Source organism: Romboutsia sp. 1001285H_161024_C4, assembly GCF_015550185.1.
Taxonomy (GTDB): domain Bacteria; phylum Bacillota; class Clostridia; order Peptostreptococcales; family Peptostreptococcaceae; genus Romboutsia_C; species Romboutsia_C hominis.
This window is the reverse complement of the sequence record NZ_JADNAJ010000004.1, coordinates 115,344-173,014: the sequence shown is the minus strand read 5'-3', so window position 1 is coordinate 173,014 and position 57,671 is coordinate 115,344. Positions and strand designations below refer to the sequence as shown.

At 27.3% G+C, this 57,671-nt stretch carries 61 protein-coding genes (2 of these 61 cut by a window edge); 50 read left to right on the top strand and 11 right to left on the bottom strand.

Annotation, left to right across the window (positions count from 1 at the left end):
- On the bottom strand, positions 1-1,233 hold the 5' portion of the coding sequence (locus I1959_RS08995) for a conjugated bile salt MFS transporter (protein ID WP_092922592.1). 69 nt of this gene lie to the left of the window's left edge; the window shows 1,233 of its 1,302 coding nt (coding positions 1-1,233); it begins with the start codon at positions 1,231-1,233; the stop codon falls past the left edge of the window.
- A 110-nt stretch (positions 1,234-1,343) separates the two neighbouring features.
- Positions 1,344-2,372, bottom strand: a complete 1,029-nt coding sequence (locus I1959_RS08990) for a YeiH family protein (RefSeq protein ID WP_092922595.1) — start codon at positions 2,370-2,372, stop codon at positions 1,344-1,346.
- 217 nt (positions 2,373-2,589) lie between these two features.
- Here I1959_RS08990 and I1959_RS08985 point away from each other — a divergent pair, with 217 nt between their 5' ends.
- The 4 genes from I1959_RS08985 (at position 2,590) to I1959_RS08970 (ending at position 6,868) form a co-directional block, all read left to right on the top strand.
- Positions 2,590-3,831: an MFS transporter gene (locus tag I1959_RS08985; RefSeq protein ID WP_195940144.1), complete on the top strand. Its 1,242-nt coding sequence runs from the start codon at positions 2,590-2,592 to the stop codon at positions 3,829-3,831.
- A 149-nt stretch (positions 3,832-3,980) separates the two neighbouring features.
- Positions 3,981-4,205 (top strand): MFS transporter, encoded by a 225-nt coding sequence (locus I1959_RS08980; RefSeq protein WP_207733565.1) that lies wholly within the window; start codon positions 3,981-3,983, stop codon positions 4,203-4,205.
- 69 nt (positions 4,206-4,274) lie between these two features.
- Positions 4,275-5,894 (top strand): amidohydrolase, encoded by a 1,620-nt coding sequence (locus I1959_RS08975; protein ID WP_195238008.1) that lies wholly within the window; start codon positions 4,275-4,277, stop codon positions 5,892-5,894.
- Between the two features lie 80 nt (positions 5,895-5,974).
- Positions 5,975-6,868 (top strand): LysR family transcriptional regulator, encoded by an 894-nt coding sequence (locus I1959_RS08970; RefSeq protein WP_166504747.1) that lies wholly within the window; start codon positions 5,975-5,977, stop codon positions 6,866-6,868.
- 177 nt (positions 6,869-7,045) lie between these two features.
- Here the strand turns inward: I1959_RS08970 and I1959_RS08965 are convergent, their stop codons facing one another.
- Positions 7,046-7,414, bottom strand: coding sequence for a hypothetical protein (locus I1959_RS08965; protein WP_092922609.1), 369 nt, complete (start codon positions 7,412-7,414; stop codon positions 7,046-7,048).
- 379 nt (positions 7,415-7,793) lie between these two features.
- On the opposite strand from I1959_RS08965, the gene I1959_RS08960 reads away from it, so the two are divergent.
- The 10 genes from I1959_RS08960 to I1959_RS08920 all read left to right on the top strand — a co-directional run bounded on the left by I1959_RS08960 (position 7,794) and on the right by I1959_RS08920 (position 14,976).
- Positions 7,794-8,420 (top strand): hypothetical protein, encoded by a 627-nt coding sequence (locus I1959_RS08960; RefSeq protein WP_166504748.1) that lies wholly within the window; start codon positions 7,794-7,796, stop codon positions 8,418-8,420.
- The gene (locus I1959_RS08955) at positions 8,413-9,177 is read left to right on the top strand and encodes an ABC transporter permease (protein WP_092922615.1); all 765 of its coding nucleotides are present in this window, start codon (positions 8,413-8,415) and stop codon (positions 9,175-9,177) included. Before I1959_RS08960 ends, I1959_RS08955 begins: the two co-directional genes overlap by 8 nt.
- Positions 9,164-9,877 (top strand): ABC transporter ATP-binding protein, encoded by a 714-nt coding sequence (locus I1959_RS08950; RefSeq protein ID WP_092922618.1) that lies wholly within the window; start codon positions 9,164-9,166, stop codon positions 9,875-9,877. Before I1959_RS08955 ends, I1959_RS08950 begins: the two co-directional genes overlap by 14 nt.
- A gap of 32 nt (positions 9,878-9,909) precedes the next feature.
- A complete protein-coding gene (locus tag I1959_RS08945) occupies positions 9,910-10,878 on the top strand; it encodes an ABC transporter substrate-binding protein (RefSeq protein WP_092922621.1) in 969 nt (322 codons plus the stop codon).
- Positions 10,879-10,891: 13 nt separating this feature from the next.
- Positions 10,892-11,437: a hypothetical protein gene (locus tag I1959_RS08940; RefSeq protein ID WP_166504749.1), complete on the top strand. Its 546-nt coding sequence runs from the start codon at positions 10,892-10,894 to the stop codon at positions 11,435-11,437.
- 295 nt (positions 11,438-11,732) lie between these two features.
- Entirely contained in the window at positions 11,733-12,137 is a 405-nt protein-coding gene (locus I1959_RS15505) for a response regulator transcription factor (RefSeq protein WP_243240025.1), read from the top strand.
- Positions 12,134-12,394, top strand: a complete 261-nt coding sequence (locus tag I1959_RS15790) for a winged helix-turn-helix domain-containing protein (RefSeq protein WP_330615176.1) — start codon at positions 12,134-12,136, stop codon at positions 12,392-12,394. Before I1959_RS15505 ends, I1959_RS15790 begins: the two co-directional genes overlap by 4 nt.
- 82 nt (positions 12,395-12,476) lie before the next feature.
- Positions 12,477-13,400 (top strand): ATP-binding cassette domain-containing protein, encoded by a 924-nt coding sequence (locus I1959_RS08930; RefSeq protein ID WP_195238006.1) that lies wholly within the window; start codon positions 12,477-12,479, stop codon positions 13,398-13,400.
- Positions 13,393-14,082, top strand: a complete 690-nt coding sequence (locus tag I1959_RS08925) for an ABC transporter permease subunit (RefSeq protein ID WP_195238004.1) — start codon at positions 13,393-13,395, stop codon at positions 14,080-14,082. The genes I1959_RS08930 and I1959_RS08925 overlap by 8 nt, the downstream gene beginning before the upstream one ends.
- 9 nt (positions 14,083-14,091) lie before the next feature.
- The gene (locus I1959_RS08920; RefSeq protein ID WP_195238002.1) at positions 14,092-14,976 is read left to right on the top strand and encodes a sensor histidine kinase; all 885 of its coding nucleotides are present in this window, start codon (positions 14,092-14,094) and stop codon (positions 14,974-14,976) included.
- Between the two features lie 256 nt (positions 14,977-15,232).
- Here I1959_RS08920 and I1959_RS08915 read toward each other — a convergent pair whose 3' ends face one another.
- Positions 15,233-15,718, bottom strand: coding sequence for a DUF2798 domain-containing protein (locus I1959_RS08915; RefSeq protein ID WP_195238000.1), 486 nt, complete (start codon positions 15,716-15,718; stop codon positions 15,233-15,235).
- 157 nt (positions 15,719-15,875) lie between these two features.
- Here I1959_RS08915 and I1959_RS08910 point away from each other — a divergent pair, with 157 nt between their 5' ends.
- Together I1959_RS08910 and I1959_RS08905 are read left to right on the top strand one after the other, a co-directional pair.
- Positions 15,876-16,307: a MarR family winged helix-turn-helix transcriptional regulator gene (locus I1959_RS08910; protein ID WP_195237998.1), complete on the top strand. Its 432-nt coding sequence runs from the start codon at positions 15,876-15,878 to the stop codon at positions 16,305-16,307.
- Between the two features lie 602 nt (positions 16,308-16,909).
- On the top strand, positions 16,910-18,085 hold the full coding sequence (locus I1959_RS08905) for an amidohydrolase (protein WP_195237997.1): 1,176 nt from the start codon (positions 16,910-16,912) through the stop codon (positions 18,083-18,085).
- Between the two features lie 371 nt (positions 18,086-18,456).
- Here the strand turns inward: I1959_RS08905 and I1959_RS08900 are convergent, their stop codons facing one another.
- The gene (locus I1959_RS08900; protein ID WP_195237996.1) at positions 18,457-18,618 is read right to left on the bottom strand and encodes a hypothetical protein; all 162 of its coding nucleotides are present in this window, start codon (positions 18,616-18,618) and stop codon (positions 18,457-18,459) included.
- Positions 18,619-19,243: 625 nt separating this feature from the next.
- On the opposite strand from I1959_RS08900, the gene I1959_RS08895 reads away from it, so the two are divergent.
- The 23 genes from I1959_RS08895 to I1959_RS08790 all read left to right on the top strand — a co-directional run bounded on the left by I1959_RS08895 (position 19,244) and on the right by I1959_RS08790 (position 41,256).
- Positions 19,244-20,203, top strand: a complete 960-nt coding sequence (locus tag I1959_RS08895) for a DUF4474 domain-containing protein (RefSeq protein ID WP_195237995.1) — start codon at positions 19,244-19,246, stop codon at positions 20,201-20,203.
- 67 nt (positions 20,204-20,270) lie between these two features.
- Positions 20,271-21,107, top strand: a complete 837-nt coding sequence (locus I1959_RS08890) for a metallophosphoesterase (protein WP_243240024.1) — start codon at positions 20,271-20,273, stop codon at positions 21,105-21,107.
- A gap of 358 nt (positions 21,108-21,465) precedes the next feature.
- Positions 21,466-21,951 (top strand): hypothetical protein, encoded by a 486-nt coding sequence (locus I1959_RS08885; protein WP_195237991.1) that lies wholly within the window; start codon positions 21,466-21,468, stop codon positions 21,949-21,951.
- A 244-nt stretch (positions 21,952-22,195) separates the two neighbouring features.
- Positions 22,196-22,891 carry a response regulator transcription factor gene (locus I1959_RS08880; RefSeq protein ID WP_195237990.1) on the top strand — a complete coding sequence of 232 codons (696 nt, stop codon included), beginning with the start codon at positions 22,196-22,198 and terminating at the stop codon, positions 22,889-22,891.
- A gap of 124 nt (positions 22,892-23,015) precedes the next feature.
- Positions 23,016-23,936, top strand: coding sequence for an ATP-binding cassette domain-containing protein (locus I1959_RS08875; protein ID WP_092922660.1), 921 nt, complete (start codon positions 23,016-23,018; stop codon positions 23,934-23,936).
- Positions 23,929-24,708, top strand: a complete 780-nt coding sequence (locus I1959_RS08870; protein ID WP_195237989.1) for an ABC transporter permease — start codon at positions 23,929-23,931, stop codon at positions 24,706-24,708. The genes I1959_RS08875 and I1959_RS08870 overlap by 8 nt, the downstream gene beginning before the upstream one ends.
- 30 nt (positions 24,709-24,738) lie before the next feature.
- The gene (locus I1959_RS08865; protein ID WP_195237988.1) at positions 24,739-25,638 is read left to right on the top strand and encodes a sensor histidine kinase; all 900 of its coding nucleotides are present in this window, start codon (positions 24,739-24,741) and stop codon (positions 25,636-25,638) included.
- 196 nt (positions 25,639-25,834) lie between these two features.
- Positions 25,835-26,503: a response regulator transcription factor gene (locus I1959_RS08860; protein ID WP_166504760.1), complete on the top strand. Its 669-nt coding sequence runs from the start codon at positions 25,835-25,837 to the stop codon at positions 26,501-26,503.
- On the top strand, positions 26,500-27,510 hold the full coding sequence (locus tag I1959_RS08855) for a sensor histidine kinase (RefSeq protein WP_195237987.1): 1,011 nt from the start codon (positions 26,500-26,502) through the stop codon (positions 27,508-27,510). The genes I1959_RS08860 and I1959_RS08855 overlap by 4 nt, the downstream gene beginning before the upstream one ends.
- Positions 27,511-27,608: 98 nt before the next feature.
- Positions 27,609-28,376 (top strand): ABC transporter ATP-binding protein, encoded by a 768-nt coding sequence (locus I1959_RS08850; protein ID WP_195237985.1) that lies wholly within the window; start codon positions 27,609-27,611, stop codon positions 28,374-28,376.
- A complete protein-coding gene (locus I1959_RS08845; RefSeq protein WP_195237983.1) occupies positions 28,366-30,447 on the top strand; it encodes an ABC transporter permease in 2,082 nt (693 codons plus the stop codon). The genes I1959_RS08850 and I1959_RS08845 overlap by 11 nt, the downstream gene beginning before the upstream one ends.
- Before the next feature lie 247 nt (positions 30,448-30,694).
- On the top strand, positions 30,695-31,045 hold the full coding sequence (locus I1959_RS08840; RefSeq protein WP_166504763.1) for a GIY-YIG nuclease family protein: 351 nt from the start codon (positions 30,695-30,697) through the stop codon (positions 31,043-31,045).
- Between the two features lie 319 nt (positions 31,046-31,364).
- On the top strand, positions 31,365-31,523 hold the full coding sequence (locus tag I1959_RS15495) for a hypothetical protein (protein WP_243240023.1): 159 nt from the start codon (positions 31,365-31,367) through the stop codon (positions 31,521-31,523).
- Positions 31,501-31,569: a hypothetical protein gene (locus tag I1959_RS15885; RefSeq protein WP_442971100.1), complete on the top strand. Its 69-nt coding sequence runs from the start codon at positions 31,501-31,503 to the stop codon at positions 31,567-31,569. The genes I1959_RS15495 and I1959_RS15885 overlap by 23 nt, the downstream gene beginning before the upstream one ends.
- A 273-nt stretch (positions 31,570-31,842) precedes the next feature.
- Positions 31,843-32,274 carry a peptide deformylase gene (locus tag I1959_RS08830; RefSeq protein WP_271893384.1) on the top strand — a complete coding sequence of 144 codons (432 nt, stop codon included), beginning with the start codon at positions 31,843-31,845 and terminating at the stop codon, positions 32,272-32,274.
- A gap of 208 nt (positions 32,275-32,482) precedes the next feature.
- Positions 32,483-32,926, top strand: a complete 444-nt coding sequence (locus tag I1959_RS08825; RefSeq protein ID WP_195237979.1) for a MarR family winged helix-turn-helix transcriptional regulator — start codon at positions 32,483-32,485, stop codon at positions 32,924-32,926.
- An 80-nt stretch (positions 32,927-33,006) separates the two neighbouring features.
- Positions 33,007-34,386 carry an MATE family efflux transporter gene (locus tag I1959_RS08820; RefSeq protein WP_195237974.1) on the top strand — a complete coding sequence of 460 codons (1,380 nt, stop codon included), beginning with the start codon at positions 33,007-33,009 and terminating at the stop codon, positions 34,384-34,386.
- Between the two features lie 193 nt (positions 34,387-34,579).
- On the top strand, positions 34,580-34,978 hold the full coding sequence (locus I1959_RS08815; RefSeq protein WP_195237973.1) for a YbaN family protein: 399 nt from the start codon (positions 34,580-34,582) through the stop codon (positions 34,976-34,978).
- Positions 34,979-35,004: 26 nt separating this feature from the next.
- The gene (locus I1959_RS08810) at positions 35,005-35,319 is read left to right on the top strand and encodes a hypothetical protein (protein WP_195237972.1); all 315 of its coding nucleotides are present in this window, start codon (positions 35,005-35,007) and stop codon (positions 35,317-35,319) included.
- Between the two features lie 18 nt (positions 35,320-35,337).
- Entirely contained in the window at positions 35,338-37,107 is a 1,770-nt protein-coding gene (locus tag I1959_RS08805; RefSeq protein ID WP_195237971.1) for an ABC transporter ATP-binding protein/permease, read from the top strand.
- Positions 37,100-38,782, top strand: a complete 1,683-nt coding sequence (locus I1959_RS08800; RefSeq protein WP_330615175.1) for an amino acid ABC transporter ATP-binding/permease protein — start codon at positions 37,100-37,102, stop codon at positions 38,780-38,782. Before I1959_RS08805 ends, I1959_RS08800 begins: the two co-directional genes overlap by 8 nt.
- Positions 38,783-38,836: 54 nt before the next feature.
- Positions 38,837-39,136 (top strand): nitrous oxide-stimulated promoter family protein, encoded by a 300-nt coding sequence (locus I1959_RS08795; protein ID WP_166504767.1) that lies wholly within the window; start codon positions 38,837-38,839, stop codon positions 39,134-39,136.
- 152 nt (positions 39,137-39,288) lie between these two features.
- Positions 39,289-41,256: a carbohydrate-binding domain-containing protein gene (locus I1959_RS08790; RefSeq protein ID WP_195237970.1), complete on the top strand. Its 1,968-nt coding sequence runs from the start codon at positions 39,289-39,291 to the stop codon at positions 41,254-41,256.
- Between the two features lie 52 nt (positions 41,257-41,308).
- On the opposite strand, the gene I1959_RS08785 is transcribed toward I1959_RS08790, so the two are convergent.
- From I1959_RS08785 to I1959_RS08770, 4 genes are all read right to left on the bottom strand, one after another.
- Entirely contained in the window at positions 41,309-42,505 is a 1,197-nt protein-coding gene (locus I1959_RS08785; protein WP_195237969.1) for a sensor histidine kinase, read from the bottom strand.
- Positions 42,498-43,178 carry a response regulator transcription factor gene (locus I1959_RS08780; RefSeq protein WP_195237964.1) on the bottom strand — a complete coding sequence of 227 codons (681 nt, stop codon included), beginning with the start codon at positions 43,176-43,178 and terminating at the stop codon, positions 42,498-42,500. The genes I1959_RS08785 and I1959_RS08780 overlap by 8 nt, the downstream gene beginning before the upstream one ends.
- A gap of 116 nt (positions 43,179-43,294) precedes the next feature.
- Complete coding sequence (locus I1959_RS08775) at positions 43,295-43,981, bottom strand: DUF4956 domain-containing protein (protein WP_195237962.1); 687 nt, start codon at positions 43,979-43,981, stop codon at positions 43,295-43,297.
- On the bottom strand, positions 43,975-44,727 hold the full coding sequence (locus I1959_RS08770) for a polyphosphate polymerase domain-containing protein (protein WP_195237960.1): 753 nt from the start codon (positions 44,725-44,727) through the stop codon (positions 43,975-43,977). The genes I1959_RS08775 and I1959_RS08770 overlap by 7 nt, the downstream gene beginning before the upstream one ends.
- A gap of 335 nt (positions 44,728-45,062) precedes the next feature.
- Between I1959_RS08770 and I1959_RS08765 the strand changes: the two genes are divergently transcribed.
- Both I1959_RS08765 and I1959_RS08760 read left to right on the top strand, forming a co-directional pair.
- Positions 45,063-45,287 (top strand): helix-turn-helix transcriptional regulator, encoded by a 225-nt coding sequence (locus tag I1959_RS08765; RefSeq protein ID WP_195237958.1) that lies wholly within the window; start codon positions 45,063-45,065, stop codon positions 45,285-45,287.
- Positions 45,288-45,393: 106 nt separating this feature from the next.
- Positions 45,394-46,056, top strand: a complete 663-nt coding sequence (locus I1959_RS08760; protein WP_195237956.1) for a B3/B4 domain-containing protein — start codon at positions 45,394-45,396, stop codon at positions 46,054-46,056.
- A gap of 171 nt (positions 46,057-46,227) precedes the next feature.
- On the opposite strand, the gene nagA is transcribed toward I1959_RS08760, so the two are convergent.
- The gene (nagA, locus tag I1959_RS08755) at positions 46,228-47,382 is read right to left on the bottom strand and encodes an N-acetylglucosamine-6-phosphate deacetylase (protein ID WP_166504775.1); all 1,155 of its coding nucleotides are present in this window, start codon (positions 47,380-47,382) and stop codon (positions 46,228-46,230) included.
- Between the two features lie 38 nt (positions 47,383-47,420).
- Positions 47,421-48,146, bottom strand: a complete 726-nt coding sequence (locus tag I1959_RS08750; RefSeq protein ID WP_166504776.1) for a GntR family transcriptional regulator — start codon at positions 48,144-48,146, stop codon at positions 47,421-47,423.
- 231 nt (positions 48,147-48,377) lie between these two features.
- Here I1959_RS08750 and pfkB point away from each other — a divergent pair, with 231 nt between their 5' ends.
- The 9 genes from pfkB to I1959_RS08705 form a co-directional block, all read left to right on the top strand.
- The gene (gene pfkB / locus I1959_RS08745) at positions 48,378-49,307 is read left to right on the top strand and encodes a 1-phosphofructokinase (RefSeq protein WP_166504777.1); all 930 of its coding nucleotides are present in this window, start codon (positions 48,378-48,380) and stop codon (positions 49,305-49,307) included.
- A 274-nt stretch (positions 49,308-49,581) separates the two neighbouring features.
- The gene (gene agaS, locus I1959_RS08740) at positions 49,582-50,751 is read left to right on the top strand and encodes an SIS domain-containing protein (protein WP_092922732.1); all 1,170 of its coding nucleotides are present in this window, start codon (positions 49,582-49,584) and stop codon (positions 50,749-50,751) included.
- Positions 50,752-50,799: 48 nt separating this feature from the next.
- Positions 50,800-51,651 carry a class II fructose-1,6-bisphosphate aldolase gene (fba, locus tag I1959_RS08735; protein WP_092922735.1) on the top strand — a complete coding sequence of 284 codons (852 nt, stop codon included), beginning with the start codon at positions 50,800-50,802 and terminating at the stop codon, positions 51,649-51,651.
- Between the two features lie 328 nt (positions 51,652-51,979).
- A complete protein-coding gene (locus I1959_RS08730) occupies positions 51,980-53,881 on the top strand; it encodes a BglG family transcription antiterminator (RefSeq protein WP_166504778.1) in 1,902 nt (633 codons plus the stop codon).
- Between the two features lie 2 nt (positions 53,882-53,883).
- Positions 53,884-54,927 (top strand): aminopeptidase, encoded by a 1,044-nt coding sequence (gene ypdE, locus I1959_RS08725; RefSeq protein WP_166504779.1) that lies wholly within the window; start codon positions 53,884-53,886, stop codon positions 54,925-54,927.
- A gap of 15 nt (positions 54,928-54,942) precedes the next feature.
- Positions 54,943-55,248, top strand: coding sequence for a PTS lactose/cellobiose transporter subunit IIA (locus I1959_RS08720; RefSeq protein ID WP_092922744.1), 306 nt, complete (start codon positions 54,943-54,945; stop codon positions 55,246-55,248).
- 91 nt (positions 55,249-55,339) lie between these two features.
- Positions 55,340-55,675, top strand: coding sequence for a PTS sugar transporter subunit IIB (locus tag I1959_RS08715; protein WP_092922747.1), 336 nt, complete (start codon positions 55,340-55,342; stop codon positions 55,673-55,675).
- A 31-nt stretch (positions 55,676-55,706) separates the two neighbouring features.
- Positions 55,707-57,038, top strand: a complete 1,332-nt coding sequence (locus tag I1959_RS08710; RefSeq protein WP_092922750.1) for a PTS sugar transporter subunit IIC — start codon at positions 55,707-55,709, stop codon at positions 57,036-57,038.
- 9 nt (positions 57,039-57,047) lie between these two features.
- Positions 57,048-57,671, top strand: the 5' portion of a protein-coding gene (locus I1959_RS08705) for an aminopeptidase P family protein (protein WP_195237954.1). Its footprint extends 447 nt past the window's final position; 624 of the gene's 1,071 nt are visible here — the first part of the coding sequence; it begins with the start codon at positions 57,048-57,050; the stop codon falls past the right edge of the window.

Sequence of the window (57,671 nt, the reverse complement as noted above, 5' to 3'; positions counted from 1 at the left end):
TAATAATCCTGCATAAGCTATTACAGCATAGATTATTGTAGATATCCATGCATTTGTAAAGCCAGACTTATCAACTATAAATCCAAATACTGTAGAACCTGAACCAAATCCAACCGCAAAGAATATTTGTACAATACCTAATATAGTACCAAATTCTTTGTTACCAAATAGAGCACTAGTCATATAAGATGGTCCTATTATATATGAAAACATAGATATGCCTAGACAAACTGCAAATACAAATCCAAGTGCATTTATCTTACCAATAAATATTAAAGATAAACCACAAATTATAACTAATAATTCCGCTAGTACAAGAGATTTTGTTATACCAAATTTATCAAACAGAACGCCACCACAAAGGTTTCCAAATATTGAAAATAGTCCAAATAGAGAGGCAATTAATGCTGATCCTAAAGTTAATACATTAGATTGTTCTAATATTTGTAGGTATGGTATAAATTGTAATGCCATTCCACCAACATATAATCCTACAAATACAAATGATATTGCGAAAATCCAGAAGTATTTTATTTTGCTAACTTCTGCAAAAGTATATCCCCAGTTAGAGCTTTGTGAAGAAGTTTTTTTAGATTTCTTTGATTTATTCATTTCTAATTCAGATTTTGACTTTGGTAATCTCATTACAAATAATGCTATTGGTAATGCTACTATTATAGCTAATAATCCGAATCTTAAATAAGCACCTTTATAGCCAATTGATGGATTAGATAGCCATTTACCTGCAAATTGTTGAAGAATCATGTTACCAAGTCCTCCACCAGAGAATGCAAGACCCATTGCAATACCCTTATTTTCTGTAAACCAACTATTTATAAGTGTAGGAACTCCTATAGCTGATATTATAGCTGAACCTATTTGAACTAATATAGATAGCGCATAATAAGCGAATATATTTCCTTTAGCTAAAGACATCGATGCAAATCCAACACCTACTAAAATAATACCTATTACATATAGCAATTTTATATTTGCTTTAGGAGTGGAATATAATTTTCCGATAAAAGGAGAGCATAATGCAGATACTATAGTACCAATTGTGAATATTAGTGAAAATTGAGTATAAGTAAAGCCCTCTCCTGAAGTTACATAACTTGTAAATGCAGGTTGAATATTAGCTGCTAATGAGTATGGAACTGCTTGGATAAGCATACAACCTACAACTATTAACCAGCCATAAAAAAATGTGCTTTTTTGTTTTGTTTGTTCCATGATGAATACCTTCTTTACTTTTATATTTAGAAAAGTTTAATAAGCTTATTAAACTTTTTATCTAATCTGTTGTAATAGTTATTTAACTTTCACGACAGGTTAGATTATACTTATAATAATATTCCAATCAAAGTTATTGCAGAGACAATTTGTAATAACCCTATAAATAATCCATACAGAGATACTGATTTTCCTTGCTTAATTAAATCTTTTACATTAACCCTTAATCCGATAGCAGCTAAAGCAATTATTTCAAATTTATTGCTTATTTCTTTGCAAAGAATTGAAACATCATTGCTTATTATATTTAAAGAGAATAAGGCACAAGTTATAAAGAAGCCTATTACATACCATGGAACCTTTATTTTTCCTTTTTCCATATCTTGTACTTCTTCTTCTATAATTTCTTTATTTGATTTATGTTTTAAATGACCTAATACGAAAACAACAACAACTAAAAATATTATACGTACAATTTTAAATATTGTAGATAAATCTTTTACATGTTCATTTACCATTGCTCCACTAGCGACAACTTGTCCTACAGATTGTAATATACCTCCGACCATGGCAGATGTTTGAGTAATCTCATTATTATATAAGAATTGAGATATTATAGGTAATAAGAACATAAGGACTATACCAGTTACGTTAACAATAGTTATTGATATTCCTTTTTCCTTATCATCAGCTCCAATTACAGGTGATGTTGCTGCTATTGCAGAAGATCCACATACTGCATTACCACTTGCCATCATATATCTGAAGTTGTCTGAAAAACCTAATTTTTTCCCAATATATAAAGCTCCTATTATTGTAATTGCCATTTGTAATACTATAAATATTACTCCAGAAAATCCAATTTCAGATATAGTAGATATACTTAATGTTGCACCTAATAACACTATTGAGTATGACAACAAATCAGTTTCTGAAAACTTATATCCCTTTTGAAATATATTATGATTTAAAAATACATTACCTACAAACATACCTAAGAATATAGCAATAGATGCTGCTCCAAGCTTTGGAACAAATTTTGCAATAAGTATACTTAAATATGCTACTAATATAGAAACTATAAATCCAGGTAATATACCTTTTATATTTTTTATAAAATTATTATTTAATTTTTTCATTATAGTACTCCTTTTATTATGATATAAATTTAATTTTAAATTCATATTTACAATTTGTTAAATATGTTTTTTTTATAATAAATATAAGTATTTACCTATATATTGCATATAAGTATTTAGTTATATGTGATATAAAATTTACGTATTTAACAAATTAAATAAAAATATTTATAATAAAGTTATGAAATTTAGCAAAGAAAAGGAAAGTGAGAGTATTATGAAAAACGAACAAAATAATAAGAGAAGATACTTAATAGTATTTATTTGTATGTTAATTCAAGCAATACCATATTGTATATCTCAAAATTTACAAAGTCAGATGCAAACACCAGTATCTCAATCAGGTGTAGTATCTGAGGTAGGATTTACATTACTATATTTATCAGGAACAATTCCGGCATTATTCAATCCAATAATAGCTAAAGTATATGATAAATTCAAAATTAAATATATATATGTAGCAGGTTTAATAATATCAGGTATAGCATTCGCATCATATGGAATGGCTCAAAATGCAATAATGTTTAACGGAAGTGCATTCTTTACACAAGTAGGAACAATATTATTTACAGGTTTATCATTACCAATAATGATGAGTCATTGGTTCCCAGGCGAAGGTAAAGGGACAGCATTAGGAATAGCATTAGCAGGTGGATCATTAGGTAATGTATTTTTACAACCAATAACTGTTAAGTTATTAGCTAACGTTGGATGGAGAGGAACATATATGGCATTAGGGGCAGCTATGATAATAATAGGTGTGCCACTAGCATTATTATTCATAAGATACCCAAGACAAGAAGAAGTCGTAATAGAAACATCATCTAATAAGTCAAATGCGAAACCAGCAAGAGCAAAATTTGATGGTTTATCAGACAAAGAAAATGATAAAAATCCAATATTCTGGACTTTCTGTGTAGGATGTGCATTAATATGTTTTGCAGTTGTTGCAGTATCGACACAAGCAATACCAGTATTAGGACGAAAAGGATTTGAAGCAGGGAAATTAGGAATCGCAGGATCAATATTTGGAGTATCATGTTTAATAGGTAACGTAGTAGGTGGTAAATTATTCGATAAACTAGGATCATTTATTCCGATGGTTTTATCAGGTATATCTACAGTAATAGCATTATTAATAATGGCATTTATGCCAGAGGGAAGTGCAATAGGATTTTTAGTACCTATATGTTCAGGATTAACTGTATATACAATAACATCAGCACCAGCATTTATGCCAGCAGATGTATTTGGACAAAAAGATGGAACAATGAAATTAGCAAAAGTAGGTATGTTCTATGCATTAGGTAGTTCAATATCAGCATTATTATTCACAACTATATCAAACAAGTTAGGATTAACTGGCTCATGTATGTTATTTATAGTTGTTGGTGTAGTAGGATTTGGATTAAATTTATTTGCTCAAATAAAATCAAAAAAAATGTTCGCACAAAACTAATGATTGATAAACCTATAAAATATAGATTATTAATAATTTAAAATTTTATAGATGGTCTAAAATAGCTTATTTGATTAATATTAATTTGGGGATATATTGAATACTTAATGCAATAATAGCAATTGCTATATCAGTATTAAGTATTCAATATGCAACATATTTTACAGGAAGAGCTTGGAATGAGTTCAGTATTAGTTGGGACATTAGGTTCAGTATTTACTCTATTTTGTTTAATAGGAAATGTAACTGGAGGAGCTTTATTTGATAAAATAGGTATATTAAAAACAATGTCTATATCATTAGTACTTTCAATTGTAGCTGTAATAGGATTAATGATATTTACTACTTACATCAATAAAAAAGTCAAAGATTAAAATAAAAATTAGCATAAAGTATATATTTACTTTAAGAAATAAATTAAATATGCATTAGGAGTGAATAAAATGAGAAAAATATACTTCAATGGAGACATTATAACAGTTAATGATAAAAAGCCTATAGTAGATGCTGTTTTAGTTGAAAATGGGAAAATAATAAAAACAGGATCAAAAGAAGAAATACTAAAATTAAAAAATGAAGATACAGAACTAGTAGATTTAGATGGTAAAACCATGTTACCAGGTTTCATAGATTCTCATAGTCATATTATTGCAGTAGCTCAGACTTTAATGATAGTAAATTTAAGTGATGCAAATTCTAAAGAAGAATTTATAGCAATATTAAAAGATTATGTTAAAAATAATCCACCTAAAAATGGAGAGTGGATAATAGGATTTGGTTATGATAACACAAGATATGAAAATGAAGAACATCCAACTAAATTTGATTTAGATTTGGTAAGTAAAGAGATACCAATATTTATAAGTCATGCGTCAGGTCATATTGCAACTACAAACTCAAAGGCGCTAGAAGCTTTTGGATATGTAGGAACAAACTATGAAGTACCAGAAGGTGGAGTTGTTAGAACGGTAGGAGAATCAAATGAGCCAAATGGAATATTAGAAGAGAATGCTTGTTTATCTCCTGAAAAGAGAAAGGTAATTCCTACACCATCTGTAGATACACTTTTAAGCTGTATAAAGAAAGCGCAACAAATATATTCATCTTATGGATTAACAACAGCTCAGGATGCAAGTATAGATGAAAATTTAAATCAACTTTTAAATTTAGCAGCTCAAAAAAATGAATTAATAATTGATATTGTTGGTCAAGCTGTTCAACATACAACATTAAAATTATTAAAGAATGAAGGAACACCAAAGAGAAAATACTATAATCATTATAAGTTACTAGGTGGAAAAACTTGGCTTGATGGCTCACCACAAGGAAAAACAGCTTGGTTAACTAAGCCGTACTATGAAGTTCCAGAAGGGGAATCTAAAGATTACTGTGGGTATGCAACTCAAGAAGATAAAGATGTAATAGAATATTTTAAATCTTTAATTGAGAATAATATACAGGTAAATGTCCATTGTAATGGTGATGCGGCATCAGATCAATTTATAAGATGTTATAAAAAAGCTTTAGAGATGACAGATAATAAAACTGATTTAAGACCAGTAATGGTACATGCTCAAACAGTTAGAGAAGATCAATTAGATGATATGAAGGAACTTGGTATAATACCTACATTCTTTTTAGATCATATATGGTTCTGGGGAGATTATCATTATGAATCAGTATTTGGACCAGAAAGAGCTAATAGACTTAGTCCAGCAAAATCTGCATTAAGAAGAAATATAAACTTTACATTACATCAAGATTCGCCAGTAAAGATGCCAAATCAAATACTAGCAATGCATAATGCGGTTAATAGACAAACTCAAAGCGGTAGGATATTAGGAGCTGATCAAAGATTATCTACTATGGAAGCAATAAAAGCTTTAACAATAAATGCAGCATATCAGTATTTTGAAGAAGATGAAAAAGGATCTATAGAAGAAGGTAAAGTTGCAGATTTTGTAATACTTGATAGAAATCCTTTAGATGTAAATTTATCTGAGATTAAAGAAATAAAAGTATTAGAGACAATAAAAGAAGGTAATACAATATATAAAAAATAGTAAAATTAAGAAAGAGGTGAAACTTTATTTTCACCTCTTTTTGCTAGATATAGTAATATAGATATGAGGAGGATATACTTATGAATATTAGAAAATTAGAGATTTTTTATAAAACAGCTAAGTGTTTAAATATGAGTCAAGTAGCAAAGGATATGTATATTAGTCAACCATCAATAAGTCAATGTATATCTGAAATTGAGTCAGAAATTGGTACAAAATTGTTTGATAGAATAGGTAAAAAACTGTACTTGACACATGAAGGTAAAATTTTTTATGAATATACAAGGAGAATATTAAATATTTATGAAGAAGGGATAAATGTAGTACGTTCATCTAAATCTAATAAAGGAAAATTAGTTATTGGTGCAAGTACAACTATAGGTACATATATAATGCCCTATATAATACATAAATTTAATAAAAAAGAAAAAGATATTGAAATATCTATGATTATAGATAATAAGCATAATATAGAAGAACTTATATTAAATAATAAAGTAGACATTGCATTTATAGAAGGCACAGTAAATTCAAAAGAAATAATATTAAAAGATATATGGACAGATGAGCTTGTATTTATAAGTTCAATAAATCATGAATGGAATGGAAAAAAATACTTAGACATAGAGGATTTAAAAAATAATAAATTTATTATAAGGGAAGATGGCAGTGGAACAAGACAACGATTTGAAGGTTTTTTAGAAAATAATGATATTAAATTTAATTCATATATAGAATTAAGTAATTTAGAGGCTATTTTAAATTATGTTAAATTAAATATAGGAGTAAGTTGTGTACCTTATATGTCTGTTTTATCTGAAGAAAATTCAAAATCAATAAATGTATATAGGATAAAAGATCATAAGATTAATAGATCTTTATATAGTGCTATACACAAAGATAAGTATATTTCTAAACCTATAGAATGTTTTATGAAATTTTGTGAAAAAACAGATATTTTAAATAATAAATAATCATATATGAAAAACTATAATTGACATATTAATTATTTTACTACAATTTATTACATAATAATCGTGGGTATTATTCTTGTGATTCGTCTCCACCATTGAAATCCACGAATACCTATATCCAAAAGGATATAGGTATTTTTATTTTAAGATAATAATATAACAAAAGAAATTTAAAAATCAATTAATATTAACAATAAAGAAAGCATAGCTCCAGATAAACCAACTTGAGTGTACCAAGGTATTAATTGTGTGTTTAAAAAAGAAATCTGATAAATAGAATACTCCATAGAATATAAGAAGTATAAAAATAATTTTACCGACGCGTTTGGTTTTATCAAGATTACATTGTTTAGAATTTTGCGATTTAGAACTATCATATGCTCTAACTTCACCGTTTTTATCGATGAATATATCACCATGTGAGGTATTCCAAGCACAAGAACTAGCACTTAAATTTATTGAATTTTCCTTAAGGTTTTCTTTTTTAAAAGGGTATATATTTATGTTCTTAGAAAACTCTTCAATTATATCTATTTTACTAAGCATTAATCCTCATTTAATTTATGGATTAAAATTATGTATATATTATCACAAATATTTTAGTTTAATTTGTATAAATTACATAATTATTTGTGATTAAAAAAAAGCGAAAATGATATTGATTATCTATATCAAATGCTATATAATGTATTAAAAATAAACGATAATGATGAATAAAAATAATTAATTGGATGCTCATGAATATTTAAGAAAATAAATAATAGTTATAAGACATAATAGAAAGGAGACAGCTATGGAACATATTTTTATTAATTAACAGATTAGACTATAGATATAGCAATGAAATATAATTATGAGGATTTAATGATAATGAGTATCGATATCTACAAATTGAAATATAAGACATGATAGAAAGGAGACAGCTATGAAATATATTTTTATTAATCCAGTTGTAGATAATATGTATATAAAAGAAGATCTAGATAAATTATTACTTAACAATGGTTACTCAAGGGTAGAAGTTGAAAATGATTGGCATAAGGTTGTAAAAGAAAAGTATAATGAAGCTCTTAAATCAACAGAAAAGGCACTTTTAGATCGAAGGTGTCCTTTAGCTATTGATACAATTAATGAATATATAAATGAGCAGGATGTTTTTATTCCTAAAATTGATCCAATTCTAATACATTGTGGTATAGAAATTGCAAATAGAGAGGATCTAAAAGGAAAGAAAAAGGTAATTACTACGCCATGTAAAAGTCTAGCTTCATATGGAAACAAAAAGGGTTTAGAAGATACAGTATTTATAAGCTGGAAAGAATTTATAAAGAAATTAAATTTATATGAAAAAATTCAAGTAAAACTACTTGATGAGAGTCCTATTCCACTGGGTTATTTTAATTCATTAGAAGCTAAAATTAGTAGTATCTCAGGAGAAGAAAATATAGAAGCGTATTTTAAAAATAACCTACATAAGGAAAGCGACTTGGTTGAGATGCTTTATTGTAAGGATGGATGCAACAATGGAGATGGAGTATTAATAAATGAATAAGAATAAAGTTATAAAAACATCAATTTCTATAATAATTTTGGTTTTAATATGGAGTATAGTTACTAAAATGGATATAGTTAGTTCTTATATTTTACCATCTCCATCAAAGGTATTAGACAGTTTATTAAAAATGATTAAATCAGGAGAAATCTTTGAAGATATTTACATAAGTTACATAAGAGTTTTAAAAGGATTTTTCATAGCAACTTTATTAGCTTTTTTATTAGCAATGGTGAGAGTTATTTTACCAAAATTTAATGATTACTATGAAAATATAGTTCAATTTTTAAAGAATGTACCACCATTAAGTTTAATATCATTATTAATTTTATGGTTTGGTATAGGAGAAACAACTAAGATTGGGATAATAGTTTTAACTGCGTTTTTCCCAATATACCTAAATACGGTAAAGGGATTTGTAAGTTGTGATAAAAAACTGTTAGAAGTTGGAGAAATTTATGGATATTCAAAAGTAAATAGCTTTTTTAAGATAAGAATTCCATATGCTATGTCAGATATATTAGTTGGAATGAGAATAGGACTAGGTTATAGTTGGAGAGCTATAATAAGTGCAGAAATGATTGCTGCGTCAACTGGTCTAGGTCATATGATTTTATTTGCTCAGCAAATGTCTAGAACAGATAAAGTTATAGTCGGTATTTTAGTAATAGGTGTAGTTGGTTATATAACTGATAGATTGTTTGCACTTATAATCGATAAGGCTTTGAAAGGATCAGAAGAAAATGGATGGGATTAAATTAGTAAATGTAAGTAAGTTCTATACTGTTGAAAAAGAAAGTATGAAAGTTCTAAATGGAATTGATTTAAATATACCAGCAAATAAGATAACTGTAATCTTAGGTCGAAGTGGATGTGGAAAGACTACTTTATTGAGACTTGTATCAGGTTTAGAAGAATTTGATCAAGGAGAGATATTAGGTACTAATTCAAAAAGAAAGGCATATGTATTCCAAGAGGATAGATTAATGCCATGGCTAGATGTAAAAAAGAATATAACATTTGGTATACATAATAAAAATATAGATAATAGAAAAATTGATAGGATTATTGAAACTGTAGGTCTTAAAAAATTCTATAGTGCATATCCAAGACAATTATCAGGTGGAATGAAACAAAGAGTCTCGATTGCAAGAGCATTTGCATATGATCCAGACTTTATAATGATGGATGAGCCTTTTTCGGCATTAGACTTTTTTACAAGAGAGCAAATGCAAAATGAATTATTAAAGATTCACCAAACATCAAAATGCTCAATTTTATTTGTAACTCATAGTATAGATGAGGCACTTATCCTTGGAGATAAAATAGTAATTTTAGAAAAAGGTGTTATTAAATCTCAATATGAAATTAAAGAAAAAAGTAGCACAAGAGACTTATTAGATGATAAGTTTGTTAAATTAAAAAAACAAATAATTGATGATTTAAAAGTTATTTAATTAAAGATATATAAGTAATGGAGGATAAATTTATGAAATTAAGTAAGTCAATAAAAATAAAATTAACATCGGTACTTGCAACTGGTGTATTAATGATATCAATGGTTGGATGTACAACAACAAAAGAAGCAAGTTTAGATAAGTTAGTAATAACACATGTAACTTCACCTTTAAATGTACCAAGTATAATACAAAAAAATAAAAATGTTTTTGCTAATGAGTTCAGTGAAAATGGTAAAGATATAGCTATTGAGTATGCTGAAATAACATCGGGGGCTGATCAAACTCAAGCATTAGCATCAGGAGATGTTGATATATTATACGCTGTTGGAGGAACTTCTGTAGTTTCAGCAGCAGCAAATGGTGCAGATATAAAAATATTAAATATGTACAGTAGATCACCAGAAGCATTCTGTATGTATTCGCTTGATGAAAACATAAAATCAGCACAAGATTTAAAAGGTAAAACTATAGCAGGACCAGTTGGAACTAACTTACACCAACTATTAATAGCATACCTTGAAAAAGCTGGAATGACTATAGATGATGTTAATTATGTGAATATGTCTATAGCTGATGCAAAAGCAGCTTTAGATGGAAAAAGTGTTGATGCAGCATTAGTTGCAGGACCTACTGCATATAAAGCAGAACAACAGGGATATAACTTAGTTACTAATGGAAAAGGATTAACAGATGCAGTAATAGCAGTTGCAGTTAGAGAAGATTTCTATAATGAGCACAAAGAAGAAGTTGAATTATTCATGAAAGCTCAAGAAAACGTAAATAAATACATGAATGAAAACTACGATGAAACTATGGAAATAGTTTCTAAAGAACTTGATTTAGATAAATCAGCAGTTGAAGAAATGTATAAACAATATGATTTCAGTATAGAAACTACAGATGCAGACCGTAAAGCATTTCAAAATGTAGCAGACTTTATGTTAAAAACTGGAATGATAGAAGAAGAAGTTAAGACAAATGAACTTTTTATAAAATAGTAGGTGAATATAAATGATACAAGAAAAAGTTATAGTAAAAGATCAAAATGATATTATAGAGATAACTTACGATGATATATTAAAATATCATGGTAGAGAAATGATAGGTGGAGCAGCTTTAGCATTTAAAATAATGCTTATGACTTTTCCTAAACTTTCTGATGAAATACCGCAAAGAGGAAAGTTTAGTTTTTATAGTGGAATAGGGAAAAATGGAAAAGGTATAATAGATGCAGCAGAAATGGTTATGCGTGTAAAAACTTATGGAAATTTAGAACTAGATATTGATTATTCTAATGATAAGATGGGACAAGAAGCACCAGGTGGTGGAAGATATTATTTTGAAATAGGATATGATGATAAACTAGTTAAATTGTACTTAAAAGAGGGGGTTATACCTAGTGAATTTATAAATTATTCAAAATTATCACATAAGTGCAAAGCAGAAAATATTTCTATGAGAGTAGAAGATCAAGAAAAATTATTATCATTGAGAAAAGAACTAGCTATCAAAATTATGGCATCTGACCCAGAAGACCTATTTGTAATAATAAAATAAAAATCAGTAGCATAATAAATAATATTACATTAAATTAACTTGTGTATTCTAGGTTAAAAATTAATCGTGGGTATTATTCCTGTGATTCGTCTCCACCATTGAAATCCACGAAAAGGTATTGGCTAAATAGCCAATATCTTTTTTTATGGAAAATAATATTATATTTATACTAGACTTAATAATATATACATTTACAAAATAATTAATGGAATATGCTATAATAGCTTTGTATTAGACTAAAATTATTTTATTGATAAATTTATAAACAATATTTATGTTGTATAGGGGAGATGGCATGAAGAATCGAATTTTAATTATAGATGACGATAATGAAATATCTAATATGATTGCAGATTATCTTGGTAAAAATGGATATGAAACGCATATAGCTAATGATGGAATAAGAGGGATTAAATATGTGATAGAAAAGAAGCCTGACTTAATTATCTTAGATATTATGTTGCCATATAAAAGTGGTGATGAGATTTTAAGAGAAGTGAGGGAATTTTCCGATATTCCAATAATAGTAGTATCAGCAAAAGAAAATGTACAGTTTAAAGTTGATTTATTTAAAATAGGAGTAGATGATTATGTAGTCAAGCCATTTGATTTATTAGAACTTCTAGCAAGGATCGAAACAAATTTAAGACGCTACTTAAAACTTACAAGTCAACAAACACTTTATAAACACAAAACATAACACTAAACTATGATTTAAAGGAAGTCTTTGTTGATAATAATGTTGTCAAACTTACATCTAAGGAGTTTGAGATTTTATACTTATTTATAAAATATCCAAACAAAGTATTTTCTAAGAAAAATATATACGAAACAGTGTGGAAAGACTCATATGAATATGATGATGATACGATAAACACTCATATAAGTAATATAAGAAAGAAAATTGATAGTGAACTAATCGAAACTGTTTGGAAAATGGGATATAAGTTAAAGTGATTATTTTAGAATTTCTTTAGAATTTAATTTAGAAATTCTTATATTCTAAAATATATCATATAAGGCAGAGGAGATGATAAATATGTCAGAGATAATTTGCCAAACAGTAAACTTATCAAAAAAATATAAAGATAATATAGTACTTGATAACGTAAGTATCAACATTAAAAGAGGCGACATTTATGGTCTTATAGGGGAAAATGGAGCAGGTAAGACTACATTAATAAAAATAATCGCTCAGTTAATAAACCAAACAGAAGGAAAAGTAAAGCTATTTGGAACAACTGATAAAAATCAATTGTGCAAATTACAAAAAAATATTGGGTATACAATTGAAAATCCAGCACTGTACATGGACATGACAGCAAGAAAAAACCTAGAAGTAATACGTATGCAAAAAGGAATACCTGGAACATACGATATTGAGAGGGTATTAAAACTTGTAAACCTAGATATTAATGATAAAAAGAAGGTAAAAAACTTTTCTCTAGGAATGAAACAAAGATTAGCATTAGCTATGGCATTGTTAGATGAGCCAGAATTATTAATTTTAGATGAGCCTTTAAATGGACTAGATCCTACAGGAATTTTAGAATTAAGGCAATTGTTAATAAGATTAAACTTAGAAAAGGGAATTACAATAGTTTTATCTAGTCATATTCTTAGTGAACTATATAAGCTATCAACATGTTATGGAATTATGCACAAAGGAAAATTAATAGAAGAGATATCGTCTAAGGAATTAGATGAAAGATGTAAAAAACATATATATCTAAATGTTTCAGATAGCAAAATTGCATCTATTATTTTAGAAAAGGAACTAGGTATAAATGATTTTATTGTTTGTAATAACAATATTATAAAAATATATAGCCACCTTGATGAATGTTCAAAAATCAATTCAACTTTAATATTAAATAAAGTCTTAGTCGAAGAGATTAGTATTAAAGGAGATAGTTTAGAATCATATTTTGCAAAAATAATTGGAGGTGAGGCTAATGTATAATATTTTAAAAGCAGAAATATATAAATTAAAATACAGTAAAGAACTTATGATATGTTTGATAGGACTATTAATACTAGCTATCATAAATACTTACTACGGTTCAGTAGAATTTGGTGCAAAAGGTGCATTAGTCCATCCAAGTAGAGAAATAATTGGAATAATGGCTTGTAGTTTATTTGCGGCTACATATGTAGGAAAAGATTTAGTATCAAAAACTATTAATCACACACTAACATCAGGACATGAGAGAAGTAAAGTTTTTCTAAGTAAGTATTTGTGTTATTTGATTGGTTGTGTGATTATTTTACTTGCAAACTATGCATTTATAGGAAGTACATATGGCTTATTTTACGGATGGGGACAAGTATTTAATAGCAGTGAGTTATATTTTTTAATTGTATATGTAGTAGTTGGGATATTTTTTAATATATGCATTTCTTCAGTTTCATTTTTTATTTGTATACTTGTAAAAAACTCAAGTGTATCAATTGCCTTATGTGGAGGAACTGTAGGATTGATACTAGCACTAACTCAGTTACCTTGGAACACTATTACTTATTATGTTGCAAATAAAGATTATTCTTTAGGAATGATGCCACTTATCTTTGCAATAAGTTTTGGATTAGGTACGGGTATTTTATATTTAATTTTCAATTATTGTTTTAACAAACAAGATATTTAATATGAGAGGATGGATTATGATTTGATAACAATTTTATTAATTATAGGATTTACATATATCGTAATCCGTTTCATATCTACAAAAAAACAACTAAGAAAAATTAAGATTCAACTTAATAAGAAAGAACGGATAAATATAATATTAAATGATAAAGATGTAGAAAAAATAGCTGAATCTTTTAATATTTTTCTGCAAGAACAAAAACGACTAGAGATAAATATAAGAAACAGAGAAGAAAATCTAAAACAATCTATTTCTAATATTTCACATGATTTAAGAACACCACTTACAGCTATTAGAGGGTATATTACACTTCTTGAAAATTGTACTGAAGAAGAAAGAAATATGTATATTGGCATTCTTTCTAAAAAATCAGAAGAACTAAATAATTTACTTAATAATTTTTATGAGCTTTCTATTTTTAATAATGATAGTTACCAAATAGATATAAAAGTTATTGATATAGTAGAAATAATTATGGGGACTGTTATTTCTAACTATGCCTTAATTAAAAATAAAGAAATAGAAATTGATAATAGACTTCCTTCTAAACCAATAGAAGTTCAAGGCGAAGAGGTGGTTTGTTCAAGGATTATTCAAAACTTAGTTTCTAATGCAATGAAGTATTCAACAGGCTATATTTCTATTGAACTTAAAGAGTTTGATGAGTATGTTATTTTTAAGATTAGAAATAGTGTTTCGGATTTAACTCAAGATGATTTGAAATATTTATTTGATAGGTTTTATACTGCAGATAAATCTCGAAACCGCAGTGGAAGTGGTTTAGGGTTATTTATTGTAAAGGTATTACTTGATAAGATTGATGGAGAAGTTTATGAAGTTAGTTTAAATGATGATATATTAAGTATAAGTATTTTATTTAGATATTTTTAAGGATAATTATATAAGTTATTTGATGTTTATCAAGAATTATTAGATGAATTAATTATGGGTATGATTGTGAAGAATCACCTCTACCAATTACATAATTTTTATCGTCAAACCAATTGGAATTGTTAGAGTTTAAAATCTATTAATTCCTTTTTTATTAAAATAAATTAAAGAAATATAGGATTTATATAATAGGGAAATAAATAATTTATAACAAATAAAAGTGAACCCTATCACAAGTAAGGGATAGGGTTGATTATTATATAGCATTTGTTTGTTCATTAATACCTGAAATAGGTGGAAACATCTTAAAAAATAAAAATCTCATTAAAGGAGATACAATTAATAAATTTAAAGGAATTGCAAAAATAAAGTTTGTAACTATAGCAACACCATAAGCAGAAATAAAATTAGAATCTAATCCTACATTAGCAATTACTCCGAATAATGACATCCAAATAACCATACCACATGATGTAAAAAATGACATACACAGTCCTACTTTTTTCATAGTGTCATTTGGCTTTAATATTTTACTTGTAATGACCTTAACAATTCTACCAACTATAAAAATATCTCCTATTAGTGCATATATAAAAGCCAATGGGAACCCTAGTGCTGCATACTTAAATATATTTAATGAAAATCCTTCAATTATAGCTATATTGTAGCAACTCATAATAAATACCATTGTTGCAGCAATCATTAATATGAATATAAAATGTTCTTTTTTGTTTTTAAACAAGTTAAATACCTCTCTTCTAATAAATTGTCAACTAAGTTGACTAATGTATAGTATCATTTTTAACTCTATAATGTCAACTAGGTTGATTAAAGTTGTATTATTTATTTTAAAAATTATATAATATAGATAGATTTGATTAAAATAAAGGAGTATTTATATGAGTTCAGATTTTAAAAATTTAAATATAATAGATTTAATAAGTGAAAAACACGCAAAGCTTAGAAAAATGGTAATAGAAACTTGGGTTGAAAGGGGAGAAGAAAGGGTTAGTGATACAGAATCGTATATGATTGCATTAGTAGAAAGAAATGAATTAACAGTGGCACAGATTGGAAGGATAATAGGAATATCACGCCAAGGAGCTCATAAATGTGCAAAAGGCTTAATTGAAAGAGGATATATTATTATAGAAAATAAAGACGTAAATTCTAGGGACAAGATACTTTCTTTAACTGAAAAGGGATCAAGATTTTGTAGAGAGACATTAATTTTAAAAGAAGAATTTGAAACAAATATTATAAATTCTATAGGTGAGGATAAATTTAAAATATTAAAAGAGTGTTTAAGTGAAAATTGGTTTGCAAAATAAGTATTGTGCAAAACTAACTCTAATATAAAATTCTTTAGGTTATATTTTAGAATACCCAAAAAGCAAGGTGTAATAAAAGACTTAAAAAGTTACTTTATATAATAAAAACACGCTCCGTAAAGTAGATACGGAAAAACTATATCATAAGTAAGAGAGTATGGCTTGTGAAAATAGCTTGTTGTAAAGAAATGCTAAATAAAATTAAAATAAATACTAACGTAAAAGATTTGTCACCTTAATATACTTGCAAGTACTTCTGACCCAAAGTTATATTATTATGCCTTTTATTAAAAAATTCAAGTGATGCAATGAAAAATCTTTGAAATCAGGGGTTTGACCATTGGTTTTAGCTTTTATTATCATTTCAGATAAACCCAAAACATGAACTAAAAATTAACAAATAGATGCGTATATAAATTTAAGGATTGTGAATAATATATTACATAGTTATACTCAGTAATATTAACTAGTATGATTAACACAAATAAAATAAATATTTTGATAATAAAATATCCTAGTTATTACATATAAGATTCAGAAGCAATATTAGTTAATAATAAGTTCGAATATAATAAGTTAGTCTATAAAGGAGAATAAAGGTTATGCTATTAATAAAAAATGGGAAAATAATAACCATGGCTGATAAAAATTATAATAGTGGATCTATTTTAATAAAAGATAAAAAGATTGTAGAAATTGGAGAAAATATTAATATAAATAGTAATGAGGATTGTAAGATAATTGATGCAGAAAATTGTTGGGTTATGCCAGGCATAATAGAAGCTCATTGCCATATTGGAATTCAAGAAGAAAGAAAAGGATTTGAAGGCAATGACTGTAATGAAACAAATGAATCAATTACACCATATCTTAGGGCTTTAGATGGTATTAATGTTATGGATTCAGCTTTTCATAATGCTTTGACTGCTGGTATTACAGGAGTAATGGTAGGACCTGGAAGTTCAAATGTAGTCGGAGGAAAGTTTGTTTTTATAAAAACTCATGGTAGAACAATAGATAACATGGCTGTCCTTGAACCAGCAGCAATGAAAATTGCATTTGGAGAAAATATAAAAACAAATTATAATCAAAAAAATATGATGCCATCAACTCGTATGTCAATAGCTGCACTTTTACGTGAGGAATTGTTTGAAGCTCAAAAATATAATCAAAACAAAAAAAATGCTATGAAAAATGGTGATAGTTTTGATGAGGTATTTAGGAGAGAGTGTTGGTTACCTGTAATTAACAGAGAGATTCCTTTAAAAGCACATGTACATAGAGCAGATGATATTTTAACAGCAATCCGTATAGCTAAAGAGTTTAATTTAAGATTAACTTTAGATCATTGTACAGAAGGACATCTAATTTCAGAAGAGATTAAGGAAGCTGGATTTCCGGCAATAGTTGGACCTTCATTAGCAATAAGAAATAAGATAGAGACTCAAAATGCAGATTTTAAAACAGCTGGTATATTACACAAGGCTGGTGTGAAAGTAGCTATTACTACTGATCATCCAGTTACAAGAATACAAGATTTACCTATTTGTGCTGGATTTGCAGCAAGAGAAGGACTAGGAATAGAAGAGGGACTTAAAGCAATTACAATAAATGCGGCAGAAATATGTAATGTATCAGATAAAGTTGGAAGTCTTGAAATAGGAAAAGATGCTGATATTGCAATTTTTGATGGGAATCCAATGGAGGTATTTACAAAAACAATGTATACCATAATTGATGGTGAAATAGTTTATGAAGCAAAAGATATAGATAATTAGCTATTAAAAATAAGAATGGTAGATAGTTTTATATAACAAGCTATCTACTTTTTTATATTAATTATTAATAGTTTTAGATAAATATATTATATAGATTAATAGTATGTATTATAGCAAATAGAAATTATATTAATTTTGAATAAGATTGTAGGTAAGAATTTCGGGAATTTACTTGATGAAGTTAGCTTGGTTAAACTTTGTGGTAGAAAGGATTGGTTTGAATAATTTATTAAGTAGAATAATAATTAAAATTTTCTTATAATTTTTATAATAAAGCGATAACAAAGTCAATTTTATAATGACTTTGCTATCACCTTATCAATTACATAGAACTTGCTTTACTAACTTCTATGTAAGTTTTGTCAATAAAACTATCTATTGTTGTTGTTTCTATTATTTTCGTTGTTGTTGCAGTTATTATTGTTTCTATTATTGTTATTATTATTTCTATTATTGTTGTTGTTGCAGTTGTTATTGCAGTTATTGTTGTTGTTATTGTTTCTATTATTGTCGTTGTTGTTTGACTTTATCATGATTATCACCTCCTCGAAAATATTATTGGCAGAAAGGTATCGTAATATACATAATCAATAAAAATAATTTTTTATTAATAATGCTAGAATTAGTTTAATTAATTTGTAGATAATATGGATGTTAATTATCGAATTACATGAAAATGAGGATAGTATTAAGATAGTTTTAACAGATATAATGAATTTTCAAAATGGCAAATAGAAATTAAACTATAATATATACTTATCCTAAAAATTGAAATTTTAATGTTATGAAAATAGTGAGGTTGCATACTTTTTATGAAATAAACTATCTATATTTTTTAGTATTTTGCTATATTGAATTGAAGATTTTGAACATAGGTGAAGGAATCATATACATAGAATACATTTATCTTTTACCCAAGTAGACTTCATATTGGGCATTTCTATCACTTTAACAGGACATTTTTTGTATAAAGGCTACGACAAATACAATTATTTTTTAGATGGAATCTATCTGTTTTTCTCATTTCTTAATATTTATATTTCTATCTATTTTGTTTGGACTATGGATTATTTATTATCAAAAAATTTAAAAATGTAACAAAAAATGATATATAGAAATATAATAATATGAAACATATTGTTTATGGAGGTTGAGTATATGGAGTTAAAATGGAATATAGTTATTATTATAATTATACTTGCCTTACTCTTATATAGATGGATAATACAAAGAAAACAAGTTATTAATAATGTGTTACAAAGAAGTGATGAAGAAAAAATTAAAGATATTAATAATGCACTAGATCTATATGGTTTTGTATATGATAAAACTAATGATATTATATGTTCAAATATGTATCCTTGGCAAAGAGAAGTAGGATATTGTAGGTTTTATGATGAAGCAGCACCTACCTTAAATATGATTATTGATAGCGAGCCTATTTATTTTGAATATGATAATAGAAGATGGCTTATTGAACTTTGGAAAGGTCAGTATGGAATGACTACTGGTGGTGAAATTGGTATATATGTAAGTGAAATGGATTATATTAATATACCAGGTATTTTTTCAGGTCCTTTTTTCGAAGCTGTATCAGATGAAGAACTCATAAATATGGATTTTAAGCTTAAAATAAATGAAGAAGAATTATTTCAAAGACAAGATTATCATTGGTGGCTAACAGGTTTTGATGTAGGTGTATTTTCTAATCCTAACAACTTATCAATGGAAGTTAGAATAATTTTTCCAAATTCAATTATGAAAGGTGCATTTCTTGGTGGATTAAAAAGAGCAGGTTATAAAGAAGATGAAATTAAAATAGATAGGAATGTAATCTATTTTAATTTTGATAAACCTAAATCCAATCAACCATATAATCGTTATAAATTGATAATACCTTTTATCCAATTTATGAATAAAACTTATTGTAAGATATATAATTTAATTACTAAAGATTTTGAACGTACAATAGATAAAATTGACTTTTTACGATTATACTATCCTAATTTGTTCAGATTAATTGCAGGTAAAAATAGAATGAAAAAATTAAAAAAATCTTATAAAGTGATTTCATCTTATATAAGTGGAAATGAGATGAGAAGTAATGAGCATTTATAAACGCTTATCCAAAATCTATGAAAATTCTAAAGTTATTCCTTATGATTATTCTTCAAAATTTGTCATAATGAGTGATTGTCATAGGGGTAGCGGAAATTTAGGAGATAATTTTATAAAAAACCAATATATATTTTTCGCGGCACTTAATGACTACTATAAAAAAGGATTTACTTACATTGAATTAGGTGATGGAGATGAACTTTGGGAAAATAGATCTATGGAACAAATTATGGAAGTACACAGTACTACATTTGAATTACTATCTAAATTTTATGAGTCAAACAGAATGTATATGATTTATGGTAATCATGATATGCAAAAAAGTTATACAGAATTTTTAGAGTGCCATTATAAAGGATATTATTGTGGAATAAGAAAAGATATTTTTTCATTATTCAATTATATAAAGGCATATGAAGGAATAATTCTAGAAAATGAAGATAATAATCAACACAGAACTTTTCTTGTACATGGCCATCAAGGAGATTTAATTAATGATAGGCTATGGAAGCTAGGTAGATTTTTAGTTCGTTATATATGGAGACCACTAGAGATATGGGGATTTAATGATCCTACAAGAGCAGCTAAAAATTATAAAAAGAAAAATAGAATAGAACGACAACTGATGGCATGGTCAAAAGAAAATAACATAATGTTAATTGCAGGTCATACTCATAGACCTAGTTTTGCTAACTTAGATGAAGCTATGTATTTTAATTCAGGAAGTTGCATACATCCAACAGCTATTACAGCTATAGAGATTGAATGTGGTTGTATTAGCTTGGTGAAATGGAGTGTTATGACAAGAGAAGATAGTAGTATGTATGTAGGAAAAAAAGTTTTAAAAGGACCAGTAAAATTAGAAGATTATTTTGCAAAAAATATAAAAATAAAAAGTTTTTAAGTATTTAAAAGCTGATTCCTATATTGATAAGGAGTCAGCTTTTTTAGTATTAGTATTACATTAAAAAGGAAAAGTATTATGATATAAGAATGGCAAAATCAAATATAAAAGGTATTAATATTTTAGTTAATGCTTTAGGTAATTCTTTAATGAATGGACAGTATAATCTATATAGATATCCAAATATAGGTTTTTTATACATATTTTTTTAATCTATTTATTTTTTATTGTCATATTATAAGCAAATAGTATATATGGAATTTTTAAGGTAAATTATCTTACATAAATAAGAACCATTGTCTAGTATTTACATATAATATAGAGAACAATATTTATATCAGAAAAAGGGGAATCAACAATGGACAGAAATTATTGGCAAGATTATTGGGAAAATTATTACAAGTTTATGGCTGTATATCTTAGAGAGTTACAAAATGCATATCCTGATGCGGATATAAAAAATGAATACGCAGAAGTTGCTAACTTATTTGAACCTCCTATGTCTCTTGAAGATTACGAGGATTATGATGAATATGACGATGATAATGTCTATGCACAAACAGATAACGATCCAATTTTTACATTACCTGGTGGTGGGCAATCTCCTACTCCTTTTATATCACCTGGTGGTGGGCAATTTACTATAAATAATTGTAGGAGGATGGCAGTAGTTAGAATAGTAATGAGGAGAGGCTTTACTCCTTCTAATTTCTTTATGCTAGTAGATAGAGCTGATAGAAGAAGTATTCAAGGATTTAGGATAGCTTGTGAAGGTAGTAGAATTAGATTTGTACCAATGGCTGTAGAATATAGAAATATTAATCTTATAGAATGTGCATTTTAGATTAAATGTAATAATAGGGGAAATGATAATTTAATGAGTTATGTTGTGCTCATAGAGAGTATAGGTGACTTAAGTAATAAAATAGAAATAATAGTATAAGTTGATTGTGGGTTTGATTTTGCGAATCGTCTACAATATTGAAATCAAAGAAAAGATATTAGCTACTTAGCTAATATCTTTTTTTAGTATGCAAATATAAAGTATGATATTATAAAATAAAATATAAATTAGGGAGAATGGATATATGTACAAAGAGAACATTTTAGTAGTAGAAGATGATGTAGATATAAATAACCTAATAACAAAAACACTAGAAAAACAGAACTATAAAGTAACGCATGCATTTTCAGGTAGTGAAGCGCTGTTACAACTATCTATATCAGAATTTAAATTGATGCTACTAGATTTAATGTTACCAGGTATGAGCGGAGAAGAGATAATCAGTAAAATTAGAGATGAAAAAGAAATACCAATAATAGTAATTTCAGCAAAAACGTCTTTAAAAGATAAAGTAAATGTTTTGAATATAGGAGCGGATGATTATATAACTAAACCTTTTGAATCAGAAGAAATAATAGCTCGAATAAACTCACAGTTAAGAAGATATAGAAAGTATGAAATAAGTACACAATCAAATGAAATATACAAATTTAAAAATCTTATCTTAGAAGAAGAAACAAGAAAAGTAAAGGTCAAAGGAGAAGAGATACATTTAACTGGTCATGAGTTTGATATTTTAAGCATTTTAATTAAAAATCCTGATAAGGTATATTCAAGGGAATCATTGTATGAACAAGTATGGAAAAATGGATACTATGGGGAAGATAACTCTGTAAATGTTCATATTAGCAATATTAGAAAAAAAATTAAATCAGTATCACAAGATGAAGATTACATAAAAACAGTATGGGGAATAGGATTTAAATTAAATAATAATTAATAAAAATCTTTATACTTTCTTTAAACTTTCTTGAATATTTATTAAAAAAATTTTTATATCATAGTTATTGTAAGTTAGTTAATAAATGGTACTTAATACTGCTTAAATAAAGAGGGAGAAATATATGAAGGAAGTTATAAAAACGTATAATTTATCTAAGAAATATGGAAATTATGATGCATTGTTAGATGTAAATATTAATGTAAAACAAGGTGATATATATGGTTTAGTAGGTGATAATGGAGCAGGTAAGACTACTTTACTTAGAATATTATCTGGGCAGTCACATGCTAGTAGTGGTAGTTTTGAACTTTTCTCAGTTTCAGATGAGAAAGAATTAAATGAAGTTAGAAAACATACAGGTGTTATTATTGAATCGCCAAGTTTTTATCCTAATCTTACTGTTGAAAAAAATATGGAGTATTATCGTATTCAAAGAGGTATACCAGGAAAAGACAAAGTTATTAAAGCTCTTGAAGATGTTAATTTGAGTCATGCTAAAAAGAAAAAATTTAATCAATTATCTCTTGGTATGAAGCAACGACTAGGATTAGCTCTTGCTATTATGACAGAACCAGAGTTATTAATACTTGATGAACCAATTAATGGCTTAGACCCATCAGGAATTATTGAAATTAGAAATCTACTATTAAAATTAAATAAGGAAAAAAATATTACTATAGTTATATCAAGTCATATACTTTTAGAGCTATCAAATATTGCAACTTGCTATGGATTTTTAAATAAGGGAAGATTAGTCAAAGAAATATCTTCAACTGAACTTAATGAAAAATGTAAAAGCTATTTAGAAATTAAAGTTACTAATGCCAATAAGTTAACTGCACTATTAGAAGAAAAATTAGGTTATAGTGATTATAAGGTTTTACCTAATGATATAATACAGTTATTTGATAGAAATAGAGACCCTCAAAAGATAAGTGAGCTTATAGTTAAAAATGGAATTGGATTAAATTGCATAGAAGAAAAAACTATAAATCTTGAAAATTATTATATGTCATTGATTGGGGGATATTGCAATGCTTAATTATATAAAAAGTGAATTTTACAGAAATATAAATACTAAAGGAAATTATATATTTTTATTTGGAAGTATAGCATTTGTAATATTTATAAATGTAGCCTTAGGTTTATTTGCACAAAGCCAAGTGAATTTTTTGTATGGAAATACAAAATATTCTCTTAGTAGTTTTTATACTTATATGGGATTATTAATACTTATATCTATTTATTTAGTTTCATTAATTTTTGGTCAAGAATTTAAGAACTCTACACTTAAAAATTCTATTGCCTTTGGAATTTCAAGAAGTGAAATATATTTAGGCAAATTTTTAGTAGAAGTAGTAATTTGTACAATAAATTTAATATTAATTAGTAGTGCATATGTTATAGCTGCATACGTAATGCTAGAGGATAGCGGTATAGTATATTTAAAAGATTTTATACATGCAATAGTAGCATGCTTTCCACTGCTATTAGTTAGTATGACTGCTGCTCATTGTTTTTACTTCATATTTGATAATGAGAGTATAGCTGTGACATTTTGGTCAATTTTTATAGTATTTGTGCCACTATTAATATCAATGGCTGGACGTAAAATAGATATACTAGGTAAAATAGCAAGATGGCTACCTTGGAATATAGTTGGAAATGCTACATTTGACAGTAATACTAATCGAATAATCATGGCATGGAATACTACTGATGGTTTTGTAAGATGTTTTATAGTAGGATTTATAGGAGTTGTATTATTTTATACATTAGGATTAATTATGTTTAAGAAAAAAGAAATAAAATAGATAAAAAGGGGCGTGTGGATTATGGAATGAATGTTAGTAATTTTATTAATACCAAGTGTGTATTTTTCTGCACGCTTTTTCTTGCTTTCTAGAAATATTAAAACATCAGTTAAGGACTTTAAATATATTTCTGAAAATATAGATACAAATCGTAAACTTAAGTTAAATCATCCAGATAAGAATTTTGAGAAATTATTATCTGAAATAAATCAGTATTTAGAAGATACACAAGTAAATAAATTAAAGTACATAAAAAGAGAAGAAGAAATTAGAAAAGAAATCGAAAATGTTTCTCATGATTTAAGAACACCTTTAACTTCTATTAGGGGATATTTAGAGTTAATAAATGATGAAACTATTACATCTAAAGAAAAGAAAGATTACCTTTGTATTGTAGAAAAAAGAGCTAAGGTTCTTCAACATTTAATTCAGGATTTTTATGATTTAAGTAGGTTTGAAAATAATGATTATAATTTAAATATGGAAATTATAGATATTAATAAGGAGCTAAGAGAGCATATACTGGTATTTTATAATGATTTTGAAAAGAAAAATATTGAAGTGGATTTAAAGTTAGATGAAAATCCAGTATTAGTAAGGTTAGATGAAAGTGCTATTAAAAGAGTTTTTAATAATTTAATTCAAAATTCTATTAAGTATAGTAAGAGTCATTTTTGTATGTCAATAAACAATAAAGGTAGAGAAGTTATTATTGAGTTTAAAAATGATGTCCAAGATATTAATAAAGATGAGTTAAACTTACTGTTTAATAGATTTTATATGAAGGATAAATCAAGAAGTAGTGATAGTTCTGGTTTAGGTCTTACAATAACCAAGCTTTTAGTTGAATCTATGAATGGTGAAATTGATGTTGATATGGATAAAGAATGGATTATATTTAGAATAAAGTTTTTATCAGAGATATATTAAATATATGAAAAACTAATTACTTAAATAATTTTATCGTGGGTATGATTTTTGAGAATCATCTCCACCATTGAAATCCAAAAAACACATTGAGAATATTATCAATGTGTTTTTTATTTTATAAAGTAGTTAAGCTAGTCTAATATAATATATAATTAAACATAGGCAAATATAATATGATAATATATGGAGAAAAAGTATGTTTACTATAATGATAATAGAGGATAACGAACTAATAAGAAATGAAATTCATAATTTATTAGATTTAAACAGATATAAAACAATAAAGGTAAATGATTTTAATAGTATTACAAAGCAAGTGAAAGAATACAATCCAGATTTAATACTACTAGATATAAATTTACCAGATGAAGATGGCTTTAAAATCTGTACAGAAATAAGAAGTTTTTCAAAAGTTCCTATAATATTTGTAACTAGTAGAAATACAAATATAGATGAACTTATGGGAATAACATTAGGAGCCGATGATTTTATAACAAAGCCTTATAATACACAAATACTTCTAGCAAGAATAGCATCATTACTAAAAAGAGCATATCCTAACGAAAAAACAATAGATAATATAGAACATAATGGAATAACATTAAATATATTAAAAAGCACAATAGAAAAAAATGATAAATCAGTAGAGCTTACAAAAAATGAATTTAAAATATTACATTACTTACTTATAAACAAAGGTAAGATAGTTTCAAGAGTAGATATATTAGAGTATTTATGGGATAGTGCATTATTTGTAAATGATAATACTCTTACAGTTAACATTACGAGAATAAGAAGTAAGGTAGAGGAGTTAGGGGTAAAAGACTATATAATAACTAAAAGAGGACAAGGTTATATGGTATGAATATAAAAGATTATTTAAACAAAAGGATAGGTATAATTAGCTTAAACATTATATCTTTGATAACATTATCAATATTTTTATTTAGTGTAGGAAACCCTTTTAAAGTTATAAAAATAGTGGCAATAACATGGATTATAGTATTATTAATATATCTTTTGTATGAATATAAGGCTATAAGAAAACATTTTGATGAAATAAATAAATACATTGAAAACACAGATAAAAAATATTTACTAAGTGAAATAATAAAAGAACCTAAGTATATAGAGGCAATGCCATATTACTATGCTTTAAAAAAGGCGAGTAAATCTATGAGAGACGAAATAAACACAATAAAAAAACAAAGAAAAGATTATAAAGAATATATAGAAAAGTGGGTACATGAAGTTAAGACACCTATTTCAGCTATTAAATTAATAGAAGAAAACAATAAAACATCTACGTCAAGACTAGTACTTCAGCAGTTAGAGGAAATAGATACATATGTAGAACAAGCATTATTTTATGCTAGAAGTGAAGATGTAGAAAAGGATTATTTAGTAAAAGAAATATCTTTAGATGAGTGCATTAATAGAGTTATCACTAAAAATAAGCAAGTGCTTATACTTAATAATATAAATATTGAGATAGATGATATTAATAAAAGCGTATATAGCGATAGTAAATGGTTAGAGTTTATAGTAAATCAAATTATAGTAAATGCAATAAAGTATAGGAGAGATAACAATCCTACCATAAAGATATATACTAATGAAATAAAAAATGCAGTTGAATTAATTATTTATGATAATGGTATAGGAATACCTAGTTATGAAATAAATAGAGTATTTGATAAAGGATTTACAGGTAATAAAGGTCGCCTAAATTATAAATCAACAGGGATAGGATTATATTTGTGTAAAAATTTATGTGATAAGTTGGGGTTATTAATAAAAATAGAATCAAAAGAAGACAAATGTACAAAAGTTAGAATTATTTTTCCAAAAGGAAATTTTTCTAAATTTTAATAATTACCTCTTAACGTTACAATAACGTAACATTAATGAAAGGTTAAATCAAATCAAAACAAGGATAAATCATATAAAATAACCTTGAGGTGATAAATATGGGTGAAATATTAAAAATTGATAGTATAGAAAAATACTATGGAAATAAGGGAAATATATTTAAGGCAATTGATGATATAAGCTTTAATGTGAGGGAAGGTGAGTTTGTAGGGGTTATGGGACCTTCTGGTTCAGGAAAAACGACTTTATTAAACCTAATAGCAACTATTGATGAAGTAAGTTCTGGTCATATCTACTTAAATAATCAGGACTTAACTGAAATAAATAAAAAGAATATAGCTAGATTTAGAAGAGAAAATCTAGGATTTATATTTCAAGATTTTAATTTATTAGATACTTTAACAATATATGAAAATATAGCTTTAGCACTTACAATAAATAAAACTAATAAAAATGAAATAGACGATAAAGTAAAATCTGTAGCAAAAGAATTGGGAATAATAGAAATACTAAATAAGTATCCTTATGAAGTATCAGGTGGCCAAAAACAAAGGACAGCTTGTGCAAGAGCATTGATAACAAATCCAAAGCTAATACTTGCAGATGAACCAACAGGAGCTCTAGATTCTAGGTCGGCTCAAATTCTAATAGAGATGATATCAAGTCTAAACAAGGATTTTAATGCAACAATATTAATGGTAACACATGATTCGTTTACGGCAAGTTACTGTGATAGAATTTTGTTTATTAAAGACGGAAAGATATTTACAGAATTAGTAAAGGGAAATAATACACGAAAACAATTTTTTAATCAAGTATTAGATGTAGTTGCATTGTTAGGCGGTGATGTAAGGGATGTACGTTAAATTAGCCATAAATAATGCAAAAAAATCTATTAAAGATTACTTAATATATTTTATAACTATAACAATGTGTGTAAGTTTGTTTTATGCTTTCACATCTTTATCAAGTTCTAGTTATGAACTTATAACTGAGGATACTTTCAACTTTGAATCTCTAAAAAAGATGTTAAAATACTCAACTTATATAATTACAGCATTATTAGCAATACTTGTTGCATATGTAAGTAAATATATGATTAAAAGAAGACAAAAAGAATTTGCTACTTATATATTATTAGGAGCAGAGCAAAAGAGTATAGCACTTATGTTTTTTGTAGAAATGTTGATAGTTGGAATATTATCCATAGCATGTGGGATATTTATTGGAACACTTTTCTCACAAGTTGTTACAGCTATGGTATATATAAGTGCTAAACAAGAAATAGTATTTTCATTTAAACTTTATTTAGACACAGTTTTTATAACATTTATATTCTTTATAGGAATGTTTTTAGTAGTAGGTATTTATAATATTAGAGTTTTAAATAAGTTAAAGCTTATAGATATGATGAATAATAGTAAAATAAGTGAATTTAAGTTTAAAAAAAGTAAAAAAGTTTATTCAATAGTATTTTTAATATCTTTAATATTATATGGTATATTTATATATTCAATTAAATTTATTATAAATATTAAAAAAGGAATAAATAGCACTAATCATTTAATTAGTGCAAATCAAATGATGTTTGCAGAAGTTATTTCAATAGTTTCATTTATAATAGCAACTTATGCTTTATTTTACTCAATATCATATATTCTTATAAGAATAAAAGAAAAACACAAAAAATTTAGCTATGAAGGTACAAATCTTTTTTTATTAGGAACAATAGTATCTAAAATAAGAACAACTCCAATACTTATGGCTACTATATCATTAACATTTTTAGGTGCTTCAATAAGCTTTATACTTACATTATTAATCTCTCAGTGGTCTTTAGGGTACTTAGATTATAGACTTCCTTTTGATATAGAGTTAAGGAGTGAATATTCATATAGACCTGAGAAAGAGTACAGTATAAACAAAATAGAAGATATGCCAAAGTTTAATTATTCAGAGGTTATAGACTATCTAAAAAACTCTGGTTTAGATATTAATGAGTATGAAGAATTAGAAAAGTACTGTATAAATAAAGAAGATTTTTACATAAGAGATAATAGAGAAAAGCCTGCCTTAGCTATAAGTTTAAGTGATTTTAATAAACTAAGAAGTATGAAAGGTTATGATACAATAAGTTTAAAAAATGATGAATATACAACTCAATGGGATAATACTACTGATCAGCAAGAAATTGACAAGTATATAGAAGAAAATAAAGTTATAAATGTAGAAGGAAAAAGTTTAAAAGTTAGTAAAGATGCATATTATAAAGAAACTTTAGGAGAAGGTATATATAATTATCCTACTACAAATATTATTATATTACCTGATGATATATGTAAAGATCTTGTAAGTGCAGGGGTAGATTTATTTATTACATCTAATAATGAGCTAAGTTATGAAGAAGCTACTAAATTTGAATTAGAGTATATACCGAAGTGGTTTGAAGAAAATAATCCAGAATTAATGAAAAAATATGATAGATCTTATTATTTTATACACGGAAGAATTAAATCAGCAGAAACTAGTGAAATTATAAATTTTACTCTAGGAATGAGAATCTTAGGATTATATTTAGGTACAGTTTTACTTATGATAAGTTTGACAGTGCTTGCTCTTCAACAGCTTACAGATTCAATAGAACATAAAGATAGATTTAATGTTTTACGAAAACTGGGGATAGAAGAAAATGAAATTAATAAAATAGTATTAAAGCAAATAAGTGTATATTTTACTATTCCTGTAATAATAGGCATGATAGGATTTGTAGTATTTATATATAATTTTTATTTAATATATGAATCCTATATTAGTGCTTATATTGGAGATAGCATGTTTGTATTAAATATGAGTACAGGTATATTTATTATGGTAATGATTTATATAAGCTACTTTATTGGAACATATTATACATTTAAGAGAAATATAAGAAATTAAGAAAGGGATAATAAGAAAATTTAAAATATATTATCTATGATAGTTATATTCTTTTTAAATTCACTAAATAAGTATATTAGAATTTTTTGCTAAACAATAAATGCTCCAAAGAGTTTAACTCTACGGAGCGTTTATTGTTTAGTAGTGTGAAATAATTTAAATTAATAAGTATAATGACAACACATATATGTAAAGAGATTTATAAAAGATTTTTAATATAGAACTAATAATAGATAGGAGATTAATTATGGATAGATTAAGAAGAAAAGAATTATTACAACAATACAAAGAAATGAAGCCAGAAATGGGTGTATATATGTTTAAGTCTATAAAAACAAACATAGTTTATTTAGGTTGTGATAAAAATATAAAAGCAACTATAAATGGTGATAGATTTAAATTAAATTCTAATAATCATAGATGTAAAAAGTTGCAAAAAGATTGGAATGAAAATAAAGAAGAGAACTTTGAGATAACAACAGTAGAAGTATTACCTTATGATAAAGATGAAAGTAAGGTAGATTATAGTGAAGATTTAAAAATATTAAGAGAAATGTGTAAAGATAGATTTACAGAAGAAAATGTGGAAGAAATATAGAAATAGAATTTAAATCAGTTATAAAAAATTACTTTAGCGGATGAATTTAATAAGCAAGGTGAATTATTAGGTGAAAGATTTTAAGGTAATTGTAGAAACACTAGAAGAGTTAGGATGATCACTGTTAATCTCCTCAAATATTGAAATTTACGAAAACACATTGATAATTTTATCAATGTGTTTTTTATTTAATCATATTATTTTATAAATGAAAATAAGAAAACTAACAATATAAAAAATAATAACCTAGAAATAATTATCAAAGACAATTTTTAATAAAATAAGGATGCCTTTTTTCTACAACATATTTTATACACATATGTTCTTTGAAATCATCAAACTTCAAATGATATCGTTACCTCATAGAACAAAACAAAACGAAATAGGAGGTAGTAATGAAATACAAAATAAACACAGAAATAATAAAACTACAAATGTTAAGAAAAGGCTATTCAATAACCAAACTAGCAAAATATAGCAACCTATCAAAATCAACAGTATCATTTTTGGTGTACTGTATTTAAAATATAGAAAAATAGTGTAGTCTAAAATATTTAGTACAGTAGGTACACTATAGCTAATAAAATTTTATATATTTACTTAGTATGTATAGTTTTATAGTTTAGTAGATTGTTAATGTACTTAGTGTACATGCTTTTTTCACTAATGAAAAATAACTTGATAATAAAGGATATTATAGATTAGTAGTGAAAATAAATTAAAAATGATAAATTAGGAAGTTATTAGAGTATAATTTAAAAGTATAGAATATAAACTTATATTAATTAAGTAAAGAAATTAGAAAGGTTGGAACACAGATGATAAGAACAATTGTAAAAGATATATCATTTTTAAAACAAAAATCAGAACCTGCGACAAAAGAAGATGTAGATGTTATTAATGATTTAATCGATACATTAAGAGCAAATTTAGAACATTGTGTGGGTATGGCAGCCAATATGATAGGAGTAAAAAAACGTATATTGGTATTTACTGTAGGTAATATTATAGTTCCTATGGTGAACCCAGTTATATTAAAAAAAGAAAATCCTTATGAGGCTGAAGAAAGTTGTTTATCTTTAGATGGTTTTAGAAAAACAACAAGATATGAAACTATAGAGGTTGAATATCTAGATATAAATTTCAAGAAGCACAAACAAATATTTACGGGATTTACTGCACAGATTATTCAGCATGAGGTAGATCACTTCGAAGGTATAATAATTTAATAGATAATATTGTAAGCATTATTATATGGATTTTTCTATAACAATTATATAATGATATAACCTTTAAAGTATTTAAATTACCGCATGAATATGTGTGGTAATTTTTTTATTTTATTAATAATAAAAGTATAAGGGTTTTTATTGACATAAGTAGCTATAATAGTTACTATAGTTTTGTACAAAACAAATTTTGTATGGAGGTGTTTCCATGAAAAATAAAAATAAGCTTAAACTAGGCCTTGATATTAGTAAAATTCATCATATAATTTCAAGGAAGATGGATGCTTCTGTAATTAGTGCAATTGATGATAATTTAACTGTATCACAAGCTTATGTAATAGATTTTATTTCTAATGAAGGTAAAGATAAAGAAATATTCCAAAAGGATTTAGAAAAAGCATTTGATTTAAAGCGCTCATCTATTAGCTTGATGCTAAATAATATGGAAAAGAGTGATTTAATAGAAAGAGTACCTGTTACAGAGGATGCACGATTAAAGAAAATAATTTTAACTCAAAAATCTATAAAACTTTATGAAAAAATTTCAACTGCAATTGATTCAATTGAGGATAAATTATCAGAAAATATAACTCCAGAAGAAATAAAAGTATTTCAAAGTGTACTTGAAAAAATAAGAAATAGTTTAGAATAACCGTTTGAAATTTCAATAACGGTTATATTTATATAAATATTGTTTTGCACAAAACATAAATAAAAATAGGAGGATGATATATGTCAAAAGTATCTAACTTTACAGAAGGGAAGATATTCTCCCCTTTATTAAAATTTGCAATACCTATACTACTTGCACTATTTTTACAAACCATGTACGGTGCAGTTGATTTACTTATAGTAGGGCAATTTGGTAATGCAGCAGATGTGTCTGCCGTTTCAACAGGTAGTCAAGTAATGATGACTATAACTGTAATAATCACAGGGTTAACTATGGGGCTTACCATATTAATAGGACAAAAACTTGGAGAAGGAAATTCAAAAGAAGCTGGAAATGTTGTAGGAAGTGGTATTTCAATATTTGCTATTATAGCTATACTTATTACTGTTTTAATTGTTAGCTTTGCTTCACCTATTTCAACTTTTATGCATACTCCAAAAGAAGCTTTTGATAGCACTGTAATGTATATAAAAGTTTGTGCTTCAGGCTCTATTTTTATAGTAGCTTATAATATTATAGGAGGAGTATTTAGAGGATTAGGAGATTCAAAAACTCCACTTATTACAGTAGGGATTGCATGTGTTACAAATATTATAGGAGATTTAATATTTGTTGGAATATTTAAAATGGCTGCTACAGGTGCAGCACTTGCTACTATAATGGCTCAGGCAATTAGTGTTATACTTTCTGTAATAATTATTAAAAAGCGTGGACTTCCTTTTGAATTTTCTAGAAAAAGTATAAAGTTTCATAAAGGTTTAACATCAAAGATAATTAAATACGGTACTCCAATAGCTTTACAAGATGGACTTGTACATTTATCTTTCCTTGTAATTATGATTATAGGTAATTCAATGGGAGTAATTCCATCAGCAGGAATTGGTGTCGCAGAAAAACTTGTTGGATTTATAATGCTTATACCATCATCTTTTTCTCAAGCAGTATCTGCGTTTGTTGCACAAAACTATGGAGCTAAAAAATACCATAGATCAAGAAAAGTTCTTGTTTATGCAATTTCGGCTTCTTTATGTTGTGGAGTTGTAATGTTTTATATTACCTTCTTCCATGGAAATTTACTTGCAGGAATGTTCTCTAAAGATAAAGATGTAGTCTTAGCAGCTTGGGAATACATGAAAGCATACGGAATAGACTGTCTTTTAACTGCAATTATGTTCTGTATGGTAGGGTATTTTAATGGATGTGGAAAAACAACTTTTGTAATGATACAAGGAATAATAGGTGCTTTTGGGGTAAGAATACCAGTATCATATATTATGAGTAAAATATTACCAGTATCGTTATTTAAAGTAGGTCTTGCAACACCAATGTCTACATTTGTACAAATTATATTATGTGTAATTTACTTTATGATTTTATCAAAGAAGTTGTCAAAAGAAGAGACACCTGTAGATATAACTTATCAAGTACAAGAGCAGTAAATCTTTAATTTTAATAATTGAAGTACACGAATACCTATATCCTTTTGGATATAGGTATTTTTTATTATGAATTTTTATATAAGTTTTCAAAAAGTACATAATAATTATTTTTATTTGATTTTAAAATGTTATTGATATTGATTATTAATAATGATAGAATTGTTATAGTAAATTAAATTAGGGGGAAAAGCTAGTGAGTAAAATTAAAAAGTTTATATATGTAACAGTAGGGTTAATATCATTTGTGTTAGGCGCGATAGGCGTTGCACTTCCAATACTTCCGACTACTCCATTTTTATTATTAGCGTCATATTGTTTTGTTAGGGGCTCTGAAAAGTTTGATAGATGGCTTAAGTCAACAAAAATTTACAAAAAACATTTAGAAAGATTTGTAAATGAAAGAGCTATGACTATGAAACAAAAGATAGGTATATTATTATTCGCAGATATAATGTTAGCATTTCCAATTATAATATTAGATAGTTTACATATTAGGTTATTTTTAATAGCTTTAGCATGTTTTAAATATTATTACTTTATGTTTAAAATAAAAACAATAAAACAAGATGATTTAAAAGTAAATTCTCAATAAAGGTAAAAGTAGAAAGGAAAACATGAATGTTACATAGATTAGGATCAATGTTATTTTTGTTAGCTATAATAACATATTTTTTTAAGTATTTAAAATTTATAAATAATAAACTAATTTTAAAGTTACATATTTTAACTGGAAGTTTAGGATCACTAGCAATGATTGTATATTCAATAACAGATTATATTAAGGATAAGGAAGTTACAATATTGCCAGTAGGTATAGCTAGTTTATTAATATTATTATCTGGGACTAATAAGGTCAGAAAAAAATATAAATGGTTACATTTAATGTCGGTTATAGGATTTGCAGTTGCGCTTGCATATCATATAATCAACTAATATGCAGGAGGGAATATTATGGTAAATAAAAGATTACTTTCGCTTAGCAAAGAATCTCAAAAATATGTATATTTTACAGTTTTAATGAACTGGATATCAATAATTTGTAATATAGGAATAGTTTTATTTGTTGGAAATATAATAGACAAATTATATAATAATGATTTGAATTTTAATATGGTAGCTTATGTGGCTTATTTAGGTTCGTTAATATTGATAAGATTTATATGCAATTATATGTCAGGAATATTTTCTTATAATTCTTCAGCAAAGGTAAGAGCATCAATAAGAGAAAGTATTTATAAGAAATTATTAAAATTAGGTGTAAATTATAATGACACAATATCAACATCATCAACTGTTCAAATAGCAGTGGATGGAGTTGAGGCACTTGAAATTTATTTTGGTAGATACTTACCTCAATTATTTTATAGTTTATTAGCACCGCTTACATTATTTGCTGTTATAGCACCTATAAGCTTTAAGGCAGGTATAGTACTTTTAATATGTGTTCCATTGATACCAATATCAATAGCGTCAGTTATGAAATTTGCTAAAAAGCTTTTAAGTAAATATTGGGGAATATACACTAATTTAGGTGATTCATTCCTAGAAAATCTTCAAGGTCTTACTACTTTAAAGATATTTGATTTAGATAAAGAAAAAAATGATGAAATGAATAAAGAAGCAGAAACTTTTAGAAATATAACAATGAAGGTCTTATCAATGCAATTAAATTCTATAACAATAATGGACTTAATAGCATTTGGTGGTTCTGCTATAGGTATATTAATAGCTGTTAATGAATTTTCTAAAGGTAATATTACCATAGGATCTACAGTAGTAATAATATTATTATCATCAGAGTTCTTTATTCCGATGAGGCTACTTGGGTCATTTTTCCATGTCGCTATGAATGGATTAGCTGCTGCTGATAAGATATTTGATTTACTTGATGCTAAGATTGAAGAAGAAAAAGAGTTATCAGATAAGAATAAGGCAAAATTAAAAGATATTTCTATATCAATAAAAAATGTTGATTTTAGCTATGATAAAGAAAGAAAAGTCTTACATAATGTAAATATAGATATAGAAAATAAATCAATGGTTGCTTTAGTTGGAGAAAGTGGTTGTGGAAAAAGTACAATAACTAATTTACTTTTAAAATTAAATAAGGTCGATAAAGGTGAAATTCTATTAAATGAAGTAAACTTAAATGATATACCATTTAATGAATTAAGAAAAAAAGTAAGCTTTATAAGTCATAGCTCGTATATATTTAACTCTACGATAGAGGCAAATTTAAGAATGGGTAAAGAAGATGCAACTGAAGAAGAACTATATATAGCTTTAAAAACAGCAAATCTTTATGATTTTGTAATGGGACTTGATAAAAAATTACAAACTCCAGTTGGTGAAAATGGGTCGTTCTTATCAGGAGGTCAAAAGCAAAGATTAGCTTTAGCTAGAATGATACTTACGAATCCGGAAGTTTATATATTTGATGAAGCAACTTCAAATATTGACGTTGAAAGTGAAGACTCAATACTTGAAACGATATATGCTTTAGCAAAAGAGAAAACTGTAGTAGTTATATCACATAGATTAGCTAACATAAAAAATGCGGATAAGATATATGTGTTAAATAAAGGGTATATAGCTGAAAGTGGAAATCATGAGGAATTAATGAACAATAATTCAGTATATGCGAATCTATATACTAATCAAGAAAACTTAGAAAATATATATAAAGAAGATATAGTTAGGGAGGTGGCTATAAGTGAATAATGAAAGAAAAAGATTGTCAGGTAGTAAAATAATGCTTAGACTTATAAAAATACTAAAGCCACTAGTACCTGTAATGATGATAACAATAAGTTTTGGTGTATTAGGATTTTTAGCGGCTATAGCAATAACTACATTTGGAGCAGTTGCTATGGGAGATATTATAGGTCTTGATATGGGTTATACTTTTAAAAATGCAGTAAAAGTAATAATAGTATGTGCAGTACTTAGAGGTATATTAAGGTATATAGAACAATACTCAGGTCATTATATAGCATTTAAAATACTTGCTATACTAAGAGACAAGGTATATAAAGCTTTAAGAAAGTTAGCACCAGCTAAGCTTGAAAGTAAAGAAAAAGGAAATTTAATATCAGTTATAACTAGTGATATAGAATTACTTGAAGTATTTTATGCTCATACAATAGCACCAATAGTTATAGCTATAATTACATCATCAATAATAGCATTATTTTTATATAATATAAATCCATACTTTGGGATTATAGGATTAGTTTTTTATGTAATAGTAGGATACATAATACCAGTTTTATCTTCTAAATTAGGAAGTGAAGCAGGACTTGATTATAGAAATGAATTTGGGCAAGCTAATAGTTTTTTACTTGATTCATTAAGAGGTATAAAAGAAATATTATTATTTGGTCAAGGCGATAATAGACTAAACTCAATAAATAAAAATAGTGATAAATTAAATGAAAAAATGAAAGTTATAAAAAGTCATGAAGGTTTAATAAGAGCTTTAACTGATATAACTATAATGATAGCAATACTTATAACTCTTTACGTAGGTGTTGAATTATTTAAAGCTGATACTATAAATTTAGGTCAAGTAATAGTTGCTTTAGTTTTACTTTCTAGTTCTTTTGGACCAACTGTAGCGTTAAGTAACCTATCAAATAACTTAATGCATACATTTGCTTGTGCACAAAGATTATTCGATATATTAGATGAAGTGCCTGCTGTTGAAGAAGTATCTGGAAATTGTGATTTAGAAATGAATAATACTAATATAAATGATTTAGAATTTAAGTATGCAGATAGAGATGAAGTATTACTTAAAGATGTCAATCTTAACATTAAAAAAGGGGATAAGGTTGCAATAATAGGAGAAAGTGGTTGCGGAAAGAGTACACTTTTAAAACTTATGATGAGATTCTGGGATGTAGAGAATGGAAGTATTGAAATAGACAATAAGAATATAAAAACTATTCCAACTAAAGCATTAAGAAAATCTCAATCATTAGTAAGTCAAGAAACATTCTTATTCAATGATACTATTATAAATAACTTAAAAATAGGTAAAAAAGATGCAACTATTGAAGAGGTAATAAGTGCTTGTAAAAAAGCCTCAGTACATGAGTTTATAGAAACTTTACCTAATGGATATGAAACTAATGTTGGAGAAATAGGTTCTAATCTTTCATCAGGTGAAAAGCAAAGATTAGGTATAGCAAGGGCATTTTTACATAATCCACAAGTTTTAACACTTGATGAGCCTACAAGTAATTTAGATACACTTAATGAGGCACAAATATTAAAAAGTATAAAAGAAGAATCAGATGATAAAACAATAATAATGGTATCACATAGAAAATCTAGCACATCAATATGCGATAAGAAGGTTTATGTAAAAAATAATACACTTAAATTTAACTAATATAAAAGGGCTATTTTAGCCCTTTTATATTAGAGATAATTAGGGAGAAAGAGTATGACTAGAATAGAAAAAGAGAAAAATATTATTAATCTTATGATAAATATATATTGCAATAAAAAGCATAGGCATAAAAACGGATACTTATGTAATGAATGTAGTGAACTTTTAGAATATGCTAATAAAAGGTTGGATTTTTGTAAATTTGGAGAAGAAAAGAAGTTTTGTAGTAAATGTCCTATACATTGTTATAAAAAGGATATGAGAGTTAAGATTAAAGAAGTCATGAAGTTTTCAGGTCCGAGGTTATTATTTCATGAGCCAATAGAAGTTATAAAACATATTTTTGAAAAATAATATAAATTAATGATACACTTAGAAAATTATCGTAAGTTTACATCCTTGATTATTTTTAAGTTTAGTTTAAGGTAGAGTTGTTATTATATCCTAAGAAAAAGAATACAAATAAAAATTCAAATTAAATAGATATAATTTTCGGAGGATAAATCATGAACAAAAAACTATTAACAATGTTATGTGCACTTTCCTTAACAGTAAGTGTAACAGGATGCTCAGTAAAAACTAATACAACAACATCTACAAATACAAACAAAACTACAGTAACCGATCAAACAATAGATTCAACAAAAAGCGAAGAATTAAAAGAAGTAGATACATATATAGAACTTGGAGATAGCATAAGCATAAACGGAGAAGGTGCTAAGGTAGAAAACAATGTAGTAACAATAACTTCAGCAGGTACTTATAGCATAAGCGGAGAATTAAAGGACGGGCAGATAGTAGTAAGTTCAAGTGAAGAAGATAAAGTTCAAATACAATTAAACAATGCAAATATAACAAGCTCAAATAGTGCACCTATATATGTAAAAAGTGCTAAAAAAGTAGTAATAGGGCTAAGTGAGGGAACTAAAAATACTATAACAGATGGAGAAAATTATGTATTTGAAGATGCTACAACAGATGAACCAAATGCGGCAATTTTTAGTAAAGATGACCTTACTATAATAGGAACAGGTTCATTAGTAGTAAATGCAAACTACAACAATGGTATCACTAGTAAAGATGACTTAAAAATAGAAGGCGGACAAATAACAGTAAATGCAGTATCAGATGGACTAAGAGGTAAAGACTCTATTACAATTTTAGATGGTAAAATAACTATAGATGCAAAGGAAGATGGTATGAAATCTAGTAATACTGAAGATGTAGAAAAAGGATATATACATATTCAAGGTGGGACTTTAAACGTCACGTCAGGACAAGATGGAATACAAGCTGAAACTAATGCAGTAATATCTAATGGAGAAATAAATATAGTCTCAGGTGAAGGAAGTAAAAATAGTAGTAGTAAAAATGAAAACTGGGGTAACTGGGGAGGTAAGCAGCCAGCAGAAATGCAATCACCAGGAGTGCAACCACCAGAGAAGAATAATACAACTACTACAGAAGAAACGGATTCTACTAGTGCAAAAGGGATAAAAGCAACTTCTAACATTACAATATCTGGAGGTGACATAAATATAGATTCATCTGATGACTCTATTCACTCAAATGACACCATAATGATCAATGGAGGTAATATCAAAGCATCTTCTGGAGATGATGGTGTACATGCAGATTCTAAAATAGAAATAAACGATGGAGATATAGATATTACAAAATCATATGAAGGGATAGAGAGTCAGTCTATAGCAATTAACGATGGGAATGTAAATGTAGTATCAAGTGATGATGGAATAAATGCTGATGGAGGCAATGATGCTTCTTCAACTAGTGGTAGACCAGGAGAAAATAATTTTAATTCATCTAGCAAATGTGAAATAGTTATAAATGGCGGGTATACAGTAGTAGATGCTAGAGGAGATGGTATAGATGCAAATGGCACAATAACAATAACAGGTGGTACAACAATAGTAAACGGTCCTGAAAATAACGGAAATGGTTCTTTAGATTATGATGGAAGTTGTGATATAAGTGGAGGAATATTAATAGCAGCAGGTAGTGCAGGTATGGCACAATCACCTAGCGCCACTTCCTCTCAAAACTCAGTAAACGTAGCTTTATCATCACAACAAGCTAACACAATAATTCATATAGAAGATGAAAAAGGAAATGAAGTAATTACCTTTGCACCATCAAAACAATATCAGTCAGTAATAGTATCATCACCTGAATTAAAAACAGGTTCAACATATACAGTATCTTATGGAGGAACTTCAACTGGAGAAGCTAAAGATGGATTATACACTGGTGGTAAATACTCAGGAGGAACAAAATCTACGAGCTTTACAGTATCAGAAAGTGTAACTAACCTAGGTTCAGCAGGAGGTTCTATGGGAGGTCCTGGTGGGGGTCATATGGGAGGTGGAAAAGGTGGCATTAGACCAGATAGAAATGGTAGTATGCAACAACCACCAACACAAAATAGCATGGAAAACAATATTCAAACACAATAACAAATACTAAAAAAGAGGAGCAGTAGCTCCTCTTTTTTAAGTGTTTGTTATTTTATTGAAGAGGAAGCTCTACTATAAAAGTAGTATCTTTTCCTACGTTACTTTTAGCATATATCTTACCTTTATGTTGAGCTACTATAGACTTAGCAATAGATAATCCTAATCCATAACCTCCAGTTTCTCTTACCCTGGAAGTATCAATTCTGTAGAATCTTTCAAAAATTTTCTCTAGATACTCAGGTTCAATACCTTCACCAGTATTTTTAACTATTAGCTTAACTTTATTTTTATCTTTAAATAAATCAACAGTAATTTTACCACTCTTATTACTATGCTTTATAGCATTGTCCATTAATATATTAAATAATTTTTTGATACCCTCAGTATCTCCATTAATAAAGATATCATTTGAGATATTTTCTTCTAATTCAATACCATTTTCATAGATAATAGCATCAAATCCAAGCATCATACTTTGGACTATCTTACTAATATTAATAGATTGGAGTTCAATTTTATTTTCTTCAACATCTAGCTTAGCAAGAGATAACATCTCATTAACTAAATCAGACATTCTGTCACATTGAGAGTTAATGTAGTTAATCCATTTAGACTGATTTTTTACAGCATCATTTGGATTACTTAGTACTAATGAAGTATTGGTCTTTATAATGGTAAGAGGGGTTTTTAACTCATGAGAAGCATCAGCAATAAACTGTTTTTGCTTTTCAAAAGTTTCTTTTATAGGTTTTAGAGCCTTGTTAGTTAAATAAAAACTAATAAATAATAAAGCTATTAAACTTATACAGCCAACTAATAAGAAACTCTTTAAAAGCTGAGTTACTGTATTTTGCAGATAAGTTCTATTTAGTAAAACAATTTTACTGCCCATAGGAGTATCTTCTTTTGTATAAGAATATTTAGTATCACCTATTTCTATTTTGCCAGATCTACTTTTATTGTTTAGTATTTGTACTACAGATTCCTTTAGATTATTGTTGTCAATTTTAGTATTAAAACGAGTAAAAGTATTTAATATATTTTTGTCCTTATCATACTCTGCAATTATATAGTCATAATAAGGTTTAGGTTTATGACCACCCCTTAATAAAACTTCCATTTCACCATTCATTTCATTAACTATATTAGTATAAGTTATGGCAAAAATAGTTCCAAAAATAGCTACAAAAACTGTAGTAAGCAATGTCATATTAATAAGTATAAATTTTTTCTTTAGCTTATCAAACATTTTGCTCCTCCAGTTTGTACCCAACTCTTCTTAAGGTAGTAATTTGAACATTTGACTTTACATAGGCTAATTTTTTCCTAAGAAATGAAATATACACTTCAATATTATTGTGCTCTACATCAGAATCAAAGCCCCATAGTTTAGTGATTAAATCATCCTTAGTTACTATAGATGTAGGTCTTTCCATAAAATATTTTAGTATATCAAACTCCTTAGAAGTTAGAGTAAGAGAAGTACCATTGACTTCCATATTATAGGTAGAAATATTTAATTTAATATCTCCAAATTCCAATATATTATTATTTACCATAGGACCTTTTCTTCTAGTTATAGCTCTTAGTCTAGCCAATAGTTCTTCAGGAGAAAAAGGCTTAGGTAAATAGTCATCAGCACCATAATCAAGTCCTAAAATTCTATCTTCAACACTACCTTTAGCAGTAAGGAGTATAATAGGAGTTGAAATTCCTTCTTTTCTTAAGTCTTTTAATACATCTAGACCATTCATTTTAGGCAACATTATATCTAAAATAATAACATCATAAACATCTGTTAAACCATAATCAAGTCCATCTTCACCATCAAATACGGCATCAACAGAGTAATTATTTTTTATTAAAATCTGAGTTAAAGCTTCGGAAAGTTGTTTTTCATCTTCTACTAATAATAATTTCATAAAAATATACCTCTTTATATATTGTCTAATAATATATTACCAAATAATTACACATTTATTATCTAAATTTAAAATTATAAAATAAATCCCCTTAAAATTACTTTAAGGGGTTAATATTAACTGTAAGTATTATTTTCAAATCCAGCTAACGTTAAGACTATATTTAAATTTCCATTTCTACATCTTAATTCATCAATGAATTTCTTTTGATTTACATTAGGCTTTAATTGAACTTTGTAATTTAATTCAAACAATGCACCGAAATCTCTAGTCCTGATTCTTTCTATATAAAATGAGTCGGTGTATTTGTTTAATATATCTTCAAAAGCATCTTCATAGTTTAAATCTTCAGGAATAGTAATTTTAAGTTGCATATTTTTATTTTTAGGTGTTGCGAACTTAGTCAATTCAAGGATTGCCATAACTGCACATAATATAGTAGTGAATATTACAGCATATCCAATATATCCCATACCACAAGTAAGACCAACAGCTAAAGTAAAGAATACATAAGCTATATCTTTAGGATCTCCAGGAGCACTTCTAAAACGAATTATTGAAAATGCACCAGCTAAACTAAATGCTCTAGCTATGTTGTTTCCTACTAATAAAATTATTATAGCTATAACCACAGGTAGCATAATAAGAGTAGTAGTAAAACTTGAGCTATAAGTGTTTTTGTTTGTCTTCATATATATAACGCTAATTAAAAGTCCTAAAACAATTGATGATATTATTACAATAAAAGCATTTATCAGAGTAAATGACTCCCCACTTGTTGATGAAATTATTGTTTCTAACATACTTTTTCTCTCCCTTTTATATCTATATTTGAATTGTTTAAGCAGTAATTCATAAATTCACTCCCGTACTTTGAAAAATGAGTGTTGTAAATTTCTAGTTCAGTAAGTATTCTAGTAAACCATAAAGGCATAGCACCTAAAATTTTTACTTCCATTAAATACTTACTTTCGCCTAAAATATCTTGTCCAAAACTTCCAGACTCTAAAGCTAAATCATCTCGTCTAGTAATAATTTGAGAATCAAAAGTTAATCTAAAATCTCTATCATCGTTAGCAAAAAATGCCTTTCTAGAGTAGCTAATATATACTTTTGGATAGACTTTATTTTTTTTTAGATAATACTGTATCTCATTAATAACTTGTTTATTGATATAATCATTAGAAGTAGGTGCTATACCTTGGTTTACAAATTTATAGGCTTCATCTAAAGTAAGAACAACTCTTCTTTTATTAACAATACCGTTGATTTTCTTTTTAAGTTCTAAAAAGACACTATCATCTATACTATTAGGTACAGTATAACTTCTAAGTCTTAGCTTTTCCTTATAATAAGGTTTAGCAATAGAATGTCTAATAACATCGTTGTTATCTGTATCGTAATATATATTGTAGATAGAGTAGTTCTTACCAGACTTACAATGTTCATCTGGATTCATATACTCTAGTAATCTTGGTATTAATGCATCATACTGTTTTTGAGTTAAAATAAACTTCTTTTCATAACGTTTAAATGACTTAATCGCCATCAAAATACCTCCTAAAAAATATTTCTATATCTCTGTGATTTTATTGTATAAATTTAACCTTAAATGAATCTTAAAATAAAATTTGCTTTGTTTAAGTAACCCTATTGAAATCCATGAAAAATATATTGATATTACTACTAATGTGTTTTTATATTTTAAAATGATATAATTAATATGCTAATTAGCTAATAAAGAAAAAATATAAAAAGGAAGTACAAGAAATTATATTTAATGATAAGTGGAAGGCAGTAAAACATTTATTTTTAAGCGAAATAAATAATAAGTATAGCTCATCTTCAATAAATAATTTATTTTTATATTGTTATGAGATGATTATGTGTGAAAAGAAATTTGCATCAGTAGAATATATAAATGAGCATTATATGAATGATATAGATTTAAAAAATTTAGCTCAAATTGAAGATTATAATATGAATTATTATACTGAATGGTTTAAAAATAATATGGGTGTATCTCCAATTGAATGTCTCCAAAAGTTAAGAATTGATAAGAAAATATTAGACCAAAATAATACAAGAAATATTCTAAATAAGTGCTAAAAAGTATCTGTATATGAGATAAGAATATTTTTACTGCATAGTATAATAATTTATAAATCAATAAATATCAATAATTTATTACCATTGAGAAAGGAATTGATATACTATGATAGATATTAAAGTTTCAGAAAAGCTAAAAGAAGTATGTCCAGATATTACATTAGGATGTATACAAGCAAGTGTAAAAGTGGAAAGTAGTAGTGAAGGCATATTAAAAGAAATAGATAAATATTGTGAAGATCTAATTAAAAAAATTTCTTTAGAAGATATAGCAAGTTTACCGAGAATAAAGGATGCTAGAGAAGTATATAAAAAATTAGGCAAATCACCTAGTAAATACAGAGTATCTTCAGAATCTTTAATGAGAAGAATTTTACAGAAAAAAGGACTTTATAAAATAAATAACATTGTAGAAATTAATAATTTAATATCTTTAAAATCTGGTTTTTCGGTAGGGAGTTATAATATAAACAATACACAACCTCCAATATGTTTGACTATAGGGAAAGAAGGACAAAAATATAAAGGTATTGGTAAAGATCTTATAAATATTGAAAATCTGCCAGTATTATCGGATGAGATATCTACTTTTGGTAGTCCTACAAGTGATTCAGAAAGAGCAATGATAACTAATGATGTGAGTGAGATAATTATGTGTATTTATTCTTTTAGTGGAAAGCAAGAAATAGAAGAGTATTTAAAATACGCAAAAGAATTATTAGAAAAGTATGCAAGTGCAAAAAACATTTCGATTAAAGTAATTAGCTAATGAATTAAGGTGTTGGTAGAAATACTAACATCTTTTTTAGTATAAAATTAAAAGGGGGAAGTTAAGTTGATTTTGTAAGATTATTTAAAATAATAAAAAGAGTGTAGATAAGCTTGTTTTTACACAAATCTATCTACACTCTCATACTTAGATATTTCTCTCTATATAAATTTACTTATCAGATTTATATTTACATACACCATTTATATAAGTTTCATGTACATTTAAATTATTATCTATAACTATAAAATCTGCATCCATACCTTGGTCTATACAACCACATACATCATTAATATTACAACTTAAAGCAGGTACATATGAAGCCATTTTTATTGCCTCTTCTAAAGTTGCTATATTCCAATCAATTACATTTTTAATAGCATTATTCATTGTTAATACGCTTCCAGCCAAACTTCCGCTACTTAATCTTGCAACTCCATTTTTTACATTAACATCGAACTTCCCAAGAATATACTCACCACCAGGCATAGCACCAGCTCTCATACAATCTGTAATCAAGGCAATATTATCTCTAGATTTAATATCCATCATTATTTTAGCAGCAATAGGGCTTACATGATGTCCATCGCATATTAGCTCTGCATATGTATCTTTTAATGCCATAGCTGCTCCAACCATTCCAGGTTCTCTATGATTTAATGGGCTCATACCGTTATATGTGTGTACAAATATTTTAGCACCTGAATTAACTACTTTCTCGGCTTGTTCAAATGTAGATGAACTATGCCCAAGTGCTATTGATATATTGTTTTTAGTAGCATATTTAGTAAATTCTACTGCACCTTCACGTTCTGGGGCAATTGCTATTTTCTTTATTAAGTTTCCTGATTTCTCTTGCCATTTTTTTAGGATATTAATTTCAGGGTCCTTAAAATATTTTTCATTCTGGGCACCTTTATGTTTTTCAGTAAAAAATGGACCTTCTAAGAAAATTCCTTGTATTTTTGCGCCCTCAACTTTTTTGTAATTATTACTTATATTTTCTATAGATTCACTTAGTGTTTCTATAGAATCAGTCAAAGTTGTTGGTAGAAAAGAAGTTACTCCATATTTTAGTAATCCTTTTGAAATTGTATTAATAGCCTCAAATGTGTTATCCATAACATCTGCATTTAAAAGACCATGTATGTGAGTATCGACTAAACCTGGAGCAATATACTTACCTGAGTAATCTATGATATTGTCATTAACATCTGGTTTTTCTTTTTGAAATTTGCCAAATTTACCATCAATTATACTAAGGTATCCTTTTTCCTCTATACCATATTTCATAAAAAACTTATCTGCATAAATAAAATTTTTCAAAGTTGATCCCCCTAATCATATTATATTTGGTATGTTTCTTATCTCAAATGTCTTATTTTATATACAAATTTATCACTTCTAGCAACGCTTAGAGTAAATTCAATAACTATATTATTATCATTATATGTAGTACGAAGTAACTTTAAGCATGCTGAATCTATTGGTACTTCCAATAGCTCCGCCTCTTTATCAGATACTATACCTGCAGAAAATTCCTCATCAGCCACCTTGATAATTTCGCCATAGTCTTCTCTAAATATTTCATATAAAGGTTTTTGTATAACTTTTTCTTGTGTTAATCCCGCAAACTCTCTCATAGGAAGATATGTTCTTTCAAGCATCATAGGAATATTATCTGCAAGTCTTAGACGCATTATTTTTATTATTTTTTCGCCAGGGTTTATACCTAACTTTTCAGCAAAATATTTTGTACTTTCTACTATCTCAAAGGATAATACTTTTGTACTTGGATTTTTTCCTTGAGCTTTCATATGATCAGTAAAGCTATAACTATCCATTAAATTTTGTGAATTTTGATTAAGTGCAGCTACGAAAGTTCCTTTTCCATGTCTTTTGTATATATACCCCATATGTTCTAAGTCAGCCATGGCCAATCTAACTGTGGTCCTACTTACTCCGTATTCATCACAAATTTTTCTTTCTGATAGCATCCTATCATTAGGCTCCATCTCATTTTCGATTTTATTTCTTAGTATTTCAACTAATTGATCATATATTGGTCTTTTATCATTTCTGTTTATCATAAAAATTTTAATCCTCTCCAAGTGGTTATTACCACATTTTAATTATAAAATGAGCAACTATTTCTGTCAATGAATAAAGTATAGAGATAACTGAGCAAGGAAAATTATTAATTTATGCTAAAACTACATAGTATTGACAAAAATAATAAAATAATTTATATTCAAAGTGGTAGTAACCACATTGAAGGTTATAGATTAGGGGTTTGTATATTAATAAAAGGAGAAGTAATTATGATTACGACAATAACATTCAATCCATCTATAGATAGAATGTATCGAGTAAATAGTATAAATATAGGTGAAGTTCAAAGAGTAATAAGTACAAATGCAACTGCTGGAGGAAAGGGTCTAAACGTAACGAAAGTATGCAAAATTTTAGGAGAAAATCCGCTAGCTATGGGATTTATAGGGGGATTTAATGGAGCATTTATAAAAGATGAACTTAGAAAATTAGGTATAAAAAACAAATTTACAGAAATAAAGCAAGAGACTAGAAATTGTTTAAATATAATTGAAGATAATAAGGTAAGTACAGAGTTCTTAGAAAAAGGTCCAATAATAGGAAATAGTGATTTAGAAAAGTTTGAAAATGATATAAAAGAAGTAATAAAAGATACTAAAATACTAATAGCTTCAGGTAGCTACTGTCAAAATATGCCACTAGATTATTATGAAAAGATAGGTCATATATGCAGAGAAAATAATATAAAATTTATATTAGATACATCAGGAGAACCATTAAAAATAGCACTAAAATCAAAGCCATATTTAATAAAACCTAACACAGATGAAATAAAACAGATATTAAGAACCAATGTAGAATCAAGAGATGAGGTTATATCTGCGGGGAAAAAACTTCTTGAAATGGGAGCACAAAATGTGTGTATATCTCTAGGAAAAGAAGGAATGATTTACTTAAATGAATATGGAGTATATGAAGCAAAAGTACCAAAGATAGAAGCTGTGAATACTGTAGGTAGTGGAGATAGTACAATAGCTGGATTTAGTGTAGGTATTTTGAGAGGATATGAAGTAGAAGACTTGCTTAAATTTTCTAATGCTTGTGGTATAAGCAATGCTCTTAACATAGAAACTGGATTTGTAACTTTAGAAGAAGTTGAAAAATATCAAGGCTTAGTTAAAGTAACAAAATTAAGTTAGTAAAATCTGAGACAAATAGGTTCATAATAATTATTTTTAGCATATTTTTATAATTGTAAACTTAATTATAATTAAAGCATAAAATTTATAAGGAGAATAATATAAATATTTTCTTATTGACAAAAAATTCAAATTAATTTATATTTGGATTATTGGTAATTACCACTTGGGAGAGAATAAAATAGTTTAAGTATGATATATATTTTTTTTAAAAATAACTGGTTATAACCTTATTACCAGATTTAAATTTAAAAATATGAAAGGGGAAAGTAATATGTTTAAATTAGAAGAACAAAAGTTACAAGATTTAGGTGCAATAATAACAACAACAGAAATAAAGCAACAACCTGAGTTATGGTTAGAAGCTTATGAAATATATAAGGATAATAAAGAGCAATTAAATAAGTTTATAGAAAATATAGGTAATAAGCATGGACAATTTAGAGTTATATTTACAGGTGCTGGAACTTCAGCTTATGTAGGAAATTCAATACTTCCATATCTTAAAAATAAAAATGATATAAGAAAATGTATAATTGAAGCAATACCTACTACAGATATAGTTTCTAATCCATATGATTACTTAAAAAAGGATGTACCAACATTATTAGTTTCATTTGCAAGAAGTGGAAATAGCCCTGAAAGTTTAGCAGCTCTAAATTTAGGAAGACAAATTGTAGATAATTTTTATCATTTAGCTATAACTTGTGCTCCAGAAGGAAAACTTGCTCAAGTAACTAAAAATGATGAAAATAATTATTTATTATTAATGCCATCAAGATCAAATGATAAAGGTTTTGCTATGACAGGAAGTTTCTCATGCATGATGTTAACTGCAATGTTAATATTTGATAACTTAGAAGAAGATGTAGAGAAATCTTATATAGATGCAATAATAGAAATGGGTAAAAATGTATTAGATAGAAAAGATGAAATACACGAGTTAATAAATAAAGATTTTAATAGAGTAGTATACTTAGGATCTGGAGGTCTAGGAGGATTAACACAAGAAGCACAGTTAAAGTTATTAGAACTTACAGCGGGGAAAATAGCTACAGCATATGATTCTCCTATGGGATTTAGACATGGTCCAAAGTCGTTCATTGATGAAAATACACTTATATTTGTATTTGTATCCAATAATGTATACACAAGAAAATATGATTTAGATGTTTTAGAAGAAATAAATGCAGATAAAATTGCTAAACTTACTTGTGCAATATCAGTAGAAAATGAAAATAATTTCTCAGGTACAACATTTGGATTTGAAAGAGAATACGATAAATTACCAGATGCATACCTTGCATTCCCATATGTATTATTTGCACAAACTATATCACTATTTGCATCAGTAAAATGTAATAATAAACCAGATACACCATCGCCAACAGGGACAGTAAATAGAGTAGTAAAAGGTGTAATAATACACGAATATGAGAAGTAAGAAATTGAAAATTTATAAATATTTAGATTAAAATTAGGGGGTATAAATATGGCATTAGTAACGACAACTGAAATGTTTAAAAAAGCACAAGAGGGAAAATATGCAGTAGGGGCTTTTAATGTAGAGAATATGGAAATGGTAATGGCTGTTATAGAAGCTGCAGAGGAACTAAATTCTCCAGTCATACTACAAACTACTCCATCTACTGTAAAATATGCAGGTCTTGACTATTATTTAGCAAATGCAAAAGTTGCAGCAGAGAGAGCGAAAGTACCTGTAGCAATGCATCTAGATCATGGTTCAAGTTTTGATCTTGCAATGAGGGCTTTAAGAACAGGTTATACATCAATAATGATAGATGGTTCCCATCAGAGTTTTGAAGAAAATATATCATTATCAAAAGCAGTGGTAGAAGCTTGTAATCCATCTCTTATACCAGTAGAAGCTGAACTTGGAAAAGTTGGGGGAAAAGAAGATGATCTAGATGGTGGAGAAGGAAGTGCTCATACAGATCCACAAGAAGCAAAGGAATTTGTTGAAAGAACAGGAGTGTCTTCATTAGCTATAGCCATAGGTACAGCACATGGTTTATACAAAGGAGAACCTAAAATAGATTTAGATAGATTATCAGAAATTAAAAAATTAGTTTCAGTACCATTAGTATTACATGGAGGATCAGGAATACCTGATGAAACTATAAAAGAAACTATAAGAAGAGGTATTGTTAAAGTTAACTATGCAACTGAATTAAGAATTGCATATAGTAACGGTGTAAAAAAAGTTTTAAGTGAAGATCCTGAAGTTATAGATCCAAAGAAATATGGAAAAGCTGGACTTCAATCAGTAAAATCATTTGTAAAAGAAAAAATGGTTGTATGTGGGTCTATAAATAAAGCATAAAAATAAAAATATCCTAGATTTATTTTAGATAAATCTAGGATATTTTTATTTTTGAAAAAGGTATGTCATTTATTTAAATAATGGTATAGTTTTTTCATATAATTGTTGAAAAATATCGGCTTTTATTGGAAAAAGATTGAAGATATAATTAAAATATAATAAAAAACAAACTATAGGTTTTATTGTTGTATCAAACATATATTTTATTATGATATATTAAGATACATAAATTTCGCTATAAATATAGAAAAGATCGACTTTTTAAAGAAAGTGTTTTCAATTCATAACATTATTTAAAAGTATAAAAATAACTGAGGGAGGTGGGTATATGAGAGAGCGTGTTATTCTTGAATGCTTAAGAAACAGTGGTGACTATCTAAGTCTAGATTATTTTGCAGATAAGCTAGGGGTATCTACTAGAACTATTAGAAATGAAATTAAGAATATAGAAAGTGTAGAAGAACGCAATGGTTTTAAATTAGAATACAAGACTAGACTAGGATATATTTTAAATCTTAAAGACCAAGAAAAGTTCGAGAATTACCTAAAAAACTTACCCTCATATTCAATTGAAAATCCAGAACAACGGATAGAATCTATAATAGTAGAACTATTAGTAAATGAAGGTTACAAAACTATAGATCAGCTAAGCAAAAAATTCTTGGTAAGTTCATCTCAAATTAAAAATGATTTAAAAAAAGTAGATAAAAAGCTAAGAGATACAGAATTGAAGTTAGAGCGTAAGGCTCATTATGGAATTAAGATAGAAGGTACTGTTAAATCAATTCAAAAAATATTAGTAGAAAATTATTTTAAAGAAAATAGAAATATAACGGAATATAGAGATAAATTTATAGATGATTTCAAATTAGATGATATTAGAAGCACAATAAAAAATGTACTTAATAAGCATGATTTGGAAGCAAACCTAACGGAACTTGAAGAAATATTAGCTCAAATTGTTACTTTATATATAAGGGTCAATTTGAGAGTATTAGAAAATATTAATGAATTAAAGTTAGATACAGAAGATTTAATAATAAATGATTTACTAGATAAAATTTTTAAAGACAAAAAATATTATCTTACTTATGAGGAAAATGATTACTTAAAGCAACTTATAAAGCTAAGGACTAAAGATAAAAAAGCTACCATAATGAATGCTGACAAAAGTAAACTTCAAGATATAATATACGAATTTTTTAAAGGTGTAGATAAAAAATATAATACTAGTTTTTTAGAAGATAAAGAATTCTTTAATTTACTTTATTTACATATCGCGTCTTTAATAGAACGTGTAAAAAGGAATCATAACACAAAAAATCCTTTTTCGGTGAAGATAAGTCAGCAATATCCAACAGTTTTTAATTTAGCTATTCAACTTTCAAAAGTTATAGAAAGTGAATACAAGATAAAGATAAGTCAAGAGGAAATAGGTTTTATAGCCACTCATATAGCTGTACCATTTGAGAAAAGAGAAGAAGCTAGTTTTAATCAAAAATATAAAATAGCAGTAATATGTTCATCAGGAGGGGGAAGTGCATTTCTAATAAAATTAAGATTAAGAGAAATTTTTCCAAATGCTGAAATAAAAAACTTTTCTTTGTTAGATGAAGAAGAAGTAGTATGTTTTGAGCCAGACTTGATTTTTTCAATAACAAATCCACAATTCAAAACAAATGCTCCAGTTATACTTATAAATGAAATTTTAGATGAATTAGATTATCTAAATATTAAAGAAAGTGTACGATTTGCAGACCAAATAGGGAGTTTGTCAAATCCTAAGAAATATATATTAAGTCTGTTTAATAAAAATCATTTTAGATGTATAAAAGAAAAAATTGATTATAAAGATATTCTTGATAATATGTCACAGTGTATAGTTGATGAAGGTGCTTGTTCTCCAAGTTATCCTCAAGATGTATGGGAAAGAGAAAGTTATTTAAGTACCATTTATACAAATGGGGTATCAATACCTCATCCAATTGAAATGACAGGTAATAAAAATATAATATCAGTAGCTTTGGTACACTCTGATATTATTCATGAAAATAGAAAACCAAAAATTATTTTTATGATTTCGCTAATAAAGGGAAATCTAGAGCTTCACAAACAAATATCTAAATACTTAACTAAGATTATGGCAGATAAAGATATAGTAGATATGCTAAATAGATCACAATCTTATGAAGAGTTTATGTATAAATTAAAAATCTACATAGGGGGTTAGATATGAATATAGATTTTTTTAAGAAATTATCAGAAGCAGATGGGATAGCCTCTAATGAAGGAGAAATTAGAGAAGTCTTATTAGAAGAGTTGAAAGATTATAGTGATGAAATAGTATGTGATGGATTAGGGAGTATAATTTTTTCTAAGATAAAAAATGAAAAAGCACCAAATGTAATGATCTGTGCTCATATGGATGAAGTAGGGTTTATGGTAAGAAGTATAGATAAGCTTGGTATGATTCATTTAATAACAATAGGAGGAGTAAAACCTCTTGCACAATTCACACAAAAAGTTAGAATCACTACAAGCGAAGGGAAGAAAATCCCTGCTATCATAAATGGAACATACAATGATGGTAAAGTTGAGAAGGTGTATGCAGATGTTGGAGCATATACAGCAGAAGAAGTATACAATTTAGGTATTCAAGTTGGGGACATGGTAACATACACTACTGATTTTGAAGAATTTACTTTAGAAAATAGATTAGTAGGTAAGGCCTTTGATGATAGAATTGGATGCTTTGTAATGGGAGAGGTCTTAAAAAGACTAGAGAAAAAAGATATAAATTGTAATGTTCATTTTGCAGCTACGAGTAGTGAAGAAGTTGGTATAAGAGGTGCAAAAACAGCAACTCAGTTAATAAATCCTGATGTAGTATTTGTAATAGATGTAGCATGTGCTAAAAATGAATTTTTAAGAGATCATACAAATCAAAAACAAATAGATAAAGGCATAATGCTAATGCATAGAGATAGAACTTTAGTTCCAAATAGAAAAATGATAAATTACATAATAGAAATTGCTGATAAAAACAATATATCTCTTCAACATGATATGTTTGAGTCAGGTGGAACTGATGGTGGAGAGGCGCATCTTGTAAATGAAGGTAAGCCTTGTGCAGTAACTTGTGTCCCAGTTAGATATGGACATTGTGCATTTTCTATAGTAAGCAATAAAGACTTAGAATCTATTATAGAGTTATATACTCAGTTAGTTTTAAATTTTGATGAAGAAAGATACAAAAATATAAAGAATTTTATTTAAAAGGAGAATAAAAAAATGTCAACAGAAATGCAAATAATGGAGCTTATATCAACAGCAGGTGACAGTAAAGCAAAAGCTTTTGAAGCTTTAAAAAAGGTTAAGGAAAAGGATTTTGAGGGGGCAAGAGCATTAATAAATGAAGCTCGTAAAATAGATATTGAAGCTCACAGAATACAAACAGAATTAATCACTCAAGATTTAAATGAAGATGTTGAAAGTCCAGCAATGAGTCTTTTAATGGTTCATGCTCAAGACCACTATATGACTTCTCAATTAGCAAAAGATTTAATAGAAGCTTTAATAGAAGTTTTTGATAAGTAGTAGATAAACAAATTAATTATACAAATACTCCTTTAGAAAGATTAAACTTTCTAAAGGAAAATAAAAAATATAAACTTTAGGAGGAATTGTTATGAAAATATTATTATGCTGTGCAGGTGGATTCTCTACAAATATGTTAATGCAAAATATGAAGAAGGTAGTAAAAGAAAGTGCTAAACTTGATGAAAACGATTTCGAATTTACAGCGATACCAGCAGATTCAATAGAAAGTCAAGTTGATGAGTGGGATATAGTACTTATAGGACCTCAAATATCTCATAAGTTAGACTTCTTAAAAGGAATATTAGATCCAAAAAATAAACCTTATGCAGTAATAGATAAAGATGTTTATGGAAAAATGGATGGAGCTACAGTTATGAAGTTAGCTTTAGTAACTTATAAAAAACATCAATTAGCTCAAGGATAATAAAAATAGTATAGGGAAAAGGGGATTAAATATGTTTGCTAAGTTTGAAGCGTTTATGAATCGAGTATTTATGCCTTTAGCTCACAAGGTTGACAATCAACGTCACCTTGGGGCTATAAAAGCTGGTATGGTTGCTATGACGCCATTCACAATACTGGGGAGTATATTTGCAATACTTCCAGCACTTCCAAATATGCTTGGAAAAAGCAATCCAATAAGTCAATTTATATTAAAAAATGCAGCAGTATTAGATTTACCAGTAAGTCTTTCTATAGGATTAATAGGATTATATGCCTGTATGTGTATTGCCTTTAACTTAGGTAATTATTATAAATTATATATACCAGGTTGTGTTACACTTGCAACTTTCTCATTTTTATTCTTAGTAGCAACTTTTACACCAGATGGTGCATTAGAATTAGGAAACCTAGGTGCTAAAGGTCTATTTACAGGTATGATAGCAGGTCTTGGATCTGTAGAGTTATATAACTTCTGTAAGAAAAAGAATATTACAATAAGAATGCCAGAAGGAGTACCAGATTTTGTATCTAAATCTTTTGAATTAATACCAACTACTATTATAGTTTGTGGTACTTTCATAGCAGCTCGTTTTATTTCATTAGCTGTATTTGGAGAATTACCTCCACAAATACTTACTCAATTCCTATCTCCGTTAGTAGGAAGTATGGATAATCCATGGGCAGTTCTTGCACTTAACTTTGCTATATGTACTATATTCTTCTTTGGTATACACTCATCAGTATTTAAGCCTTTAACAGGACCTATAATGGTTACATTTATAGCTGAAAATATAGCAGCAATGCAAGCAGGAGAAGCAATACCTCACTTCTTTACAGGAGGGGTTTCAAGTGCATTCTTCGGATTTACAGGTTGTGGTATTAGTATAGGATGTGTAGTAGCTTGTATGTTATCTAAAAACCAAACTTATAAGAAGATAGGACGTGTATCATTATTCCCAGCATTATTTGGAATAAATGAACCAATATTATTTGGTGCTCCAATAATATTAAACCCAATAATGTTTATACCACATGTATTTGGTGGAGCTATAATAGGTACATTGCCAATGTTTCTTATGCACTGGGGATGGCTAGCAAAACCAGTATTTGACCCTCCATATGTAGGAGTATTCTTAGAAGGATTCTTAACTAATGGAGATTGGCGTTCTATAGTAGTTAATGCTTTACAATTAGTACTAGCAGTTGCGCTATATTGGCCATTCTTCAAGATAATGGAACGTCAACAAGAAGCTAAGGAACAAGAAGAAGCTAAAAATGCAGCTAAGAATATATTCTCTAAAGAAGACGAAGATTTATTAGGAGATTTAGAATTAGATTTCTAATATTTTATTATGGATAATAGAGTAAAAAAAATAATAGATTTAATTGAAGAAAGAGGCGTTGACGCTCTTTTAATTAAAGGAAAAAATAATAAAAGATATATAGGAGCATTAACCGGTAGCGGTGTTTATGTGCTTATCACAAAAGAACAAAAATATCAAATTCTAGATGGTAGATATACTGATGAAGCAGATAAGAAAACATCTGGATTTATAAAAAGGGTTGTATCTCAGGGATCTTATATAGAAAATATAATTGAATTGTTAGAAGAAATGAATATAAAAAATATAGCAATAGAAAGCCAAACTATGAGTATACAAGAGTATATTTTATTAGATAAGGCAGGTTTTAATATTAACTTAATAACTAACGAATTAGGTAAAGTAAGAGCTGTAAAATCTAAAGAGGAAATTGAGCTTATTAAAAAAGCTTGTGAGATTACAGATGAAGTATTTAGTGAGGTCATATCTGAAATAAAAGAAGGTATGACTGAACTAGAAGTTTCAGCCCTACTTCAATATCATGCACTTAAAAAGGGTGCAAGTGGCATGTCATTTGAACCAATAGTAGTATCTGGTGAAAGGGGAGCAATGCCACACGGAAGACCTACAACTAAAAAATTAAAGAAAAATGAA

Coding starts and splice junctions, on each gene's coding strand:
- I1959_RS08990 (WP_092922595.1), bottom strand. CDS start 2,372: ATGAAAAAATTAAATAATAATTTTATAAAAAATATAAAAGGTATATTA.
- I1959_RS08985 (WP_195940144.1), top strand. CDS start 2,590: ATGAAAAACGAACAAAATAATAAGAGAAGATACTTAATAGTATTTATT.
- I1959_RS08980 (WP_207733565.1), top strand. CDS start 3,981: ATGCAACATATTTTACAGGAAGAGCTTGGAATGAGTTCAGTATTAGTT.
- I1959_RS08975 (WP_195238008.1), top strand. CDS start 4,275: ATGAGAAAAATATACTTCAATGGAGACATTATAACAGTTAATGATAAA.
- I1959_RS08970 (WP_166504747.1), top strand. CDS start 5,975: ATGAATATTAGAAAATTAGAGATTTTTTATAAAACAGCTAAGTGTTTA.
- I1959_RS08965 (WP_092922609.1), bottom strand. CDS start 7,414: ATGCTTAGTAAAATAGATATAATTGAAGAGTTTTCTAAGAACATAAAT.
- I1959_RS08960 (WP_166504748.1), top strand. CDS start 7,794: ATGAAATATATTTTTATTAATCCAGTTGTAGATAATATGTATATAAAA.
- I1959_RS08955 (WP_092922615.1), top strand. CDS start 8,413: ATGAATAAGAATAAAGTTATAAAAACATCAATTTCTATAATAATTTTG.
- I1959_RS08950 (WP_092922618.1), top strand. CDS start 9,164: ATGGATGGGATTAAATTAGTAAATGTAAGTAAGTTCTATACTGTTGAA.
- I1959_RS08945 (WP_092922621.1), top strand. CDS start 9,910: ATGAAATTAAGTAAGTCAATAAAAATAAAATTAACATCGGTACTTGCA.
- I1959_RS08940 (WP_166504749.1), top strand. CDS start 10,892: ATGATACAAGAAAAAGTTATAGTAAAAGATCAAAATGATATTATAGAG.
- I1959_RS15505 (WP_243240025.1), top strand. CDS start 11,733: ATGAAGAATCGAATTTTAATTATAGATGACGATAATGAAATATCTAAT.
- I1959_RS08930 (WP_195238006.1), top strand. CDS start 12,477: ATGTCAGAGATAATTTGCCAAACAGTAAACTTATCAAAAAAATATAAA.
- I1959_RS08925 (WP_195238004.1), top strand. CDS start 13,393: ATGTATAATATTTTAAAAGCAGAAATATATAAATTAAAATACAGTAAA.
- I1959_RS08920 (WP_195238002.1), top strand. CDS start 14,092: ATGGATTATGATTTGATAACAATTTTATTAATTATAGGATTTACATAT.
- I1959_RS08910 (WP_195237998.1), top strand. CDS start 15,876: ATGAGTTCAGATTTTAAAAATTTAAATATAATAGATTTAATAAGTGAA.
- I1959_RS08905 (WP_195237997.1), top strand. CDS start 16,910: ATGCTATTAATAAAAAATGGGAAAATAATAACCATGGCTGATAAAAAT.
- I1959_RS08900 (WP_195237996.1), bottom strand. CDS start 18,618: ATGATAAAGTCAAACAACAACGACAATAATAGAAACAATAACAACAAC.
- I1959_RS08895 (WP_195237995.1), top strand. CDS start 19,244: ATGGAGTTAAAATGGAATATAGTTATTATTATAATTATACTTGCCTTA.
- I1959_RS08890 (WP_243240024.1), top strand. CDS start 20,271: ATGAGTGATTGTCATAGGGGTAGCGGAAATTTAGGAGATAATTTTATA.
- I1959_RS08885 (WP_195237991.1), top strand. CDS start 21,466: ATGGACAGAAATTATTGGCAAGATTATTGGGAAAATTATTACAAGTTT.
- I1959_RS08880 (WP_195237990.1), top strand. CDS start 22,196: ATGTACAAAGAGAACATTTTAGTAGTAGAAGATGATGTAGATATAAAT.
- I1959_RS08875 (WP_092922660.1), top strand. CDS start 23,016: ATGAAGGAAGTTATAAAAACGTATAATTTATCTAAGAAATATGGAAAT.
- I1959_RS08870 (WP_195237989.1), top strand. CDS start 23,929: ATGCTTAATTATATAAAAAGTGAATTTTACAGAAATATAAATACTAAA.
- I1959_RS08865 (WP_195237988.1), top strand. CDS start 24,739: ATGTTAGTAATTTTATTAATACCAAGTGTGTATTTTTCTGCACGCTTT.
- I1959_RS08860 (WP_166504760.1), top strand. CDS start 25,835: ATGTTTACTATAATGATAATAGAGGATAACGAACTAATAAGAAATGAA.
- I1959_RS08855 (WP_195237987.1), top strand. CDS start 26,500: ATGAATATAAAAGATTATTTAAACAAAAGGATAGGTATAATTAGCTTA.
- I1959_RS08850 (WP_195237985.1), top strand. CDS start 27,609: ATGGGTGAAATATTAAAAATTGATAGTATAGAAAAATACTATGGAAAT.
- I1959_RS08845 (WP_195237983.1), top strand. CDS start 28,366: ATGTACGTTAAATTAGCCATAAATAATGCAAAAAAATCTATTAAAGAT.
- I1959_RS08840 (WP_166504763.1), top strand. CDS start 30,695: ATGGATAGATTAAGAAGAAAAGAATTATTACAACAATACAAAGAAATG.
- I1959_RS15495 (WP_243240023.1), top strand. CDS start 31,365: ATGTTCTTTGAAATCATCAAACTTCAAATGATATCGTTACCTCATAGA.
- I1959_RS08825 (WP_195237979.1), top strand. CDS start 32,483: ATGAAAAATAAAAATAAGCTTAAACTAGGCCTTGATATTAGTAAAATT.
- I1959_RS08820 (WP_195237974.1), top strand. CDS start 33,007: ATGTCAAAAGTATCTAACTTTACAGAAGGGAAGATATTCTCCCCTTTA.
- I1959_RS08810 (WP_195237972.1), top strand. CDS start 35,005: ATGTTACATAGATTAGGATCAATGTTATTTTTGTTAGCTATAATAACA.
- I1959_RS08805 (WP_195237971.1), top strand. CDS start 35,338: ATGGTAAATAAAAGATTACTTTCGCTTAGCAAAGAATCTCAAAAATAT.
- I1959_RS08795 (WP_166504767.1), top strand. CDS start 38,837: ATGACTAGAATAGAAAAAGAGAAAAATATTATTAATCTTATGATAAAT.
- I1959_RS08790 (WP_195237970.1), top strand. CDS start 39,289: ATGAACAAAAAACTATTAACAATGTTATGTGCACTTTCCTTAACAGTA.
- I1959_RS08785 (WP_195237969.1), bottom strand. CDS start 42,505: ATGTTTGATAAGCTAAAGAAAAAATTTATACTTATTAATATGACATTG.
- I1959_RS08780 (WP_195237964.1), bottom strand. CDS start 43,178: ATGAAATTATTATTAGTAGAAGATGAAAAACAACTTTCCGAAGCTTTA.
- I1959_RS08775 (WP_195237962.1), bottom strand. CDS start 43,981: ATGTTAGAAACAATAATTTCATCAACAAGTGGGGAGTCATTTACTCTG.
- I1959_RS08770 (WP_195237960.1), bottom strand. CDS start 44,727: ATGGCGATTAAGTCATTTAAACGTTATGAAAAGAAGTTTATTTTAACT.
- I1959_RS08765 (WP_195237958.1), top strand. CDS start 45,063: ATGTGTGAAAAGAAATTTGCATCAGTAGAATATATAAATGAGCATTAT.
- I1959_RS08760 (WP_195237956.1), top strand. CDS start 45,394: ATGATAGATATTAAAGTTTCAGAAAAGCTAAAAGAAGTATGTCCAGAT.
- I1959_RS08750 (WP_166504776.1), bottom strand. CDS start 48,146: ATGATAAACAGAAATGATAAAAGACCAATATATGATCAATTAGTTGAA.
- pfkB (WP_166504777.1), top strand. CDS start 48,378: ATGATTACGACAATAACATTCAATCCATCTATAGATAGAATGTATCGA.
- agaS (WP_092922732.1), top strand. CDS start 49,582: ATGTTTAAATTAGAAGAACAAAAGTTACAAGATTTAGGTGCAATAATA.
- fba (WP_092922735.1), top strand. CDS start 50,800: ATGGCATTAGTAACGACAACTGAAATGTTTAAAAAAGCACAAGAGGGA.
- I1959_RS08730 (WP_166504778.1), top strand. CDS start 51,980: ATGAGAGAGCGTGTTATTCTTGAATGCTTAAGAAACAGTGGTGACTAT.
- ypdE (WP_166504779.1), top strand. CDS start 53,884: ATGAATATAGATTTTTTTAAGAAATTATCAGAAGCAGATGGGATAGCC.
- I1959_RS08720 (WP_092922744.1), top strand. CDS start 54,943: ATGTCAACAGAAATGCAAATAATGGAGCTTATATCAACAGCAGGTGAC.
- I1959_RS08715 (WP_092922747.1), top strand. CDS start 55,340: ATGAAAATATTATTATGCTGTGCAGGTGGATTCTCTACAAATATGTTA.
- I1959_RS08710 (WP_092922750.1), top strand. CDS start 55,707: ATGTTTGCTAAGTTTGAAGCGTTTATGAATCGAGTATTTATGCCTTTA.